Below are 57,671 nucleotides of genomic sequence, written 5' to 3'. Positions count from 1 at the left end.
TTCAGCCATCCAATGTTGCTTCTTCTGCCACTCTTCGAAGCTGTAGATGTTCTCAAAATCATAATACGCATTCGGTGGTTCGAGATAGTTCAGAAGGTTGAACGTTGCGAATGTTATGTGGTTTGGTTTGTTCAAAGTGTCATTCCATTTAGACCTAAGCAGCAAGGATACTCCAGTAAAGTATAGTTTGTTGATTATTTAGAACCTAAATTTCACTTTCAAAGCGAATCAAAACCGTGGAGGCTTATGTCATTCCCGCTAGAGTAATCTCCGTGCCTCTGCCTTACCCTGTACTTTCCAACGCCACTAAGCTAATTAAAGGAATCAAAGCGATCAGCGCTAACTGCATCCAATAGTTTCGAGCGGTGACGAGTAATTTGTAAATAAACCGTCAGAGATGGAGTGCTGATGGTTTTATTAGTTATTACATGATGTTAGATTTGAACCTATACTTGTTTTAACGGCATGCATTCAAAGCCGATTAATCAACTTGAATATAGAATTCATAACATTTGAAGGGAGAGTCAAATGGGAACAGATTTCCGAAGCAAAGCCTCACAGCGCACTCAATTTTTCAGGTCTAATTTGAAGTCATGTGCAGTCATGCTGCCGCTAATTGCTCTATATCCCTCCGTTACACACGCTTCTGATACCGAATCTACTCCAGCCGTCACCGTTATTGAAACCACGCAACTGGTCGGTTTTGGTGAAGCAAAATATCCTGTCGACTTCACTCACTTCGATTACGTTAATCCTGATGCGCCAAAGCAGGGCAAAGTGACTTATGGCCGCATTGGTACCTACGATAGCTTTAATCGATTCGGTTCTCGCGGCGTTGCTGCCAGCTATACGGGTGAGATTTACGATACCTTGATGTTTTCTCCGAGTGACGAGATTGATGCGTACTATCCATTGATCGCTTCAAAGGTTCGCTACGCCAGTGATTTCACTTGGATGGAAATCGACATCAACCCAAATGCTAAATTCCAAGATGGTAAACCTATCACCGCTCACGATGTCGCCTTCACCTTTGACAAGTTTTCGAAAGAAGGTGTGCCTCAATATCGCGTGTATTACAAAGAAATCGAGTCTGTAACGGCTGTTTCTGATTCGGTTGTTCGTATTGAGATGAACAAGCCAAATCGCGAGAAGCTGTTTAGCTTTGCCCAAAGCACTCGTGTATTGCCGAAACATTTCTGGAAAGACAGAAAGCTGTCGGAACCTTTAAGTGAACCACCAGTAGGCAGTGGTCCTTATAAGATCATTAGCTACAAATCTGGTCAAAGCGTTACATACGGTTTAGATGAAAATTACTGGGCTGCGGATCTACCCGTTAACGTTGGTCGTAATAACTTCAAGCAAGTGCAGTACGATTACTATCGCGATGACACCGTAATGTTGGAAGCCTTCAAAGCAGGGGAGTTTGATCTTCGAACCGAAAACTCGGCTAAGTTCTGGGCCAACTCTTATACTGGAGCGAACTTCGACAAAGGCTACATCATTAAAGAAGAGATCAACCATGAGAAGCCAGAGACGACTCAAGGTTTTGTCTTCAATATTCAATCTCCAGTGTTCTCTGATCCTAAAGTTCGAGAAGCGTTAACCTACGCGATGGACTTTGAGTGGATGAACAAGAACATGTTTTATGGTCAGTACAAACGTACTCGTAGCTACTTTCAAAACACCGACTATGAAGCGAAAGGCTTGCCAAGCGAAGCTGAAGTTGAGTTGCTGTCTCAATACAAAGATCAAATTCCACCGAGAGTGTTTACCGAAGAATTCCAACCTTCAGTCACCGATGGCAGCGGCCGTATTCGTAGCCAAATGCGTACCGCTTTCAAACTGCTGAAAGAAGCGGGTTGGGTACTGAAAGACAAAGTAATGACCAACGAAAAGACCGGCAAGCCGATGTCGTTTGAGTTGTTGATTTACAGCCCAACCACGGAACGTATCGCAACGCCTGTTCAAAAGAACCTCAAGCGTATGGGTATCGAAATGAAGATCCGTACCATCGATACCACTCAGTACATCAAGCGTCTTCGTGATCGCGATTTCGACATGGTGTCGTCTTCATTTTCCGCAAACCCTTATCCTAGCCCGAACTTAATGATTGTTTGGAACTCTAACTACATTGATTCTACATACAATACTGCAGGTGTAATGGATCCGGTGGTTGACGCGTTAACAGAAGAAATTGCGCGTAACCAACAGCATCCTGAAAAGCTTCTTACACTAGGTCGTTCACTTGACCGTGTATTGCAGTGGAATTTCTACAACATCCCTCAATGGCACGTTGGTGAATATCGCGTTGCAATGTGGGACAAGTTTGAGCGTCCAGATGTATTACCTAAATACGATTTAGGTATCGATACATGGTGGATTTCAGAAGAGAAGGCGGCTTTGCTTCCTGAAAAACGTCGCTAGGAGTTAGTTAGCATGGCCGCGTATATATTTCGGCGTTTACTGTTGGTGATCCCCACGCTGTGGGCGATCATCACCATCAACTTTTTCATTATTCAGATTGCGCCCGGAGGCCCGGTAGAGCAAGCCGTTGCCCAATTAGAAGGGCACAACTCTGGCATCATGGAGCGCTTTTCTGGTGGTGGACAAGAAGTTGATTTAAGCGAAAGTGACCAAGCATCTGCCAGTGGCTATAAAGGCTCTCGTGGGCTTGAACCTGAAGTGGTTGAAGAGATCAAAAAGCAATTTGGTTTTGATAAGCCGATTCACGTTCGCTACTTCGATATGTTGAAAAATTACGCGACCTTTAACTTTGGTGAAAGCCTTTTTAAGGGCGGTAACGTGATTGATTTAATCATCGAGCGTTTACCTGTTTCCATTTCTTTGGGGTTGTGGAGCACGTTAATCATCTATGTGATTTCGATACCCCTAGGTATCATGAAGGCGATACACCACGGTTCTCGGTTTGATATTTGGTCGAGTGCGGTGGTGATTGTCGGTTATGCCGTTCCGGGCTTCTTGTTTGCGATTATCCTGATTATTTTGTTCGCGAGTGGTAACTACTTCAGTTGGTTCCCATTGCGTGGGTTAGTGTCGAGTAACTTCGACCAGCTCAATTGGTATCAGCAAATTGGCGATTACTTCTGGCACTTAGCGTTGCCTATTTTTGCTATGGTCATCGGCGGTTTCGCCACACTCAGCATGCTGACCAAAAACTCCTTCCTTGATGAAATCAATAAGCAATATGTGGTCACGGCGCGAGCAAAAGGCTTGGACGAGAGCAGTATTCTCTACAAGCACGTTTTCCGTAATGCCATGTTGATTATTATTGCGGGTTTCCCAAGCGCATTTATTAGTATTTTCTTTACGGGATCTATGTTGATTGAAGTGATGTTTTCACTCGAAGGCATCGGCCTGCTCGGCTTTGAATCGACCATTCAACGAGATTATCCCGTGGTGTTCAGCTCTCTCTATATCATGACCTTGCTTGGCTTGGTGCTGAGCATTATCTCCGACCTGACGTATACCTGGGTTGATCCTCGAATTGATTTTGAAGCGCGTTAATGGCGAACGAATAAAAAGGTATTGATAATAAATGTTTAACAACCCTTTAGCTGAAGCTCGTTGGTTACGTTTTAAAGCAAATAAGCGTGGTTTTATCTCCCTTTGGATATTTACCATCTTGTTTGGCGTGAGCCTGTTCGCTGAGATCATTGCCAACGACAAGCCACTCTTGGTTTCTTATGATAATCAGTGGTTTGTGCCTGTTATCAATGAGTATGCTGAGACGGAGTTTGGCGGCGAGTTTGAAACCGAAGCCGACTACAAAGATCCTTATGTTATCGAACTCATTGAAGACAGCGGTTACATCGTGTGGCCAATCATTCCGTTTAGCTACGATACGATAAACTTCGATATTTCGGGCGCGGTGCCTTCGGAGCCCGACTCAGTGAATTGGCTAGGAACCGATGATAAAGGGCGAGATGTGTTAGCCCGCATCATTTATGGGTTCCGTATTTCGGTTCTGTTTGGTTTTATTCTGACGATAGTATCGAGTGTGGTCGGTGTCGTCGTTGGGGCGACCCAAGGTTACTACGGTGGTTGGGTTGATCTATTCGGACAACGTTTCATTGAAGTCTGGTCTGGCATGCCGACTCTATTCTTGCTGATTATCCTTTCCAGTTTTATCGAGCCGAACTTCTGGTGGTTGCTCGGGATTATGGTTCTGTTTAGTTGGATGAGCCTTGTTGGTATTGTGAGAGCAGAGTTCTTACGCTGTCGAAATTTTGATTATGTAAGAGCCGCGCAAGCCATGGGTGTTGATGATAAACGCATTATGCTTCGTCACATGCTACCTAACGCGATGGTCGCATCGTTAACCATGATGCCGTTTATCCTTTCAGGCTCGGTCACCACATTAACGTCGTTAGATTTCTTGGGCTTTGGTTTACCTGCGGGCTCGCCTTCATTAGGTGAGCTATTGGCGCAAGGTAAAGCTAACTTGCAAGCGCCTTGGCTTGGTATCTCTGCTTTCGTCGTACTTTCTCTGATGCTTACGTTACTCGTCTTCGTTGGTGAAGCAGTGCGTGATGCCTTCGACCCACATCAACAGAAGTAAGGATAAGTTATGACTTCAAATACAGTTCCTACTTCAGGGTTAACAGCAGAGGCTGCTAATGCATCTCCAGTTCTGACCATAGATAAATTGTCTGTCGGTTTCGGGCGAAAAGATTCGATAGAACAAGTGACGCAAGATGTCTCTTTAGAAATATACAAAGGTGAGACACTCGCGTTGGTGGGCGAGAGTGGTTCCGGTAAATCGGTTACAGCCAACTCCGTGTTGAAGTTGCTGCCTAAAGGCTCATCGCACTACTTAAACGGTAAGATTAATTTCTCTGGTACCGACATCCTGAGTTGCTCTGAAAGGCAATTACGCGGGATTCGTGGTGGCCGCATTGGTATGATCTTCCAAGAGCCGATGGTGTCACTGAATCCACTTCATCGAGTCGGTAAGCAGCTGGTTGAAACCCTCGCGATTCACCGAGGTATGCGGACTAACAAAGCGCAAGCCTTGGCGATAGAGTGGCTTTCAAAGGTGGGTATTCGTTATCCAGAGCAAAAGATTTCAGCCTATCCGCATGAGCTGTCTGGTGGAGAGCGTCAGCGTGTAATGATAGCGATGGCACTGATCAATGAGCCAGAGCTGCTTATTGCTGATGAACCCACGACAGCATTAGATGTATCGGTACAAGCGCAGATTTTGGACTTGTTGAAAGACCTGCAACAAGAGCTGGGTATGGCGATGCTTTTTATTACCCATGACTTGAGTATTGTTCGTAAAATTGCCGACAGAGTAGCGGTAATGAAAGACGGCCGCCTTGTAGAAGTTAATAACTGCAAAACACTCTTTAACGCACCATCTCATCCTTACACTCAAAAGCTCATCAATTCCGATCCAAAAGGTTTGCCTGTCCCCGTATCACCGGAAAGTGAACCTCTGCTTGATGTAAACCAACTTCGTGTTTGGTTTCCGATTACCGGCGGTTTATTCAAGCGCACCATTTCACATGTTAAAGCCGTCACCGACATGGAGTTCACCTTGAAGAAGGGGCACTCTATCGGCTTGGTAGGTGAGAGTGGTTCTGGCAAATCAACAACCGGTATGGCGATATTGAAGTTGGTGCAAAGTGAAGGCTCGATTACTTACGCAGATGAACAAATTCAAGGCTTAAATCGCCAACAGATGCTACCGTTTCGAAGTCGTATGCAAGTGGTCTTTCAAGACCCATTCTCTGCCTTGAACCCAAGAATGTCAGTGGCTCAAGTGATTGGTGAGGGTTTGTTAGTTCATCAACAATTGGACGACAGTGAACTCGACCAACGCATCTGTGACGTAATGAAAGAGGTCGACTTAGACCCAGAAACTCGTCACCGTTACCCTAATGAGTTTTCGGGAGGTCAAAGGCAGCGTATTGCAATTGCTCGAGCTTTGATTCTAAAGCCAGAGTTTATCTTGCTCGATGAACCGACATCGTCACTCGACAGAACGGTACAAGCGCAAGTCCTAGACTTACTGAAGTCATTACAAGAAAAGTATGGCCTAACTTATTTGTTTATCAGTCACGACCTCAACGTGGTGAAGTCTCTCTGTCATTACACCATAGTCATGAAAGCCGGAGAGGTGATAGAGAAGGGCGACACTGAGACTTTATTCGGCAATCCGCAGCATGAATACACCAAGCAACTTGTCAGTCTTTCCAATGTTGGTGGTGCGATGTAAAGTGGGTGCGTAACGAGAACAAACGAGTGCTCGGTGAATTCAACATGGTCATTTAGTTGTTTTAAGATTACACTGCGCCCAATATTTCAGAAGTACATATTTAGGTAGAGGTCACCATGGACCAAGAACATTACGAAGACGCTGACTACGAAGGCCAAGAGCTAGGCGAAGAAGGCGAAGAGATTGAAATTGAAGCAATTGGTATTGATGTTTCATCACAGCCAATCGAGCTCTACAAGGTGTTTAAAATTGCTAACCTAGTGAGTGGTGGCGGTGAGGCTAAACACATCATTTCTGAAGGTTATGTTGCGGTAAATGGTGAATTAGAAACTCGTAAACGTCGTAAAATGTACGATGGCGACTTCTTTGAATTCAACCAAGAGTACTATGTAGTGGTGTGTGATCAGCCAGTACAAGAAGAATCAGACAAGCCGAAAAAGAAAGAAGCGCCTAAAAAAGATAACAAGGCGAAGAAAGGTCAGTCTAAAAAGGATTCTAAGAAGAAAGAACCTAAGAAAAGCAAAGCAGAAATGCTAAGCGCAACGGCTGAACCGAAGAAAGAGAAAAAAGAGAAGAAGAAAGAAAACAAACCGAAAAAGAAAGCGGATACGCCTAAGCCACAACGTGACGACAAAAGCGGCCGTAACTCGATTGAATTCTTTTAAACTACAGTTCTAAACGACTGCTCTAAACTGCTTTTCTAAAACGAATCTTTTAAAACTATTCGTTTGAACATCAAGCAACGTTAGACCTCGGTTTTACGTTACGCAGATATCAAAAGGCTCACTAGTTAGTGAGCCTTTTTTGTATTTGTTTGCTAGCACTGCTAACGGCCAATAACGCTTATTCTCAGTGTCGAGTGCGAGAAGACGTCAGTTCTGATGCGCGAAGCTGAGCAACGGCTTTTGCTAGTTCAAGCTGAGCTTGTGCAAAGTTGATGTCTATGTTGCCCTTGTTGATGTTCTCTAGAGCGGCATATTTCGCTTCTTCTGCGCGAGCGCGGTCAATGTCTTTGCCGTGCAATGCGGTATCGGCTAACACTGTGACCACATCCGGCTGAACTTCAAGCATCCCGCCAGAGATATACAGCACTTGTCCCTCTGATTTAGGGGCTGTGACAAATACTGTCACGCCTGGCTTTATTTTGCTTAGCAGCGGGGAGTGACCGGGGCGGATCCCCAGCTCACCGTCAGCGCCAGAAACGGCTAGGGCATAGGCTGGCCCTGAAAACAGCGTACCTTCCGCACTTACGATATTAAGTTGAAATGTATTGTCTGTAACTCCGATAGCCATGATGCACCTACCTTTTTAGAGTGATTTTGCTTTGTTAAGCACTTCGTCGATAGAGCCACAGTACAAGAATGCCTGTTCTGGAATATCGTCGTATTCGCCGCCTAGAAGGCCTTTAAAGCCTCTCAGTGTTTCACTTAGCGGTACAAATACACCTTTCTGACCAGTAAACACTTCGGCTACGTGATAAGGCTGAGTTAAGAAACGTTCAATCTTACGAGCGCGAGATACCGTCTGTTTATCTTCAGTCGATAGCTCGTCCATACCAAGAATCGCGATGATATCTTTTAGCTCTTTGTAGCGTTGCAGCGTTGTTTGTACTTTTTGTGCAATGTCGTAGTGCTCTTGGCCAACCACAAGAGGATCCAATTGGCGAGATGTTGAATCTAATGGGTCGATTGCAGGGTAGAGGCCTAATGCAGCGATGTTACGAGACAGTACAACGGTTGCATCTAAGTGAGCAAAGGTTGTTGCTGGCGATGGATCGGTCAAGTCATCCGCAGGTACGTATACCGCTTGAATAGACGTGATAGAGCCTTGTCTAGTCGAAGTGATACGTTCTTGAAGTACACCCATCTCTTCAGCCAATGTTGGCTGATAACCTACCGCTGAAGGCATACGACCTAGTAATGCCGACACTTCTGTTCCCGCAAGTGTGTAACGGTAGATGTTATCAATGAACAACAGTACGTCACGACCTTCATCACGGAAGCGTTCCGCCATAGTCAGGCCTGTAAGTGCAACACGTAGACGGTTTCCTGGTGGCTCGTTCATTTGACCGTAAACCATGGCAACTTTGTCTAGTACGCCAGCTTCTTTCATCTCGTAGTAGAAGTCATTACCTTCACGAGTACGTTCACCAACACCGGTAAATACAGAGAGACCTGAGTGAGCTTTTGCGATGTTGTTGATAAGCTCCATCATGTTGACGGTTTTACCTACGCCAGCACCACCGAACAGACCGATTTTACCACCTTTCGCGAACGGACAGATAAGGTCGATAACCTTAACGCCTGTTTCTAGAAGCTCAGTGCTGTTGGCTTGCTCTTCATAAGAGGGCGCTTCACGGTGAATTTCGTAGCTTTCTTTCTGGCCGATTTCACCACATTCATCAATAGGCTGACCAAGCACGTTCATGATACGGCCTAAGGTTTCTTCGCCCACAGGGACCGTGATTGGAGAACCGGTGTTTTCAACAGTGAGGCCGCGGCGCAAGCCATCTGACGTACCCATTGCAATACAACGAACGATACTGCCACCCAGCTGTTGTTGAACTTCCAATACGAGCGACTTTGCTTCTTCGCTCGTCACTTTCAATGCATCATAAACGCGTGGGCTGTTGCCACCGCTGAACTCGACGTCTACCACCGCGCCGATAACTTTAACTATTTTTCCAACACTCATCTCTAAATCCTCAAATTCTATTCTGACCCACTCTTTCTGCCCTTAGACAGCTTGAGCACCTGAGACTATTTCACTCAGTTCTTGGGTAATGGCAGCCTGTCGCGCTTTGTTGTAAACCAACTGCAAATCATCGATGAGTTGGCCTGCGTTATCGGTCGCCGCTTTCATGGCTACCATTCGGGCTGCTTGTTCACAGGCAATGCTCTCTACGATGCCTTGATAAACTTGCGATTCAATGTATCGATGCAACAGCTCGGAGAGGATGTCTCTTGGTGCTTGCTCATAGATATAATCCCAACGACGCGCTTTTTTCGTACCGCCATCGGCCTCTGAATCTGAAGGGTGGGGCAGCAACTGCAAGGTCGTTGGTTCTTGAACCATGGTGTTGATGAACTGGTTATAAACGAGATACAAGCTGTCGATTTTTTCGTCGTCGTAATGCCCTAGCATCGCGTTAACCGTACCTAAAATGTCTTCTAATTTAGGCGCGTCACCAAGGCCTGACGTTTGCGCGATAACATTGCCGCTGCGTTGGAAGAACGAGATAGCCTTAGATCCCACTAAGGTTGTTTCTACCTCGACTCCCTTGGTGCGCCATTGCTCCATTTCTTCTAACACTTTCTTGAACAAGTTCGAGTTCAAGCCACCACATAAGCCCCGATCGGACGAAATAATGATGTAAGCAACACGTTTTGGTTCACGCTGTTGAAGATAGGGGTGCTGGTATTCCAGCGACCCTGATGCGACATGAGAGATAACTTTACGCATGTTCTCGGCATATGGACGTGTTAGCGTCATATTGTCTTGAACTTTACGCATCTTACTTGCCGCAACCATCTCCATTGCACTGGTGATTTTCTGAGTGTTACTAACACTGCCTATCTTGGTGCGAATTTCTTTAGTATTTGCCATTATCTGCTCCTAATTTGTTTTGATTTCCAGCCAACAAACCGGAGCGTTTACCAAGCTTTCAACGCTACAAAGTCACCGAGAAGCTTTGCAAGTGCACTGTCGATCTCGTCGTTGTAGTCACCATTCTCGTTGATGGTGTCGAACAATTCCGGGTTTTGACCTTTTGCGTAAGCAATTAACTCTTCTTCAAAACGTGCAACTTTGTGCAACTCTACGTCAGCCAAATAGCCTTTTTCTGCTGCGTAGATAACCGTTGCTTGCTCAGCGACAGACATTGGAGAGTATTGTTTTTGCTTCATCAGTTCGGTTACACGCTCACCATGGTCAAGCTGCTTACGCGTCATGTCATCTAGGTCAGAAGAGAACTGAGCAAATGCGGCTAACTCACGGTATTGAGCTAACGATGTACGAATACCACCAGACAGTTTCTTGATGATCTTGCACTGAGCTGCACCACCCACACGAGATACCGAGATACCTGGGTCAACAGCAGGACGTAGACCTGAGTTGAATAGTTGGGTTTGTAGGAAAACCTGACCATCAGTAATTGAGATTACGTTGGTTGGTACAAACGCCGATACGTCACCCGCTTGAGTTTCAATGATCGGAAGCGCGGTTAATGAACCTGTTTGGCCTTTTACTTCACCGTTTGTGAACTTCTCTACATATTCCGCATTCACTCGTGCTGCACGTTCTAGTAGGCGTGAGTGGAGGTAGAATACGTCGCCAGGGAAGGCTTCACGACCCGGTGGGCGTTTCAATAGCAATGAGATTTGACGGTAAGCGACGGCTTGTTTTGATAGGTCATCATAGATGATCAGTGCATCTTCACCGCGGTCACGGAAGTATTCGCCCATGGTACAACCCGCATAAGGTGCTAGGTATTGAAGCGCGGCTGATTCTGATGCTGATGCTACAACTACGATGGTGTTTTTAAGCGCATCGTGGTCTTCGAGTTTACGAACAACGTTTGCGATAGTCGATGCTTTCTGGCCAATAGCCACGTACACACATTTGATGCCAGAATCTTTCTGATTGATGATCGCATCGATAGCTAGCGCTGTTTTACCGGTCTGACGGTCACCGATGATAAGTTCACGTTGACCACGACCTATAGGCACCATGGTATCAACGGCTTTATAACCGGTTTGAATTGGCTGATCGACGGACTTACGCTCGATTACGCCGGGTGCAATTACTTCTACAGGGTCGAGTCGGTCACAACTCACTGGGCCTTTGCCATCGATTGGCTCACCTAGTGTGTTCACTACACGGCCAAGAAGTCCATTACCGACTGGTACTTCCAAGATACGACCTGTCCCTTTCACTTTCATACCTTCAGAGAGGTCAGTGTAGGGACCCATAACCACGGCACCGACTGAGTGCGTGTCAAGGTTAAGAGCAAGAGCGTATTTGCCACCTGGAAGTTCGATCATCTCGCCCTGCATGACATCCGCAAGGCCGTTAATGGTAATGATGCCGTCACGAACCGAGACTATGGTGCCTTCGTTGCGAGCTTCGGTGCTCACATTAAATTTCGAGATGCGATCTTTAATCAGGTCGCTGATTTCATTTGAATTTAATTGCATAATTGTTACCTATCTCGCGTGAAGTTGATGAGCTAATCGGTTAATTGATGTGTTCAAAGAACCATCGATGACGGTTTCACCCGCCTTGATTACGATCCCGCCAACCAGCGAGTCATCAATAACCTGTTCCATTTCAACCTGACGCTCTAATTTCTTCTCAAGTGCAGCAGTGAGTGATGTAACTTGATCTTGTGTAAGCAATTCTGAACTGGTGACAGTGACAGGGATTACACGTTCATGTTCGTCCTTTAGGTCGCTGAACAAGTTAAACAAGTCTCTGATCACGGCAAGACGGCCATTCTCAGCCAAGACTTTAATGAGATTAATGACGTGGTCATCAACGAGTCCTTGGCATACGTGAATGATGAGATTGACCAGTTCTTCAGATTGCTGTGTGTGAACACCTTCTGCTGATGAAATCTGCTTAGCGATCGTTTCTTCTTCCGCTACCGTCACAAGAATGGACAGCATTGAGTGCCACTCTTGTAACTTGTTTTCACCTAAAGCAAAGTCGAACGATGCTTTAGCGTAGGGATGAGCAATATTGGTGTAATCTGACATATTGCCTCCGTTTAGAGTTCGCTTATCATTTGATCAACTAACGCTCGGTTCGTTTCAGAATCTAGGTTTTTGCTGATCAATTTCTGTGCACTTTGAATAACAGCGTCTGCCATATCCGCCTGAAGTTCACGGCGTAACTTTTGACGTTCGCCTTCTAGCTCAGCTCTACCTTGCTCTAAGATGCGCGCTTTTTCTTGCTCACCTTCTTGGTGAGCTAAGGTGATGATTTCGTTGCGGCGTTTTTTGCCTTGCTCAATCAGTTCGGTCACATTTTTTTTCGCATCTGCGACGAGTTGTGCGCCATTTGATTTTGCTAGTTCTAGCTCTTTCGCTGCATTCTCTGAGTGGCGTAAGCCATCAGCGATTTCTTTTTGGCGCTCGTCTAACATCGCGGTGAGAGGGGGCCATACATATTTCATGCATAGCCAAACAAAAATCACGAATGAGATTGCTTGACCAAACATGCTGGCATTTAAATTCATACCTTCCTCACTAAATCTTGATTATTTACAAATCGATCTTTTCAAAGCTTTTAATTAAGCAACGGCAAAGATGATGTATAGACCGATACCAACACCGATCATCGGTACAGCATCCACAAGGCCCATCATGATGAAGAATTGAGTACGAAGCATTGGAGTAAGGTCTGGTTGACGAGCAACACCTTCAAGGTATTTACCTGCTAAGTTACCAATACCAGATGCTGCACCCGCTGCACCTAAACCGATCAGTAATGCACCTGCTACATATAAAACTGCGCTTACGATATCCATTTGTATCTCCGATAAATAATTTGTTAGTTAATTTTTAGTTATTAATTAATGGTGTTCTTCTGTTGCCATTGCTAAATAAACAACGGTCAGTACCATAAATATAAATGCTTGTAAGAATACGATTAATATGTGGAATAAAGTCCATGGAACACTGAGTGCCCATTGCATCCACCATGGCATTAATGCAATAAGGATGAATATCATCTCACCTGCATACATGTTTCCGAATAATCGTAAGCCTAGTGATATTGGCTTTGAAATTAATGTTATTAATTCAAGAACTAAGTTAACAGGATATAAAAGAGGGTTATCAAATGGCTGAGTAGTAAGCTCTTTGATAAAGCCTTTCAAACCTTTATTCTTAAACGTATACGTTAACAGTAGAATAAAAACACCGAGTGCCATCGACATTGGGATATTTACATCCGCTGTCGGTAGGTCTCTAAAGTGTTCTAAACCTATTACACGAGTTAACCCTGGTATTAAATCAATTGGTAATAGGTCGACTGCATTCATTAACAACACCCAAACAAAAGTGGTCAATGCCAGTGGCCCTATTAATTTATCCTCCGCTTGAAAAATCTCTTTGACTAGGTTGTTAACGAAATCAAAGATAAGCTCGATAAAACATTGAAAACGACCTGGAACACCGCTAGTGCCCTTGGTCACGACATATCGAAAAGCTCCAATAAACAATAAACCCGTAATCCAAGATACCAACATTGAGTCAATGTTGAACGCCCAGAAATCATCACCTGTAGTTAAGAAGGTTAAGTGATGCTCTATGTATTCGTGAGCGGTAGTGACTTGATCCATACTACACGTACTCCGATCTTGTAGAGGCAGTAATAAATGGTGTTAAGAAGTACCCAATCATTGTGAAAATGTACGCGTATAATATTACTGGGTTATCCAATTTAAAAAACTGGAATGCCAAGATAAACATTAAGAACGTATAGGTTATTTTCACGACACGACTCATTTGCATTAAGTCACGTAAACTATAATTAGGATTCTTGTGCACCTTTAGGCTTGCATATATAAAACCAAACAGCGGTGGTAACATCGCGATTACGACACCCAAAGCTGAAGACTCCATATCTACTTTATTACCAAAAAACACTTCATATAAAACTACACCGATGGCTAATACTATTTGGCAGAGAACAACTCTTTTAGCAGCAACAAGGATGTCGCTACTTATCTCATTAAGCCTCATAATAAAACCTTATATTTAATTAACAGTGTAAGTTAATATAAAACACAGTTTGAATATGTTTTGTTACTAGCACTTACTTGTTAATAGCAATTTGACTTGTTAATAAACCTTTACTTGTTAACAAAGAAATAATCTTGCTGGCTTTATATCTCCTGACGAAATTAAACGATAAAAATAATTCGCTATCGTTTCGACAAAATATAAACTACGCCTAAAATTATGTTCTCAAAACGACAAAAAGCGACATCAATAATTCCATTTTTGAAATGAATGTCTTTCATTTATGAAAGTAATAGTTGAATAACTTTATTCATGAAAATTTTAAATGCTTTATTTTTAGCTAAAAGTGGCGTTGTTGTGCAAAAGTTTTAGATACCAATTGAGCAAGTTACGATCTTATCAATTACGTATATTCAAACACTTAGCGTCATTTATAAGTTGATTGTTGAGTGTGATTCTACAAGTGGATAAAGCAAGTTTAGTTAGCGATGAAAGCCTTCGTGCATTGAGTCATTTATTTGTACGGCGTTCTCTATATGGAAGTGGTTATTTTTCAAAATAGTTTGTCGTGACTTCATTCTTAACGCCTTTCAGGCGATCCGAAACGGATAAGTCGGCGTTTAAGATGAATATGATGGAAGAAATTCAGCTCCTCACATGGATGTAAGGAGCTGAAGATAGGGCAAAAATCTGAAGGTTAGGGCACTAAGCTCAAGATAGAAAGGTCAAAAGTCTGGATATTAGAGCTGGAATTTCTTGATGTGTTGCTCTATCAACCGCTTTTTAAGAAAACAAACTCAATTATGTCCCTCTATTAGTCTTCATAACTTAGGTACTGAATACACAAATCGTGAAAGGCTTGTGCTTGTGGCGATATCGTCCGATCAGACAATCTGAAAATACCGATTTGACGCTGTAAAGGCGGGTCAATCAACGGAATCCACACCAGCCGGGTTTCATTGGTTGGGAAAGCCAGTTTAGGCAGCGTGGTCACGCCTATCCCAAGCTCTAACACCGAAAACAACGAAGTAATGTTCTCTACTGAATACAAAGCTTGTTCACTGAGCATTCTTGCTGGTGTTGGGTCAAGTAGGGTACAAGTCCCGTTGCGAATGAAGGGTTGTTTTAACAAAGTTTGCCATTCGATTCCTTCTTGCTGAGAGGCGATAGGGTTGTCTTTTAGGCACACCACACCGATCGGATCAGAAAGCAAAGGCGTGAAGTCGATGTTCTCTTCTTCTAAATGGGAACTATTTCCGAGGGCAACATCTACCTCTCCAGAGAGTAATCTTGCTTCTACACCCGCCGCGTTATCATCAATCAAGCTTACCTCAACATTCGGGTACTGCTCACAAAAAGCCCCTAAAACACTAGGGATTAATTTTGCAGCTACTGATGGCACGCTTGCTATTCTAACTCTTCCTTGTTGTCCTGCTGCGGCTGCGCGTAGGTCATTGTCTAATGCTTTGTAAACATTCAGGAATTGAATGATTTTTGGCAGGCATATTTCTCCGAAAGGTGTCAGGGTTGATTTGTTGCCTGTTTCAAACAGTGGCTGACCAAGTATTTTTTCTAGCTCTTTTATCGACGTAGAAAGTGCCGCTTGTGAGCGATTTGCTCGGTGAGATGCCGCTCGAAATCCGCCTTCTTCGACCACTAAAACAAAATGTTTTAACTGTTGTAGCTTAATACTCATGGCACTGATCCTTCTCTAGCCCTTGCTATGCCTTACTTTTAGTAAGGTGATAGGTTTTATTTATCAAATGCACAAAATTTACCGTTAGATTTATCAGTCGTCAAGGTGCAGTATTTAACCATCTTGAAACATAGTTGTTACAAAGTTGGATGGAATCGTGAACGCACAAACTAAAAAACACCCAGTAAAAACCGAGCTTTTCGCTTCAAAAGCACCACTAGAGTGGGCAATCGTTAATAACGGCACTCTATACACAGCGCAGATTCCAATTGATGAAACTGGCGCAGTAGTAGAGGGCGGTATCGAAGCGCAAACGCGTCAGACTTTTAACAACCTTGTTCATACATTGGAGTGTGCAGGCGAATCTATGGATTCAGTGCTGCAAGTTCTGATTTACGTGACAGACCGTGAATATCTAAAAACGGTAAACAGCGTATACGGAGAATACTTCAATGCACCTTATCCAAACCGTGCTGCCGTCGTCGTTGCAGGGTTAGCAAGAGAAGAGATGCTGGTCGAGTTCGTGGTTTATGCATCGGCGTCTCAACCTGAATAATTCGACTGTGAACTAAAGCTCTTTGCGGATCAAAACTCTTTTAAATTGAAGTGGTTTATTGATACAAGCGACTTGGTTTACTTTAGAAACAAAATATACATCTTATTTTAGCAATTAATTACCTGAATATTAACAGTTTATTAATTAACCAGATGGTTGCCAGACTCAACCGCAACCTAACCGTTACAAGGACAGAATGATGACTCAATTACAGAATGTTCAAGCAGAAAACGCACTTTACATTGGCGGCGAATGGCAAGCGGGTGTAAGCACCGTTGCGAACATTAACCCATCAGATATTTCTGAAAACATCGGTAACTTCGCACAAGCAAGTGCTGACCAAGTTCAACAAGCGATTTCAGCGGCAAAGCACGCTCAACCAGAGTGGGAAAAAACGCCGATTGAACGTAAGCAAGCAGTACTTCAAGCAATCGGTGATGAGCTGATTGCACGTTGTGATGAGCTAGGTACGTTGCTTTCTCGTGAAGAAGGTAAGCCTTTTGCTGAAGGTCGTGGCGAAATTTACCGTGCAGGTCAGTTCTTCCAATACTTCGCAGCAGAAGTACTTCGTCAAATTGGTGACAACGCAGAATCAGTACGCCCAGGCGTTTCTGTTGAAGTGACTCGTGAAGCGGTGGGTGTTATCGGCATCATCTCTCCTTGGAACTTCCCAACAGCAACAGCAGCTTGGAAAATCGCTCCAGCATTGGCTTTCGGTAACAGCGTTATCTGGAAACCAGCAAACCTAACACCAGCAAGTGCAGTTGCGCTAACTGAGATTATCCACCGTCAAGGCATGCCAGCAGGCACGTTCAACCTTGTTCTAGGTAGCGGTTCGAAAGTAGGTGATGCACTGATCAACTCTAAAGAAGTGAACGGTGTGAGCTTTACTGGTTCTGTTGATACAGGTCGTAAGGTTGCAGCTGCTACAGCGCCAAACTTCGTTCGTTGCCAACTAGAAATGGGCAGTAAGAACGCACTTGTGGTTGCTGATGATGCTGATATCCAAACAGCTGTTGATGCGACTATCGCAGGTTCGTTCTCTGGCGCGGGTCAAAAATGTACAGCATCTTCTCGTCTAGTGGTTATGGATGGCATTCACGACCAATACGTTGAAGCACTGATCAAGCGTATGAGCGAGCTTAAAGTGGGTCATGCACTAGAAGACGGCGTATTCATGGGCCCTGTTGTCGATGGTAACCAACTTGAAGCAAACCTAGGTTGGGTTGAGAAAGCACGTCAAAGTGGCGGTGAGCTAGCATTTGGTGGCGAACGCCTAAGCATGAAACATGAAGGTTTCTACATGTCTCCAACGCTGTTCTTGAATACTAAGAACGATTGGGAAGTGAACCAAGAAGAAGTGTTTGCACCAATGGCAAGCGTGATTCGTGTAGCTGACTTAGAAGAAGCTATCGCGACAACAAACGATACTCGCTTTGGTCTAACGGGCGGCATCATTACTCAAAGCCTACGCACTAGCGCAATGTTCAAGCAACAAGCGCAAACAGGTTGTGTGATGGTGAACCTACCAACAGCGGGCACTGATTATCACGTACCGTTTGGTGGTCGTAAAGAGTCTAGCTTCGGTCCTCGTGAGCAAGGTCAGTACGCGAAAGAGTTCTACACAGTAGTGAAGACAGCTTACCAGCGTCCTTACTAAGCAACTTTCTATATAAGAATTGGATAGCTGAGGATATTAAGTCCCAAGCTATCCAGCTATCGAATTGGCTTGATTCACAGAGTCAGGCCAACATCCCAACCAAAGCAGCAAACGAAATTAGACAAGTGATTTAACCCATTTTTGAAAACATGTTATTTGAGCGTGTTTTCAAAACCGAGCTAGAACACTGAGCTTTCAATAGGAGTGGTTATGTACCAGCAACGGATTGTTATAGATGGATTGCAATACTGCAATTGGAACAGAGAATATTTCCAAACACTAAAGGCGAGCGGCATTACAGCAGTTCACGCTACCGCGGTTTACCACGAGACAGCTCGTGAAACCTTATCTCGCTTTGCAGAATGGAACTTAAGATTCGAGCAGAATGCAGACATTATCATGCCGATTCATTCAATGGCTGATGTTGAAACTGCAAAAGCGACAGGCAAAGTCGGCATTTTTCTAGGTGCTCAAAACTGTTCTCCAATCGATGATGAGATTGGTCTTATCGAAGTAATGCGTCAGCAAGGTCTTTTGATCATGCAATTGACGTACAACAACCAGAGCTTATTGGCGACGGGTTGCTACGAGAAGAACGACACAGGCATCACACGCTTTGGTAAGCAAGCGATTGAAGAGATGAACCGAGTGGGCATGATCATCGATATGTCTCACAGTGCCGAGCGTTCAACGCTTGAGGCGATTGACCTGTCTTCTCGTCCTATTTGTATTAGCCATGCGAACCCAACGTTTGCTCATGATGCACTACGAAACAAATCAAATGATGTGATTAAAGCCCTAACCGCACGCGGTGGCCTAATCGGATTCAGCTTGTACCCATTCCACCTACCAAATGGCAGCCAATGTACGTTGGAAGATTTCTGCCAAATGGTTGCGACTACCGCTGACATGGTTGGCGTAGAACACCTAGGTATTGGTAGTGACCTATGCTTAAATCAACCTCAAGCCGTTCTTGAGTGGATGAGAAATGGTCGTTGGTCTAAAGCAATGGACTACGGTGAAGGCTCTGCAAACAACTCAGGTTGGCCAGATGCGTTGCCTTGGTTCTGTGGTAGTGCGGGTATGGAAAATATTTATAACGGATTGATGCGCCATGGTTTCAGCGAGTCTGAAGCTGGGCAAGTCTTGGGAGAAAACTGGTTTAACTTCTTGAAAGATGGCCTAGAGCCTCAAAGCAAGGGTTAAGTGTTTTTTCACTAGCAATCATCAAATTAGCAGCCTTCTAATAAACGTTCATTTAGACGTGCTGTTGTAACCAATTTCACTATTTAAAAGGAACAACGGTCTATTTCGCAACGCGGTAACCCAAACATGGATTAGCCTGCCCAACACAAAAAACAATAGGGCAGGTGTTAAATACACCTCTTGTAGTCGTCATTAAAATGACAGCTGCAAAGAAACCTCTGGAGTCAGAGTATGTCTGATTTAACCAATAGCGTGAAATCTTCAAACGTAAATGCGGGTCAAGCACACACAGCAATTAATGCAAAAAGCAACACAAACCAGTCTGAATCGACTTCAGACAAATTAGGACTTACCAACCCAGCATTATGGTACAGCGGCGGTTTTATCGCTCTGTTCGTGGCGCTTGCTTTATTTGATGGCGAGCTGCTATCAAGCTTAGTAAATACAGGCTTTGCTTGGTCGGTAAAAGTGTTCGGCCCTTATTGGCAAATGCTTCTTCTTCTGACTTTTCTTATTGGTCTTGGCCTGGCGGCAGGGCGAACAGGCAAGGTTATCCTAGGCGGCATCGCGAAACCTGAAATGGATGGCTTCCGTTGGATGGCTATCATCTTCTGTACGCTACTTGCGGGCGGCGGTGTATTTTGGGCGGCAGCAGAGCCTATCGCTCACTACGTTAACCCACCACCGTTGTATGGCGCACAAGAAAACGCACAGCAAGGCGCGGTGAATGCGTTATCACAATCATTCATGCATTGGGGCTTCCTCGCATGGGCAATTGTGGGCAGCTTAACGTCTATCGTGGTAATGCATCTTCACTACGACAAAGGCTTGCCTCTTAAACCTCGTATTTTGCTTTACCCAGTTTTGGGCGAAAGAGCACTGAAAGGCCACACCGGCGCACTGATTGATGCATGTTGTATTGTCGCTGTAGCGGCGGGTACTATCGGTCCGATTGGTTTCTTAGGCTTGCAAGTCAGCTACGCTCTGAACGAACTGTTTGGTATTCCAGATGGCTTCACAACACAGCTAATCATTATTTTGTTCGCTATCGTGCTTTACACATTGTCTGCATTAAGTGGTCTTAATCGCGGAATGCAAATGCTAAGCCGTTACAACGTAATTTTAGCAATGGCATTGATGGTCTACATCCTTATCTTCGGTCCAACGAACTTCATCTTCAATGGCTACATCCAAGGTGTAGGCAGCATGATAGATAACTTCATCCCAATGGCAACATACCGTGGTGACGAAGGTTGGTTAAGCTGGTGGACAGTGTTCTTCTGGGGTTGGTTCTTAGGTTACGGCCCAATGATGGCAATCTTCATCGCTCGTATTTCACGCGGTCGTAGTATTCGCCAATTGGTATCAACCATTAGCCTTATTGCACCGTTTGTAACTTGCTTCTGGTTCACGATTGTTGGTGGCTCTGGTCTTGCGTTCGAAATTGCAGATCCAGGTAGCGTAAGTAAAGCGTTCGAAGGGTTCAACTTACCAGGCGCACTACTGGCGGTAACTCAGCAGCTACCTATGCCAATGCTTATCTCTATTCTGTTCTTGATTTTAACCACGATCTTCATCGTAACGACCGGTGACTCGATGACTTACACCATCAGTGTGGTAGTCAGTGGTGAGACTGAGCCTAACGCAATTATTCGTACTTTCTGGGGTGTGATGATGGGGGTAACTGCATTGATTCTGATTTCCCTAGGTTCAGGCGGAATCTCCGCGCTGCAATCGTTCATTGTAATCACAGCGGTACCGGTGTCCATAATCTTACTGCCATCGCTTTGGAATGCGCCTCAAATCGCAATCAAGATGGCAAAAGAACAGGGTCTGTAAAGAAAAGAGCCTGTAGAGAAAACGCTCTCTAAAAATGAAAGAGAAACAAGGTTTCAGCCTTTGAAAGAAGGCTGACACAAGATTCCGAAAGGAAGAGGAAACCCGTACTGGTGAAGATACACCGGGCGGCACGTATTTAGGTCAATCGATCTAGTTAGGACAAATAATAAGGGGTGAGTTCACTTACCCCAAATAACGTGAAAGCTAACCAACACACTGTAAAAACGAATGCTTCAAATGATGGCAACGATCGGTTCTGAATGGCTAGCAAAATCCTATAACTATAAGGTGGTGAGCAAAATGGATGCACATCGTTCTACCTACACTGAATCAGCACTACGTGACGCGACTGTCGTCATGGCACCGGAAAGGCTAGGTGCAATGCACCAAACACGTATCAGCTTCGTTAGAACTCTGATTCGTAAAATGGCGCAGCAAGAATGGAAAGTGACGAAACATGAGTGGCAATTAGACGCTCAAGGTTTTGGTCATGTTATCTATAAGCTTGCGACGCCAAACCATGTTTATCATTTGGTTGTTTTCTGCGATGAGATTGCAGATGACGAACGAAATGACCGTGTAATTGCTGAAAAGTGGGACGTAACGTTTGCGCTTGTTCTTGGTGATGTTGATGTCACCCTACTTGAAAGACTTCGTGCGAATGTACCGCTTCAAGAAGCTGGCCGTAATCCTAACAATGTGCTTGTTTTAGCGCGTGCAAACAAAAGTGTACGTGTGTTTGAACATATCGTTAGTCACCTGGCTAAAGGTGTTCAACCAACGCCCAAAGAACTGGCTGAAGTAGGCTACATCCTGCGAACCACTGCCGTTTATGGTAATGGCAAATTTGGCATCGCTGATTTTAAAATCTTAGAGAAAAATGAAGATTTTAATCAGTCGTTTAGCGCTCAAATGTGTGCGGTGTATATGCTGCGTGAGTTCAGCTTAGACTGGGTTCATTACCTAGCCGAACAACAGGGCGGTGAACAAGCGATTACCTTGCATCGAGGATTACAACGTTACCTTGGTGTTGGTAATGCAACTGGTTTAGGCATGGCGCCATACCTTATTAACCACCCTAGTATTGTCGACCAGTGGATGACAACCCGTGAACATGCATTGGCGGACGTGTTGTCCAGTGAAACTGATACGGCGTTGATCGAGCCACTACGTACCTTAGTTAAAAAAGCGATTTGTCATTTAGAACAAGTCGTTACCATCAATGAAACACAGCAAGAGCTGAACAAAGCTGCTGTTGATGATTTGAAGCACACAGAACAATCATTAGAAGCTTCTGTCAGCCTGTGCGATACATGGTCGCAGTTAGTCGAGCAATCTAAGCAAATGAGTATGGAAGCCCAAGAAATCCTTATCTCATGTTTGATGGAATTGTACCCAGAATTAGTGGACGCTCATCAAGAGCAAATGAATTGCAGCGAAACACTGTCGCTTCCTAGCGGCAAAAAGATTCAAGACCTTCTGGTTGTACTAGAAGAAAAGTACCGTTGGGCGATCACGACCGACTTTACTAAAGCAGAAAACAACTACTGGTTCTGGTATCGCTCTCAAGACAAAGAAGAGCCAAGGCTCGGAGTTCGAGGCGAAGAGTTGGGTGAAGAGCGTGAACTGCCGTTGGATATTGGCCGTCAAGCTTATCGTTTGTACCATGCTTTATTGCAATTTGCGCCTGAGCTTTCATTGGCCGAATTCCTTGTTAAACAGCCGCAACACCGTGCAATTGCGCGCCGTGTGTGGACGCTAGGTAACAAGGCGATGGGCGACATTCAAATGAATGTGCTTCACCAAGATTCGCCGCCAATGCACTTACTGCGTTGTAAGCTAGCAATGTTTGGTGCGACTAAGTTTGATCCTCGCTCAGATCGCTGGGTACGAGTGACGTTTTTCCAAGGAGCGCCACTGCTTGATGAAATTCATCAGGACGAATGGGTGTTCCCAGTCTTACCAAGTGAAGCACCAAGTGAAGCGGAGCTCGCTGACTCAAATAAAGTTCCTACACATATCAACGCTCAACATGGAGGTAAATCGTTATGATCGTTTCTCACAATGAACTGGTAGCGGCCGTTAATAAAGCCTTTTTGGGTATGCGTCGTACATGTGGTGAAGCCGATGTGATAGCGAACATGGTGGCAGATTTACAAATGGTCGGTTTGGATGGTGTTCGTCATTTTAATAATGCGAGCAACTTTATGGGGTTAGAAGACGATTGCCCTGTAGACATTCAAGTACGCAGCGATAACACTGTTGAAGTCGACCTGCACAAGGCGAGCTTAGCGTGTCACCTTCCTGTGGTTATCGATTACGCCATTGAAAAAATGGTCGGTAAAAAGACGCTGAAAATTGAGTTAAATAACTGCCACAACCGTTGGTTGGCGTATAGCGAGCTTGTAAAGCTAGCTGCAAAAGGTATTGCGTGCATGGCACGTTGGGATAACGGCTCTAACCCTAAGAGCACTTTGTGTGTTCTTAATCGTGGTTGCGTTGCTCCAGAACTGTTTTTATCAGATTTGCTACTGGCATCGTACGAACATATCCACAATATGACCATCGAACTTTCCGTCCAGGATTTCGATATCGAACGTTTGTCAGATGGCTACCAAACACACATTGAATCAGAAGCGCTTTTTAAAACTCAAGAGAAAGCGTGGAACGATGGTATTGAGGTTGATGATGGGGAGTGGTCGGCACTGAAAGAGACCGCTACCGCAATCTTAGTTCAGAGCAGCGAACGCTCGACTCAAGGTGCCGGTGAACTGACGGCTTCGTAGTCGCTAGATTTAATAGGTTCATTAGAACTAACAGGTTCGATAGATTAACAGCGAGTAAGCCAGTTAGTTTATCAACACAGATAAAACCAAAGAGCTTAACGTATCCTCACCTCGTTAAGCTCTTTTTATTTGTCTCCCGTTTTCATTCTTCCTCTCAATAACCCTCTTTAAACCTTCTGTTTTGAAACAAGTTGTTACGCGTTTAAAGCTAATTGGGCGATTTAATGAAGTACCTTCACATTCAGGTTCAACAAACGGTTTCATTTACAAGCTAGTATGCGTATCTTGCTAAGGAAGGTGCCAAAGGGCGCCGTTTTTATTCGTACCGATGACTTTAGAATCAGATAAAAAGGAATGAAGCGTGCAAGCTAACTTTATTGATGGAACCACCCTGTATCGTCAGCACACTTTTGAGTTGCCACTCGATTACCAAGCCAAAGATGGACAACAGATCCAAGTCTTCGCACGTGAGCTGGTTGATCTCGCTAAAGATACGCAAGAGCTGCCGTGGCTTATCTACTTTCAGGGCGGCCCAGGCTTTCCATCTCCTCGAGTGAGCGGTCAATCAGGTTGGCTAAAGCGTGCATTACAAAACTATCGTGTTCTGTTTCTAGACCAACGTGGTACAGGTAACAGCACGGTGATTAGCCATGAAACTTTGGCGCACTTATCGCCAGAGCAACAAGTCGAATACTTAACGCATTTCAGAGCGGACAACATCGTTCGAGACGCTGAAGCGATTCGTGAGCAATTCGGTGTTAAACAATGGTCGACGATTGGTCAAAGCTTCGGTGGCTTCTGTACACTGAGCTATTTGTCACTGTTTCCACAGAGCTTGCAGCGCTGTTATGTGACGGGCGGCATTCCGTCTATTGAGCGAGAAGCTGACGATGTTTATCGTGCGACTTACAAGCGTGTAGAAGACAAAAACAGAGCCTTTTTTGCTCAGTTCCCATTAGCACAAGCTATGTGTCGTGAGATCTCTGATTACCTGCTTAACAATGATGTGAGACTGCCAAACGGTCAGGTGTTTAGCGTTGAACAGTTCCAGTTGATCGGTATTAATCTTGGTGGCGGCGAAGCAAACCTTCCAATGTACTTCACACTGGAGAGTGCGTTTGTTGAAATGAACGGAAGCAAGCAGTTGAGCTACAGCTTCTTAAATCAAATGCAGCAAGAGCAGGGCTACCTAACGAACCCTATCTACGCGATTCTGCATGAATCGATTTACTGCCAAGGTGCAGCGTCTAACTGGTCTGCACACAGAGTACGCGAGCAGTACCCACACTTTAACTACCAAACGGGTAGCGAGTTCTGGTTTACCGGAGAAATGGTGTACCCATGGATGTTCGACCAACTAGAAACGCTGAAGCCATTACGTGAAGCGGCAAACATGTTGGCCGAGAAGTCGGACTGGGGTTCTTTGTACAATGCAGAGCAGCTGAGTAAGAATACGGTTCCGATGGCATGTGCGGTTTATGCGGATGATATGTATGTAGAGCTGGATTACAGCCGCGAAACACTGGCGAACATTCCAAACTCAAAAGCGTGGATTACCAACGAGTATGAGCACAATGGTTTGAGAATGGATGGTGAACGAATCGTCGATAAGCTAATGACGATGGTTGATGCGTTAGAGAACCTGCCGAAATAATCCAATTTTCTGCGTAGGTTATCTACGTTAGAAGCTATCTACTTTAGAAAAACGTCCGCCAAAAACAAGAAAACGCTGCACAATGGCAGCGTTAAAATTGAGATAGGTTAAAGGTTGTTTAGCTGTTTTCTATGCCAACAATCTTGTTTGCAGAGATCACTGCGCTATCCAAGTCGGTCAATCTACCAGCACTTGCTGGGCCAAGAACTGATGAATATAAAGCCAACTGCTTCTCAAATGATAAATCTAATTGGTTATATAGATTTTGGCGGATTTGAGCGTGTTGCTGTGGCTTTGCGCTCGACAGGCCTTCCAACGTATCGTAGATGAGTGTAGTTGTATCCATAACTGTCCTCTGCTGCACCTTTATAAAATTTTTCATATTATGCATCTAGTACTGTATTTGTTCTGCGAGATTGATCGCATTGTGTGCAGATTCGCTTAATTGTGTAATCAGTTAGTTATAATTGTGTTGTGGTCTCAATCGTTGAGAGTGTCAGCTTGATAACAAAGAAAAGGAGACACGCTGGTCTCCTTTTAATTGATTAAGCTGTGATAGAAGTAACGTATTGTGGCTGCTTACCGAGTAAATTGAATACGTACAGAACTTAGCGAATGTTAATGTTCTTATCTCGACTTTCGTACATTTCAGGTGTGGTGTGTAACCCTCCAGCGTAACCTGCAGCTTCAAGAGTTTCTCTTACCTCTCGAACGTGCTCTGCCGTTACTGGTTCCTCTCTATCTCCAAGGTGCAATCGCACGAAGGTGATCAACTCAGCCAACCTTTGATCCGACAGCACATCTTCGAAGCTTGCCATCGGCATGAAGTTTCTGTCTTTGTCGAGATAGGTGGGTTGTAGGCCACGCACGGTTACCGCGATGGTGTTGAATGCATCGCTGTGCATGATAATGCCGTTATTCAACAGAGTAGGGGCGATAGGGTCACGTCCCTTACCATCGTCACCATGACAGGCTCCACATGTCTGGCGATACGTGGTGTAAATGTCAGTCGCGTAAGAGTCTTCATCAAACCCTTTGGGCTGCAACGGAACGGCGTCACTGCTGATGGTGTTGTTGATGTCACCACTGAGTAGGTAATAGGACATCGACTCGATATCTTCACGCGTCATCAAACTTAGGCTGTTTTTCACTACGTCAGCCATGCCAGCAAAGGCAGTCCCTTTGTCTGAGTGACCCGTGTGTAAGAAATCAGTCAGTGTCGCTTCATCCCAACCATCGACATAAAGTTCGTTTGCCGTGATATCGGGCGCATTCCAACCGTCAATCAAGTTACCTTGGAAAATACGTTCTGGTATCAGCGCTTGGGCAATGTTTCGCGGGGTGTGGCACTCAGAGCAGTGTCCAAGACCAGCAACCCAATATTTCCCTTGTTGCCATTTCTCAACGTTTTCGACTTCCGATTTAAGCTCTTCAGGCACTTGATAGTCAATCGGGTTGGTATCCATGAACACAATGTTCCACCCGAGCAGACCTAGACGGATATTCGATGGGAACATCATGCTGTTGTCGTTATTGCGGCGAGGCACCGCGGTGATTGACTGCATGTATTCCCACAAATCGAGCATGTCTTGGTCGGTGAGGTATTGATAAGAGGTGTAAGGCATTGCAGGGTACAGGTAACCATTTTTACCTTTACCCGCAACTAACGCGGCTCGGAAATCATCAAAGTTATAAGTACCAATACCTTCTGTTGTGTGGGGCGTAATATTGGTTGAATAGACGGTGCCAAAAGGTGTCACAAAAGGAAGCCCGCCAGCAAAGGGTTCGCCACCTTCTGCACTATGGCACGCGACACAGTCACCGGCATAAGCGAGGTATTCTCCACGTTCAACAGATTGAGCTTCTAGGTTCGCGCGTCTTTGCTGCTGCACTGAGCCCCCATGTCTAATGTAAGCACCCAGTGCGAGTATCTCGTTTTCCGTAAGCTGTTTATCAAACGCAGGCATCAGGTTGTTCAAGCCTTTGTTGATAGTGTGCTGAATTTCTTCAATACTGCCGCCATGCAGCCAAATATCGTCGGAAAGATCAGGGACGCCGATCGCCGGATTCGCGATAGAACCATCGGCGTGACAAGATGAACAGTATTTTGCAAACAGCTCTTTGCCGACTTTGACTTTCACCTCTGGAACATCGGTATGGCGTTGATTGAGCGAAGCTAAGTAGTAAGAAACCTTAGCCACTTCATCGGGGCGCATTATCTCGCTCCAACCCGGCATCGCGCCATTTCGCCCTTTGGCGATCGAATGAATGATCGCTTCATCACTACCACCATATAGCCATTCTTGGTCAATAAGGTTAGGGAAGTGTTTCTGACCTTGAGCGTTGTCGCGGTGACAAGCCGCGCAGTGAGTTTGGAACAAGATTTGTCCGCTGTTTACTATTTCGGGTATGCCAGACAATCCTTCGAGGGTGGTTTCCGTTGTTTGAGAGAATTGCTCGTTTAACGTTGTGCTGGGTAAGCTGAGTTTGTCGTCACTTTGCTTCCAATCGACTAACCCTTCCCATTCACCAAGCCCGGGGTAGAGCACCAAATAGCCAGCAGACAATAGAAAGGCAATAGCATAGCTAACAAAGAGTAGTTTTGGCGGTGGCGCATCTTTTTCTTCAATCCCATCAAAAGTGCCAAGGGTGTGGTCTTGATCGGCTTGGTGATTGCTACGCCAATATTTAACGACAACAGATACCATAAGAACGAAGAAGATTAAGGTTAAAATTACCGCCCATAGATTCCAAAATGCACTCATTGTGATACCTCCTGTGACGTATCTTTACCAAGGCTTTGTAGATAGCGGATCAGAGCTTCACCTTTGGTTTTTCCTCTTACTTGTAATCTGGCGTCACCTATTTCTTGGTCAGTATAAGGAACGCCAAGTATGCGGAGGGTTTCCATTTTGTCGCTTATGTCGTCGCCTGACAGAGTCTGTTCAAATAACCAAGGGTAGGCGGGCATGATCGATGTCGGTACGACTTTTCGAGGATCAATTAAGTGAATAGCATGCCACTGGTCAGAATACTTTCTTCCTAAGTTAGTGAGGTCAGGCCCCGTACGCTTAGAACCCCACAAGTTAGGAAATTCGTAGATGTCGTCTGCTTCTTTGTTTGGGCGACCATTACGTTTCACTTCAGGCTCTAGAGGGCGAACCATTTGAGTGTGACACACATGACAGCCTTCACTGATGTAGATGTCTCGTCCTGCTAACTCAAGAGGTGTGAGCGGCATCGCTAAGCTGCCTTTGGCAATATCGTCTCCACGGACAATGCTAGGCACTACCCAAACCAACAGAGAAAAGGAAGCGACGACAATAGTGGTCAAAATTAAAATGACGATTGAATGTGTAAAGTCTTTACTCATCATTTAAGCCCCCTCATTAACGGCGTGTTTGGCGTTATGTACTACTGGCATACGAACGGTTTTAAATAAGTTAAATGCCATTAGGAATAAACCCAGAACAAACAGCGCACCACCAAAGAATCGTAAGAACAACCAAGGTGCTTTAAAGTCCATAGCCTCTACAAAGCTGTATATCAGTTCGCCATTTTCATTTTGGGCGAGCCACATATAACCTTCACCGATCCCCGCGACCCAAAGCGCAATCGCATAAATAGCGACACCAGCATGAGCAAGCCAGAAATGCCACTTAATCAGTCGTCGTGACCAAAGATCGGTTTGGCCCCACAAGCGTGGAATGAAGTAGTAAAAAACCGCTATCCCTGACATTCCCACCCATCCGAGTGCTGCGGAATGTACGTGGCCGATTATCCATTCGGTGTTGTGTGCCACCATATTGAACCAGCGAATAGCAAGTAACGGGCCTTCGAATGTTGCCAAGCAGTAGTAAAGAATCGCTGAGAAAAAGAATAAAAGAATGTAGTCGGACTTCAGCTTTTCTTTGTTTTGTAGAAGGGTCATAGCGCTATTGAACGCACCAGCCCAGGAAGGGAGCCACAGGATCAATGACATCACGATTCCGATGTTCTGAATCCAGATGGGAACGGAAGAGTAGATTAGGTGGTGCGTTCCGGCCCACGTGTAAAAGCCGACCAAGCCCCAGAAATGGATCACAGACAAGCGGTACGAATAGATAGGTCGATCCGCCGCTTTGGGTATGAAATAGTAATTCATACCGATCACACCAGCGGTCAGTAAGAAACCAACGGCATTATGTCCCCACCACCATTGAACAATTGCATCTTGAGCACCTGCGAATACAGAGTAGGACTTCATGGCCGAAACCGGCATCGCAAGATTGTTCACAATGAAAATCATGGCAACAACGATAATGAAAGCAGCAAAAAACCAGTTAGCCACAAAGATGTGGCTAACCTTACGCTTGGCTAGGGTGCCAAAGAACAACACTGCATAGAGCACCCAAACCAGTACTATCATTAAGTCGATTGGCCATTCAAGTTCCGCATACTCTTTTGAGCTGGTGTGGCCCCCAGGCAAGGAGATGACCGCGAGTAGTAGAATAAATTGCCATCCCCAAAAGACCATCCACGACAGGCTTTTATTGAACAGCTCACAATGGCCAGTTCGTTGGGCAATATAGAGTGAAGTCCCCATTAGAATATTCACCACAAACCCATAAATAACGCCTGAGGTATGCAGAGGGCGAAGACGACCAAATTGGAAATATTGAGAATCGAAATTGAGCACAGGCCAATATAATTGAGCGGCGAGGATCACACCGATGATCATCCCCACAATCGCCCAGATAAAAGAGGCGATGATAAAGTATCTCACGACCTTGATGCTGTACTGCGTTGTCACTTGTTCCATAACAAGGCTCCTTGCCTACAGTTTTGATTTGCTGTCTGTTTTTGAGTCGCTAACTGAACTCGATTCCTTGCCGAGCATTGAATAGAAGTAGGAGATATCTCGGATGTCTTGATCTGAAAGTGTGTCGGCTTGTTGCTGCATGAGAATCGCCAAACCACTGGTTCTTTCCCTTGTCTGATAATCTTTCAGTGAAGAGATGAGGTATCCCACTTTTTGACCGCGAAGGTTCGGGTAAGGGTCTTGTGTTGAGATACCATCAACGCCATGACAGGTCATACACACCTTGGCTTTTTGTTTTCCTAACTCGAACTGCTCGTCGTTAGATTCTGCGAAAACTGGATTCATGACAGCCGTCATTAGCAGAATGGAAAGTGCGGTTATGGGGTTAAACTTTTGCTTATTTAATCTCATTACGTATTCCCTTATTGAAGAAAAGAGCGAGTGCTTGATGCACCTCAGAAAACACTCAGCGTGGTGTAAAGGTTAAGCATGCATAAGCGTTCTCGCTACTTACTGACTCATATTTATTGTCAATTTTATTAGTCAGTACGTATTCAGTGGCAGGATTGGATTACTCATTGTCTTTAAAAAACAGGGATTACTTGTATGAACGCTAATTAAAGTCTTATTGAGATAAGGGGAGGTGTTGTTCGCACCTGGTTACAGGAATGAAACATTATTTGAGAAAGATTCGAACAGCATCATTGAGAAAATAGACAATGTCTAAGCAAGTCAAATGACCAATATGAACTAGACTCAAATTAGTGACCTTTTAAAATGGAGTTTAAAATGAGAGCTGCACTTCTGTTTATACTTTCACTGTGTTCATTTTCTATTTTTGCAGCATCGGAACTGACAATATTCGATCACTTAGGGCAAAAGCATCAATTCAGTCGAGAACAACTGTTATTGCTTCCTCAAAAAGAAATCACCACGTCATTACCTTGGCTGGATGGAGAATTGGTTTATAGTGGTGTGGCCTTACAAACGGTGCTTGAAACTATGGATTTACCCATGGCCTCACAGGTGACTTTTGTTGCACTCAACGACTATAAAATAGCGGTGCCCAAAGAAGACTTTGACGACTACCAGCCGATCATTGCGATTAAACAAAATGGCCAATTTATGTCAGTCAGAGAAAAAGGTCCGTACTGGTTGATATATCCACTTTCTTCGACTCCAGACATTGATAACACTGACTTCCATGCCAAGATGATCTGGCAGATACGCGATATTCATTTGTAAGGGCTTAGTATGAAAAAGCTGTTGTCATTGACTGCAATTAAAGTCGTCGTGTTATCTTTAGCGGTAGTGGTACTCACCATTAATATCTACAGTGTGACCCGAATTAACGATATCAATAAGAGTTTTTCTACCCGACAAAATGAGGCAACGTGGTTCGTTTTTCAATTGGTGAAGGAATACGCCAATTTCTTGATGGTAAGCCGTTCTGAAACTATTGATTATGATGAGTTATGGTTAGCGTACGATATTACGTGGAGCCGTTTTGACATATTAATTAACAGTACTGAGTCCTCCAATTTCATCAAGTCAGCAAACTTTAAACCTTATTTTAGTGCGGAATTTGATAAATTTAAGAGCTTGGAATCCTCAATTAAACTGGTCAGCCAAGGGTTGTTGCCCAAGGAATCTCTACAGAAAAAAGTCGATATTTGCTACCACACTCTCGTCGATTTTATTAACGACAAGTTTCGATTACAAAGCCCTGTGATTGAAGAAAATACCTCAATGGTTGATAACTTGGTTACCGTTCATCGGATCAGTAGCGTTTTTCTTGTTGGCATCTTGTTATTGACTGGGATTATTTTTTATATGGATTTTTCTATCAAAAGAAAGCTCTACTCTACGGATTTTATTACAGGGTTTCGCAATCGAATTTCGTTGATGAAATTTGTTAAAAATAGCTACTCGAAGGACAAAAACTTTGATCTCTATTTTGTACGAATCAGAAACCTTACCGAGATTAATCAAAAATATGGCCTTGAATATGGGGACCTTGTGGTGAGCTCGGCTGCTAAGTCTTTGACCAGCAAGATCCCTGAAAGCACCATTTCATTCCGTAGCAGTGGAAGCCAGTTCTTATTCTTCATTCCTGATCATTTGTACGCGAGTGATGAAATTCAAGAGAAATTCAACGATGTGCTTAGTGATTACATCTCTGCAGGTAACTTAGAGCTTATGATTGATGCCGTAGTGAGACATAAGAAAAATATAAGCTCCCAAGATATGATGGAGTTATTAACCTCGATGCAAGGCTAAATTTCTATCGTGGATTTAGTCTAGCGTTTGTTGTTTCGTCCCACCCTAGTGACTTTACTTAATTATCTCCATATTTTCTACTCAAGCGAAAATGTTAAAAGCCTTTCCCGATCTAATGAAGTTGCCTAATTATGGAGATCAGACTTCTGTTTGCTTGTAGGAATACATCACGGGGTGATTGACCCTCTGCGTCTTGTTGAGCTCTATTTTGCTATACCAGAAAGGGACTGGACGTGTTTATCCAGTTTCCATGACGATTAACGTATCCAAACTAATCAAAGTAACCAAGCTAATACTAGCATCCGAGCGAATACAAGCATCCAAGCCAGTATCAGTATCAGTGGCGTTAAGTAGAACGGCTATTGTTTCTGATTCAGAGCCACAATCCTTTCATCAGAGTTTGGCTCTGAAAGTGAATACTGGTCCAAAATAGCTTGTGGATTATGGTCACGGACAAACTCTATGAACTCAATATAAGTCAGTGGTTGGCTAAAGAAATACCCTTGTATAAGGTCGCAGTTTGATTGTCTTAGATGATGATATTGCTCTAGACACTCGACACCTTCGCCCACGACGAAAGTGTCACAGGAGTGGCCTAAGTTAACCATTGACTCGACCATTTTACGATCGGCTTTGTCGGTTACGATATTATCGATAAAGCTCTTATCAATTTTAAGCTCATCGACAGGGTAGTGAAGGAGTTGATTAAAGGCTGTGTAACCGGTACCGAAATCGTCGAGGGAAACTTTTAAACCTAAATTTCGGATACTCTCGATGGTTTGGACGGTCAGTTTGGTGCTTTTTACGTAACTGGTTTCAGTGATTTCAATAATGATGTTGCCCGGTGGCACTTGATAACGCTCGAGTACCTTACGAATGTTGTCGGCAAAGTTGCGATTATAGAGCTCCATTGCTGATATGTTAATGGATAGGGTGCCTTTGTACTTGTGAATTTCTGAGAGTTCTTTATAGCTTTTGATTGCGGTGCTAATCACCCACATATCGAGTTTGGATATTAGGTTACTCCTCTCTGCGACCGGAATAAATTCATCGGGCCCAGCTTTAATGTCAAACAGAGCAGGGCAGCGAATGAGACATTCAGCGCCGTCGATATGAAGTGTCTGAGCATTGAAAATTGGCATGAAGCGAATTTCAAAGTTGTCGCTCTCACAACATTCTAATAGCCTTTTCTCGATAACGTCATGTCTTTCTAGTGACTGAATGAGCTCTTCGCCATAAACAATCCTACTTTCCCCATCACTGTGAGCTTTCGCACTAATTAGCATTTCATCAATACATCTGTGCCATATCTCTTCAAATTTCGGGGTGTCGACAGGCAGAACACCTGTTGCAATTGAAAGTCTGAAACCATAGTAATCAAGGAATGTTGTCCCTGTTAGGATGTTGTTAATGTTCTCGATTTCTTCGTTTATTGATTGGTGTTCACCTATTTCCAATATGGCAATAAACTGATTTCCTCCCAGCCTTGCGAGTGAATAATCACTACAACTAAAGCCAAAAGAGGATTGTTGGTTCTGCAATGTTCCTTTAAGTGCTTTTGCTAGGCTCACCAATACATTGTCACCCACTTTTGCTCCATATAAATCATTGATTTTGCGGAAGTCGATAATGTCCCAACAAACCAAGTAGCAATGAGGGCTCATCGAGCTTTTCAAGCGCACATCGAGGTGTCGGATGAACGATCGCCGGTTGGCTAATTTGGTTAATTGATCAAATTCAGCTTCGAATTTCAATTCCGTTAATGAATCAATATAGGCGTTCTTTAGACCATCGATCTCACTGTTTCCCGATGAGCGTTTGAAGTACCGCAGTTTAAGCCCACCAATGGATATCTCGTGCAGTAAATCTTTGAGTGGACGCACCAATTGATATCGTACAACCATGTGTACAATCAACATGATGGTAAAAAGCGTGCTAAAGCTTCCTAACAATGTTTGTTGTGCAATGGCTGCTTTCTCTCTGTTGAATTTTTTTTCACGGATATTAATTTGAGCGAGGAAGTGACGACTGTTCATCTCGACTTTAATTCGGTCTTTGGTTTGTTCAAACGATTTGATAACGAACTGGGTATTCTCTATGAGTGCAGTATCCGATGATGGCTCAATCAGAAGTTGCATATTGTCATCATCGTTGTATTTTATCAGTAAGTTGGAGAGTTGTTTTAACGGACCGTCTGCAATCAATATGTATCGATTTAAACTGTCGTTTGCGCGTTTGTCTTGTGGAAGTAAGTAAGGATCGATTGCAGTGACGTAGGCGTATCTAAGTTCACCACTCACAGAGATATATGAGAAGCCTTCTTGGGAAAATTCGTTTTTATTAATCAGAGAGGTATAGATATCGAAGACGTTTTCATAGGCGTTATCGGGGATCTTTAACCCTTCGAAAGGGTCTGCTCGTAGCGTAGATAGCGTTAACTGGAACTTAGGGTCAACGATATAGATGTTACGTTGACCAAACTGATTAACGTGACTCTGGTTTAAGACGCGAAGCACTCTTTTTTCCAGCAGGGACAAGGTTGTGTAGTCACTAGGGTTTTGAATATATCGCAAGAACTGTAGCGATGAACCAATATCTTTTACAAGCAAAGATAGACCAAGTTGCTCGTATTCAGCCGCCACGAGCGCGGTGTTCACATCAGATTGTACTTCGTCTAAGTACATGTGTTTCGCGTGGTTAGAGGCTAAGTTGTAAGTAACCATTCCGCCTATTGCAAATACGAACAATAACGTAGGAATGAGTACATAATAGAGCTTCTTTAATACTGGCATTAATTATCTCAAACTGTCGACAATACGGTTACGAATTTGAATGCTATTGGGTTCGAGTTGCTGATACAGATAGCTGCGTTCTAAAACCTCTTTGCTAGGGAAAAGCTCCGGATCATTTTGGTACTCTTGTGTTGTTAAGGCTTTTGCTTTTGAGCTTGGAGTTGCAAACCATGAATCCATTGCGTTTTGAGCGGCGATCTCGGGTTGCGACAAGAATGATAGAATCGTTGTTGCTTGTGCAGACAACTCTCCGTTATTAATCGCAGCAATGCACTCTAACCATAACGTTGTGCCTTCTTGAGGCACAGCGTAGGACCAAGAGGCATCAGGCTCCAAATCATTGAGTACATAACTGTCACCAGAATAACCGTAGGCAAGGTCGATGTTAGCAAGACGTTCGGGTTGGCGAATATAGTCGATGACGTATTCGTTGCTTTCTAGGTGTGGCTTTTGAGCTTGCAGGGTTTTATAGGCAACGCGAAGTTCCTGCTCATTATTGGTGAAGGGGTCAAATTGATTCGCTAGCAATGCAGTACTCACCAAATCCGTAGGTTCGTAATACATACTTATGCGGCCACTGCTGTTCGTGTCTGGTTCGAGAATAGCGTTCCAAGAGGTGGGAGTGTTTACTTTGTCACTGCGATATAAGATTCCCGCAGTCCCCCAAGCGTAGGGAATGCCATACTCGCCACATCCTTCAACCCACCGTGAATCTATGTTACCAGCAATGGATTGTTGTAACTCACTGAGATTATGAAACAGGTTCTGCTTGGCTAACGCATTGAGCTTTACACTTTCTATAATGACTAGCTCAAATGCGCCACGACGTTCGCTTAATAGCACTTCATCTCTGATCGACTCATCAGAAAAAAACTGCTGTTTCAAAGAAATGCCGTACGTGTCACTTAGTTGGGTCACGACGCTATTGGATAGAAATTCATCCCAATTGTAGAGATAAATATCATTTTGTTGGCTAAACACTGTGCCAGTTAAAAAGGATGATGACGCAAGAACTGAAACATAAAATGCTTTCACTGACGGATTCCTTTCCTACTTTGCTTAACTAAATCGTAGCCCAAATTTTGCGACATAGCTCAAATTTAGGTCTCTAATTTCAGTTCAACCTAACGCAATGCATCTAGGTGTGAAAATCCTATGACCTAATGGGAACTAAAAGTCAGCTTTGAGCACAAAATCACTATGTTAAATCAAGGGGATATCAACCTTTGACCGACGAACGCCTGAAGAAGTGCACGAATGACTCATCTACTTCCGATTTGGCACGACGAAAACACGGGATTTGTTTGATTATTAGGTTATTAGTAAATATATATTCATCTACTTGAGCATTTTTCGTTAGTTATGCAATAGTAGGGCATTAATTGAACGGAAGGAGGTTAGTTTATGGATGCAGGTTTAGTTGGGATTTTTGTTACCGTGGCGATTGCTCACTTTTTGGCGCTATTGAGCCCCGGACCAGATTTTGTGATTGTGGTAAAGAGTGCTGTTAAAAATAAGGGAAGAAAAGCACTCGGCGTTGCATTCGGTATTGCCAGTGCCAATGCGGTTTATATTGCTTTATGTTTGGTTGGTGTCGGCTCGATCCTAGCGGCATCCGTTTCCGTTATGATTGCTCTTAAGATAATTGGTGGTGTATTTCTTGTTTATCTTGCCGTTCAAGCGATAAGAGCGAAGAAATGTAATTACCGTAATATGGATGTTTCCGAAGGAGATAGCTTCAATCAAACGACTTTTCTTAAAGAATTCGTCACGGGTTTTCTATCTGGAATCCTTAATCCCAAAAACCTATTGTTCTATTTGAGCTTATTCACGGTTGTGTTGAACAATGACATTGGCTTAATGTTTAAGCTAGGCCTAGGTATTTGGATGACGGTGGTTGTGTTTGTATGGGATGCCGCGATTATCTTCCTTTTATCTGCACCTAAAGTTCGACGAGAGTTTACACGTGTTGCTTACTATATTGATAAAGTGACAGGAGTTATGTTGGGTCTGCTTGGCTTGACCATTGTGAAATCTGCTCTGGTACGTCAGTAGATTCAATAAAGTTACCATTGCTGAGTAACCTCACGTTTGTGGCACGATACAATGCCTATGTGCCGCGAATGGGTGCTTGTTTCCTACCAGGGCTGATACGTTTTATCTCTTATCTGCCCGATATTAAACCTTCAGCTTAATCCACCAATTCTTTTCATAACTCTTTGCTTATCATTCCTTAGTTCTTAAATAAGTATTAATAATGTTGCTGTTGAACACTTGTAGCACGGGGTGTTTGTGCTTATTGTAGGCTGCAATGTCTATTTAATATCAGCGCTAGGAGCCATTGTGAATTTAGAGATATATCAAGTGGATTCGTTCACAACTCAAGCTTTTAAAGGAAACCCTGCGGATGGCCGAAACGGCTCTGGCGGAATATTATTATTGAAGGAATCACCGTGTCAGCTTTTTATCTTTCTCAGGTATTAGTCGCAATTGCTATTTGCTTCGATCTTCTGTCTTTTCAATTTAAAGAGAGAAAGAAAATCGTTACCTGTCTGTTCTTTGCTGGCGTGCTTATTTCTAGCCACTTTATTCTTCTTGAACAATGGACAGCGGCGAGCCTAATGACGATCGCCACTATTCGCTATTTGACGAGTGTATTTTCGACATCGTCTAAGTTTAAATATTTGTTCTGTTCCATGTCAGTAGTCGCAACGGTTGTGACTTACTCGGGGCTCACTAGCCTATTGAGTTGCTTTGCTTCCGTATTTCAAACCTTTGCAGCCTTCAATAAAGATGACCGTCGATTAAGAGAGTTGATGATTATCGGAACCAGTTTTTGGTTGGTTCATAATTACTTAGTTGGTTCTCCAACTGCTGTACTGATGGAAGCGCTATTTATCTGCAGTAACTTGGTTGGCTATTATCGTTTCTATTTCAGAAAAAGTGCTGGGGCTTAGGGCTTATAGCTTAGGAGCTCAGGAAGCTAGGCTTTAGATAAAACGATAAAACGATAAAACGATAAAGCACTGCACCATATTAATCTAACAAGGATTAGGAGAGAGCGATGTCAAATATCTACTCGGATGTGCCTTCGTCAATACCCGGCGAAATCTTCAACGACATCATTACTACTGAGAATGTGCGGATTGAAAGAATATTATCTCATGAGCACAGTTCTCCAGAACAAGGTTGGTATGACCAAGATGAAAACGAATGGGTTATGGTTCTAGAGGGACAAGGTGTTATTGAGTTCGAAGACGGACGTGTCGTTACCTTGTCTAAAGGGGATTACATCAATATTGCCGCGAGAGAGAAGCACAAGGTTGTTGGTACGGATAGAGACGTTGTGACTATTTGGCTGGCTGTGTTTTATCGTTAGTATTGCTATCAAGTGGTGGATAGGCAATCAGCAATACATGAAAGGACTGTGTAGTGGTTAGAATTCGAAATTACCAAGTTAGTGATGCCAAAGCATTATGGGAGATCTATTTCCATACTGTTCGAAATATTAACGTTCGTGACTATTCTCAAGAACAAGTTGAGGCTTGGGCTCCAAGTGACTTTGACTCCGAGGTGTGGGAAAAGTGTCTGCATCGTATCCAACCTTTTGTTGCGGAGTTGGATGGCCACATTGTTGGCTATACTGACCTGCAACCAAATGGGTTGATTGACCACTTCTTTTGTCATCATGAATATCAAGGTAAAGGTGTAGGGCGAGCTTTGATGGAGCATGTATTCGAGATTGGTCGATTTCGTGGTGTATCGAGATACTTCTCTGAGGTGAGTATTACCGCTAGGCCTTTCTATGAGCGCCTTGGCTTTAAGTTAGTGAATGAGCAGGAAGTCGAAATACGTGGCGTTAAGCTAACTAATTACGTGATGGAGAAAACCACTTAGTAGCCAGTAACGTATATCTAGTGTTGAGAAGCTTGGAAATGCTCAAACAGTCAAACGCTTAATCTCCAGTTGGTAAAAAAGGGTGTGAATTGTCACACCCTCAAAGAGTTTGGTTTGCCTACACTTTCTTTCTATTTGATTATTTTGGTAGTAAGACCGTATCAATTACGTGGATTACGCCATTGCTTGCTTCCACGTCAGCCGCAATCACCTTAGCATTGTTAATCATAACTGAGCCATCGTTTACGCTTATCATCACGTTTTGACCTTGAACAGTTGTCGCTTTATCTATTTTCATAACGTCTGCCGCCATCACTTTCCCGGCGACTACATGATAAGTTAGCACTGCGACTAGTTTGTCTTTGTTTTCAGGTTTCAAAAGCATATCTACAGTACCATCTGGCAATTTGGCAAATGCTTCATCGGTTGGAGCGAAAACGGTAAATGGACCTTCTCCTTTTAAAGTATCTACAAGTCCCCCCGCTTTAACAGCAGCAACAAGTGTATTGAAAGAGCCATTTCCTACTGCGACATCGACGATATCTTTTTTCATCTCATGATGATTGGCGTTAGCGAATGCACTAAAAAAAAGTGCAGCGACAAGAAGAGATAGAGACTTGCTAGTTTTATTAATCATGTTGGAATCCTTTGAGTTTGTCCGTTATTTTCGTCAGTTATTACGAAAGGCTCAAAGCGATGGATCAATTTATACCAATCACAGTAAGTTAAGTGTTCAAAAATAGCGCAGGAAAAAAGCTTGAGAACAAGGCTGCTCTTTTCAATAAATAGTTTCGATAAGTAGTTATTCTACAATCAAAAAATCTAACGACGTTATCGAGATTTTTAACAAGCTAAGGTGAACAGTTATTTACTACGATTGGTATTATTATACCGTTGGGCTATTTAGTTCGAGAGCGAACCTTACTTTATGAAGAGACGCGTGAGGGCCTTCAATGGTGCATTTTTAGTATTTGAGTTTGTTGTTTATGGGCTATGGCGACTGTTTTATGGGCTATGGCGATTATTCAATTATTTCCAACGCTTACCGTCTTTATGGTTGTAGCTACTCGTTGCTATCCGTAGTATGAAAATTAGCTTAAGGATAGAAATAGACAGTAAGGAAGCACTTTGGAAATACAAATTAGACATCTTGAAACCACAGACAACCAAGACATTTTTGATATTTATCGTCATACATCAGTATCAGAAAACACTTCGCAAAAGCCTTTCCTCAGCTCTGATCAAGTGGAGCGATTGTTTGGTCATTCAGACCATTTCACTTTAGTCGCAGAAGTGTCAGGTAAAGTCATCGGGCACATTACCTTGTTCATGACGACTAAGGTGAGAGACAGGCACAGTGCTGGCCTAGGGATTGCGATTCACCCTGATGCACACGGCAAAGGGGTTGGGAAGGCATTAATGAAAGAAGCGATTAATCAGGCTGATAATTGGCTTAATCTGGTCCGTCTGGAGCTAGAGGTTCATGCCGATAACAACGCTGCCATTGCTTTGTATGAACGAGTGGGTTTTCAGTTAGAAGGCACTAAAAGGCTGAGTACATTCAAAGGCGGGAAATACATCGATATGTTGCTGATGTCGAGGATTAGAGCTGATTATCGTTGATTTTTATACCTATAACTTCCTATTTAGATAAAACCAAAGAAGCTGGCAGTGTGCCAGCTTCTTTGGTTTGAACGAGATGTTTATAGACTTGTTCGTAATCGAATCTACTTGTTCACGTAATCTTTGAATTTCTGCTTGGTTTCAGCATCAGCTTTCTCGTACCAGAAATACAGCATTTCTTCAGCTGTATTAGCCGCATTTCCATCAATCTTTGCTGGAAGTGTTACAGGTTGAACAACCGCCACTGTTGCGCCTGCTGTTGTACCTATAGCGAGCGCCGCGATACCGCCTTTCTGGTTGTACTCTTTCGCTTCTTGAGGGAACTTGCGACCAATCTGCATGCCATCTTTTACCAGCTTATCTTGTTTAACACTGATTGCGTTTTGGTTTTCATCAACCAATTTCCAATCTAGGTTATCAAAGCCTTTCTTCGCTTCTGCGGTATTACGGTATTTAGGCATATCGAACGTTAATGCGGCGTCAGTAGCGCTAAACGTTGCAATTATAGCGTCGCTATCAACAAACTCACGGTCATTACCTTTATCAAAAGCCAGCTGATATTGGAATACGATTTGGTTTTCACCGTCTGGAACGGTTAGTGTCTTATGAGAAGAAAATAAGCCGCCATCTAAGTCAGGCTTAGCTTCGTTAACCGCTAGAATATCAACACTGGATGGAACTTGGATTTCAACGTCAGCTAATACTGCAGGTGCAGCAACGATAGCTGAAAGTAGGGCAATGCTTTGGATTGTCTTCATAATCATACAGTTGTTAGGGTGAGTTAAAATACAATCGCACGCATATCTCTGTATTTCAAGTGATGTCCGTGGGATTTGAAAAAATTTGCGTAATCTTAACGTAACGGTCATAAACGAGGCGAGTTACAAGGTTATTTGGGCAAATGTAAGCGGATAACCTTGTTAGTCACTCGTTTGTTAAAGGCTTATGTGGGACAGTTTTCATTGTTGATATACTAAAAGCCGTGATAGCACTTGAGCTATCACGGCTTTGTTTCGCTTTCCTAGGGTTGGTTAAGCTTTAGCTAATTATTTAGCTTGCGCTGCTGCCGCTTCTAGTTGCTTAAGTTTACCTTGAAGCATGTAAGTATTTTGGTTGAAGTTACCAGGGTTTAATACTTGGCTATTTTGCATTGGGTAGTCAGGTAATGTCGCCATGAAATCTTGAACTTTGCCACCTACTGGTACGAATAGCCACATGTTGTCTGCCATCCAACGTAGGTACATGCCAGATTCGTGTGGTGCTTTTTCGAATGGGTCAGCACGTAGGTGAACAACTTGAGGCCAGTTTGTTTGGAAACGAACTGCGTCAACAATGTTGCCTTCTAATACTGCGAATGAAATCTTGAAGTCATTCCAACGAACTGCGTTCAATTCCGCGTTTGCAGAGAAGTAAAGCATGCTGTCACGAGGGCCTTTTTCTTCTTTACCTTCGAAGTAAGGTAGGAAGTTGTAACCATCTAAGTGTACACGCCAGTTTTTACCGTTGTAAGTAGCACCTTTATCAGACGCTAGCTTCTCAACAACTTTGTCATCACCAGCAGCAGCTAGTAGAGTCGGGATCCAGTCTTGGTGACCCATAATGTCGTTGATCTTAGTTCCCGGCTTGATAGTACCAGGCCAGCGAACTAGCTGAGGAACACGCATACCACCTTCGTAAGTTGTACCTTTCTCACCGTGGAAGTAAGTTGCACCACCATCAGGCCAAGATACGGTTTCTGCACCGTTATCGGTAGAGTAGATTACGATTGTGTTGTCTGCGATTTTAAGCTCATCAAGCTTGTCTAGAAGTATACCTACATGGTCATCGTGCTCTAACATGCCATCAGCGTAGATGCTGATACCAGATGCACCTTGGTATTTTTCTTGTAGACGAGTCCACACGTGCATACGAGTCGTGTTGTGCCAGATGAAGAATGGTTTGTCAGCGTTCACTGCTTTTTCCATGAATGCTAAAGATTCTTCTAGGAACTCTTCATCCGCGTGCTCCATACGCTTGCGCGTCATAGGGCCTGTATCTTCAATCTTACCGTCAGAAGTCGACTTGATTACACCACGAGGGCCAAAGTTCTTACGGAACTCAGGATCTTTAGGGTAGTAGTATGTCTCTGGCTCTTCTTCCGCATTTAGGTGGTAAAGGTTACCGAAGAACTGGTCAAAACCGTGGTTCGTTGGAAGATGTTTGTCTTGGTCACCCATGTGGTTCTTACCGAATTGAGCTGTCATGTAGCCTTGTTCTTTAAGAAGGTCTGCTATCGTTGGAGCCCAATCAGGGATACCGTGGTCTGAACCTGGCATGCCGATAGTCAGAAGACCAGTACGGAAAGGTTCTTGGCCTGTTAGGAATGCAGCACGACCAGCTGTACACGACTGTTGGCCATAGTGGTCAGTAAATAGTGCACCTTCGTTAGCAATACGGTCGATGTTAGGTGTTTCGTAACCCATCATACCGTTGTTGTATGCACTGATGTTGAATACACCAATGTCATCACCCCAGATAGCAAGAATGTTTGGCTTTTCTGCTGCTGTTGCTGCTGAAGAAGCTGCTAATAAGCCAACACCTAATGCTAGTTTATTAATTTTAGTACCCATAAGGACTCCGATTTGCTTTTAAGATTAATGCGTTAGAACAACACATCGTTGGGCAAACATTAATCTCAAAAACTGATTGTGTCTTTTTATAGTGGTTATAACTAATTGTTATAGAGCTAATTTAAGCTTCTGATTATATTGAGTTATATGTATTTATCAGAAATGCTTCTTAAAATGTTATGTGTGATCCTAATCATGTTTGTATGCGTAATATCTATCGTCCACTTGCGTATCTTGTCGACAAAAAAAATGACAAAAATATTAATAGGTTAGCGAATGTCGCGATAGTTTGAAAAATGAACTATACGTTGTAGTGCAGGATGCAAATAACTAACGAAGAGGTTTCTATGACAGCGAAATATGGCGTCAAACGTCGATTAGCGATTTTGGGTACAGCGATGATGGCGGCTTCCACCACCACATTCGCAGCAGAAAAACCGAATATTCTCGTCATTTGGGGTGACGACATTGGTCAATCTAATGTCAGTGCTTACACCTTTGGCTTAATGGGGTATCAAACTCCGAACATTGATAGCATCGCCAAAGAAGGCATGATGTTTACTGACTACTACGCAGAGCAATCTTGTACCGCAGGTCGCTCAACGTTCATCACGGGTCAAAGTGTTCTTAGAACGGGTTTAAGTAAAGTAGGCCTTCCAGGTGCAGACATTGGTTTGCAAGCGGAGGATGCAACAATTGCAGAAATGCTTAAACCTATGGGATACATGACAGGTCAATTTGGTAAAAACCACCTTGGCGATAAAGATGAATTCCTTCCAACAGCACACGGGTTTGACGAATTTTTTGGCAACCTTTACCACCTGAATGCTGAAGAAGAACCAGAGAATGAAGATTACCCAACCGACCCAGAGTTTCGTAAGAAGTTTGGCCCGCGTGGTGTAATCAAATCATTTGCTGATGGCAAGATTGAAGATACCGGCCCACTAACGCGTAAGCGTATGGAAACCGTTGATGAAGAGACACTCGATGCGGCACTCGATTTCATGGATCGCGCAGTGAAAGCCGATAAGCCATTCTTTGTTTGGTGGAACGCAACACGTATGCACTTTAGAACGCACGTGAAAGCCGATAGTAAAGGTGTGACAGGTGTGGGTAACTACGCTGATGGTATGGTTGAGCACGATCGACACGTTGGCCAGTTGTTGAAACAAGTGGATGAGCTGGGTATCAAAGACAACACCATTGTTTTCTACTCAACGGATAATGGTCCACACATGAACTCTTGGCCTGATGCAGGTACAACGCCATTCCGTGGTGAGAAAAACACCAACTGGGAAGGCGCATACCGTGTACCAGCAATGGTTCGTTGGCCTGGTAAGATTGAACCGGGTAGTGTCTCTAACGAAATTATGCACCACATGGACTGGATGCCGACCTTCGTTGCAGCCGCTGGTGATGATCAAATCAAAGAGAAACTGCTTAAAGGTCATACCGCGGGTGATAAAACGTTCAAGGTTCACCTAGACGGTTACAACTTCCTGCCTTACCTAACCGGTGAAGAAGAGAAAGGCCGTCGTGCTGAGATCTTTTACTTTACCGATGATGGTGATTTAGCAGCGCTTCGTTACAACCAATGGAAAGCGGTGTTCATGGAGCAGCGCGCAACGGGTACCATGCAGATTTGGTCAGAACCGTTCGTGACGTTACGTCTTCCTAAGTTGTTTAACCTGCGTATGGACCCATACGAAAACGCAGATATTACGTCGAATACCTATTATGACTGGTTGTTAGACCATGCTTATATGTTCGTTCCTGCGCAAGCGTATGTTGGCCAGTTCTTAGAAACATTTGCTGAATACCCACCACGCCAAAAAGCAGCAAGCTTTAGCTTGGATCAGGTAATGGAGAAACTTCAAGAGAACCATAACAAGTAAGCTTTGGTTTATTGAAACTGATAGTTTGATGAAACTGCTAACACGAAAGAGCTCTTAGGAGCTCTTTTTTATGCGCATATCGATGAGTAAATACCAGTCGTGAATATGAGTCACAACAATCAAGCTCACTGCCACTAAATAATTGTAAATTCGTTGTTTTTGCGTCTATCTTATTACGCATAAGGATGTATAAAAACAAGGAATGTTATGTCTGCATGGTTGTGCTTGCTAGTGAACGGATTGAAACACCAGCGAGTTGCAGTATTATCCGCAATGTTATCTTTACCCGTGTTGTCGATGCTCAGTCTCAATACGAATGCCAATGAACAGGCTTTATCAGTTGGGTCGGAAACTTCGCATGCGAACTCTCAAGCTACGTATGTTGGATCTGAAGCTTGTATCGACTGTCACAGCGCAGAAGTGGAAGCGTGGCAAGGTTCTCATCATGATATGGCGATGAAGCACGCGACTGATGAAACGGTATTGGGAGATTTCACCGACCAAACCGTGACTCATAAAGGAAAGCCCAACCGCTTTTTTCGTAAGGGCGATGAGTTTTGGGTCAACATCGAAGGGCCAGACGGACAATTCAAAGATTACAAAATCAGCTATACCTTTGCCTTTGAACCTCTACAGCAGTACATGGTTGAGTTTGAAGACGGACGTGTACAGTTGATTCCTTTCGCTTGGGATTCTCGTACTGAAGATGAAGGCGGCCAACGCTGGTTTCACCTCTATCCAGATACCACCAACACTGATGAATTCTACTGGACCAACAGTGGTCAGAACTGGAACTTCATGTGTGCAGACTGCCACTCAACGAACCTAGAAAAGAACTACGACAGCGCAAGTAATACTTACAACACCACATGGTCGGAGATTAATGTCGGTTGTGAAGCCTGTCATGGCCCTGCGAGTGAGCATGTTGATCAGGCTCAGTTAGCTCAAACGAAGTTAGCAAATAACAAGCTAGCCAAAGCTAATGGTGGGAAGGGTGCCTCAGTCTCGGCACATTATGGTTTTGATCGCGACTTGTCGAAGTCGGTGAAAGAGTGGATCTATCAAGAGGGCAACTCAACCCTTCAACCCAAAGACATCATTCATACCAATCAAGTTCAAACCTGTGCTCAATGCCACAGTCGTCGAACTCAGTTGAATGAAACGGGTGATCACGTAAACGGGTCATTTTTTGATAAGTATCGTCTGAGCTTGATTACCCCTGAGCTTTACCACAGCGATGGTCAAATCTACGACGAGGATTACGTTTACGGATCTTTCTTGCAATCAGTGATGGCAGAGAAAGGCGTCACTTGTACTAACTGTCATGATCCCCATACTGCAGAACTGAAAATTGCCGAAGAAGCTGTGTGCAGCCAATGTCACATTGCCTCTGAATACACGCCTGAAAAGCACACATTCCATGAAGCGAATACCGAGGCTTCACAATGTACCACTTGCCATATGCCTGAAACGACGTACATGGAAGTTGACCCAAGACGTGACCACAGTTGGCATATTCCACGCCCTGATATCAGCCAGCATATTCAAACGCCGAATGTGTGTACTAGTTGTCATGAAGACCAAACTGATCAGTGGGCCGATAAACAGATAGGTGAATGGTTCCCAGACTCTAAGTATCGTAACCAACAACACTTTGCTGTCGCCTTTTATGCGGATTCAATAGGGCACAGAGGTGCAGAGGATGCGTTGGCATACTCGGCTCAGGACTCCAGCTTAAGCAATATCATTCGAGCATCGAGCTTAGAACGTTTGGGCGGCAATACGGGTAAGAATACGCTTATCTCACTAGCAAGAGCGGTGAAACATGATGATGAAATGATCCGTTTGGGCGTTGTGCAAGGCTCGTCTGGTTTTCCGTTCACTGATCGCTGGCAGATTCTGGAGCCACTATTGAAAGACCCTGTATTGTCGATTCGCTCTGAAACCGCAGGTGCTCTTGTGCGTTATTGGGGAGAGATGAACCCTCTGCAGAAAGATCAAATCAAGCCTGCATTGGAAGAGTACATTGAGATACAACAATTCAATGCCGACAGAGGGTTTGGACGTACTAACCTAGGCAACGTTTATCGAGATTTGGGTCAGCATGAAAAGGCGATTGAGTTTTACCAAGGTGCTATCGAGATAGAGCCTTATTTCGAGAACAGTTATGCCAACTTGGCTGACTTGTATCGCGCACTGGACGACGAGCCAAAAGCATTAGCGACACTGAAACAAGGCATTCAAGCTCAACCTAAATCGAGTGTGTTGCCATACAGCGTAGGGTTATCTCTGCTTCGTGTGAAAGATTACGACCAAGCAACCGACTACCTTAAACAAGCCGCGGAAACCGCACAAACTGACCCACAATATTGGTATGTGTACGGCTTGGCTTTAGAGAAGTCTGATGTGCTTGCGGCAAGTAAGTCGTTGCACAAGGCTTACCAATTCAGCCGCAATCCACAACACTTGTACGCACAGTGTGAGATTTTGGCTCGAAATTACCAGAAACCGGGCGCAGCAAAAGCGTTTGAACAATGTGTTTCATCATTGAGCAAAGTGGCGCCACCGGAGGCGATTAACCAATTGAAAGCGATTAGTCAGTAGAAAGCCATTAGCAAGTAGAAAGCTGAGCTGAAGTAAAGCGCCAGAATTGACGTGGCTATGCGCTTATAATTTATGGTGTTTATAACTAATTATCACGTTTATAACTAATAGTTATGGGGCTTGTGGGTAGGATGTACGCAGCCAGATTGAATAAAGGGAAGACCTATGAACCATGCGCAACAAGCAATAAACCAACTGATTGAACAGACAGAGAAAAGTGTTATCGGTCAGAGTCACGTCGTTCGGGCTCTGGTGATAGGGTTATTGACCAATGGCCATGTGCTTCTAGAAGGGCTTCCCGGTACAGCGAAAACGCGCTCGGTGAAGTCGTTGGCGAATTTACTGAATACAAGCTTTGGCCGTATTCAGTTTACGCCCGATCTCCTGCCATCAGATGTGACAGGTACTGAGGTGTACCAAGAGCTAGATGGTAAGCCTCAACTGCATTTCCAACCGGGTCCTATTTTCAACAGCATTGTTCTGGCCGATGAAGTGAACCGTGCTCCAGCCAAGGTGCAAGCGGCACTACTTGAAGCGATGGCAGAAGGGACGATAACCGTAGGTGGCCAAACTCACATCCTTCCAGACTTGTTCATGGTGTTGGCGACTCAAAACCCGGTTGAACAAGAGGGCACGTATCCGCTACCTGAAGCGCAAATGGACCGTTTCATCATGAAAGTAACGGTCGACTACCCAGAAGACGAAGCGGAGCGTGACATCATTCGATTGGTGCGTAGTGAAGAGCTAGGCAGTGAGACGAGTTCAGAACTGGTCACCCCACAGCATATCGAACCTGAATTGGTACTTGAAGCTCGTCGCCAACTTCCTGATATTGCGGTTTCTGATTTAGTCGAGAACTACATTGTGGCCTTGGTGATGGCGACTCGTAAGCCAGAGCGTTACCCAGAATCAAACTTGTCTAAATGGATTGAGATTGGTTCAAGCCCACGAGCGTCAATCTCATTGGATAAATGTGCTCGCGCTTATGCTTGGCTACAAGGGCGTGACCACGTCACGTTAGATGATGTACGTGCAATGTTACCTACCGTATTAGGTCATCGATTCTCATTGTCTTATGACGCATTGGCCGATGGTGTGGACCATCAAAGAGTGGTTGAAGAACTGCTTGATAATGTTGAGATCGGATAACTAGGGGGCGTCATGGCGAAGCCAACACAAGCTCCCAAACCGCAAGGCCTTGATCCACGATTATACTGTGATTACTCAAGGTTAGTGCGAATACAGGCTCAAGCTGAGTCGTTTTCTCTGTTGCCTCATCTAAAGGCGGGCAGTGTACTGTCGGGGAGACATAATTCTCTGTTCCGTGGTCGAGGTTTGAACTTCGAAGAATTACGCCATTACCAATTGGGTGATGATATCCGTAATCTGGATTGGAAAGTTACGATGCGAACGGGGAAGCCTCATGTTCGCAGCTATACCGAAGAGAAAGATCGTAATGTGATTATCTGTGTCGATCAGCGCAGTTCGATGTTCTTTGCTTCTCAAAACACCATGAAATCCGTTGTGGCAGCCGAAGTCGCAGCATTGTGTGGATGGCGAGTGCTGAAAGACGGTGACCGTGTTGGCTTTGTTTTAGCCTCACACCAAAAGCTCTTTCATACCAAAGCGCAGCGTTCTCAATCTGATTTATTAGCCCAGTTAAAGCATCTTACCAAGGCTAATCAAAGCTTAGACGTGAGTGTGAGTGACAGCGAGGGTGTTGGGTTTAATCAGTGGATTGAACTGATTAAACGAATGAGACTCAAGCAGTCGACCTTAATTTTTATTAGCGATTGGCGTGACTGCCAAGAACAACACCTTGACCGACTCAAGCAACTTCAACAACACAATGACATCCTAGCCATTATGGTGACTGACCCCTTAGAGCAATCACTGCCTCAAGACCTTGCGAGTGCAAATTGGGTGGTGGGTGATGGTCGCTTTCAGCTCAATCTTGATAGCCAATCTAAGGTCAACCTTGCGAGCGAGAGCCTTGCTCAAAAAGCAGCACTCCAAAAACAATCCCTTGCTAAATTGATGGCGATGAAAAACCTCCCTTATATCGAATTAGACACGTCTGGTAATCATATTTCACAGCTTCAAAAACTAGTGGGAGGGCGTTAAATGGCCGTTGAACATACGCCTCCTAGCACTTATATCCTTCGTGAACTGCATGATGTCACGATTCCCGACAGCGTGAGCTGGGTTCCCCAAACGATCGGTTGGAAGATCCTCGGCGTTGCCTTGTTATTGGCCGCGTTCTATCTGGCTTATCGCTTGGCGCTAAAGTGGTGGAATAATCGTTATCGCAAAGAAGCGCTCAAAGAGCTTATGGTATTGGATGCACGAGACAAAAACTCAACCGAGCGAACTTTCAAGATACTCAAGGTGGTGCTTCGTTACCTAGACAGCAGCAATGCAAAGTTGTTTGGTCAATCTTATGTCAACCGCTTGAATGCTTATCTACCTGTTAGTGCTGGCACGAGTGCAAACAGCAATGCATTCTTTGCCGATGAAGTATCGGGGTTATGGATGCAAAGCTTAACTGACCCTAAGGTGCGTTTAACTTTTGAACAGCGTTTAGAGGTGATTCAAACCGCGATGATGTGGCTAAAACTTCATAAACCAAGTGTACAAGCAAGACCAGAGGTACAAGCGAAATCAGAGGGGCAAGATAATGTTTGATAGTTTATCTGCCAGCTTTGAATTCGCGCACCCATTGTGGTTTATCGCACTGCCTTTGCCTTTACTCGTTTACTTTGCCGTACCTGCTTATCGCACCAAACAAATGGCGATCAAGGTGCCATTTTTCAGTGAGCTGGTTGAAGCGATTGGTGAGGCGCCATCCGAAGGGGCAAGCCAATTAACACCAAGCTGGTGGCAACGCACCACGCTTATTATCACTTGGGTACTCGTGGTTTGCGCGTTAGCGAAACCAACCATCTTAGGTGAGCCACAAGTTCGTGAACAATTAGGTCGCGATGTGATGGTGGTAGTTGATTTGTCTGGCTCAATGGCTGAACAAGACTTTACTTCTCAACAAGGGGATAAAATCTCTCGTTTAGATGCAACCAAAGACGTGTTGGCTGATTTTGCCAAAACTCGAAAAGGTGACCGACTCGGTTTGATCCTGTTTGGTGACGCTGCGTTTGTGCAGACACCATTTACAGCTGACCAAGAGGTATGGCTTGAACTACTTAACCAAACCGATGTGGCGATGGCAGGGCAGAGTACGCACTTAGGCGATGCCATTGGCCTTGCGATCAAGGTGTTTGAACAGAGTGAGAAGCAGAGTGCAGCAGTTCAAGATTCAAATATTGATACGAACGCAAAAGAGAAAGTAGTGATTGTGCTGACCGATGGTAATGACACTGGAAGTTTTGTAGAACCTATCGATGCGGCTAAAGTGGCTAAGGCGAAAGGTGTTCGTATTCACGTTATCGCCATGGGTGACCCGCAAACCGTGGGAGAAGTGGCTCTGGATATGGAAACCATCAAGCGGGTGGCGCAGGAGTCTGGTGGTGAAGCCTTTGAAGCACTTAACCGCGACGAACTGACTAAAGCTTATGCTCAAATTGGTGAGCTAGAGCCGCAGTTGTATGAGAGTACGACTTATCGTCCTAAGCAGGGGTTACACCATTACTTAATGGCGACTGTCGTTGTGATGTATTTGACTGCGTTTAGCTTGGCGACAATCCGTAGAAGATCGCTTTTGGTTTTATCAAAGAAAAATTTGAAAGGAGAGAACAATGCCTGATTCTCTCATGTTGCAACAGTTTTTTACTCAGTTTCACTTTATCCGACCTTTGTGGTTGTTGGCCTTTATTCCGATGTTCTTCCTGTTATGGATTCGTTGGAGAGAAGAGACTAAGCCAACGTGGAAAGACATTCTTCCTGCACATTTACGCGATGCATTGACCATTGGGGAAACCGGTTGGCGCAAGCAACTACCACTGAAGTTATTGATGGTTATTGTGACCATCGCCATCATTATTTGTTCGGGCCCAACATGGCAACGTGAAGCATCGCCTTTTGGTGAAGATAAAGCATCGATGTTAGTGGTGCTTGATAACAGTGAATCCATGCTGGCTAAAGACTTACCACCGAGTCGCCTGGAACGTTCTAAACAGAAAATTAGAGACTTACTCGCAGCGCGTAAGGGCGGTAATACGGGTTTGGTTGTGTATGCAGGCAGTGCCCACGTTGCGATGCCTGTGACTCAAGACAGCAAGGTATTCGAACCGTTTCTAGCGGCTATCACACCTGACATCATGCCGGTATCAGGTAAGTCAGCAGAAGAAGCGTTGCCACTTATCAATCAGCAATTGTCTGGTGAGTTAGGCTCGTCAGTGTTGTTGGTATCAGATGGTGTTAACCCAGGTACCATCAGAGCGTTCGAAAGCTTCTTTAAAGATAACCCATATCAGTTGCTCATTCTAGCGGCAGGAAATAGCAATGTGGTGAGCGATAACCCAGTCGATCTCGATTCATTGCGTAGCCTAGCGAGCAAGACGGGTGGACGACTGATCGAAGTGACCGTTGATAATTCCGATATTCAACAGCTCAACAACGCGGTTGAAAGAAACATGCAACTCAACGGTGAGTCTTCAATGCCTTGGAAAGACATGGGATACGGACTGCTTATTCCAATGGCGATTATCATGCTGTTGTGGTTTAGAAAAGGGTGGTTGGTTCAATGGTGTGTGGTTGGCGTTTTGATTACAGGTAGCGTGTATTCTCCGAACACTTTGGCGAAAACGGTCAGTTTAACTGCTGACAAGCCAGTGGTTGAAGAGTCCGTGACCGTTTGGGATAAAACAGCCCAATGGTGGTGGGATTTATGGCTGACGCCTGATCAACAAGGGCAACGTTTATTGAATCAAAAGGAATACCTTGAAGCCGCTAAGCATTTTAAGGACCCAATGCGAAAGGGCGCGGCTTATTACTATGCTCGTGATTTTAAGTTAGCTCACAGTGCCTTTTTACAAACCAAAACCGATTATGGTTTGTATAACGCCGCAAGTGCTTTAGCTCGACAGCGTGAGTACCTTGCTGCTCGCGATCTATTGAAATCACTGAGTGAGAAGCCCGATCTATCTCCAGAACTGAAAGCCGATATAGAAAATAACTTAGCGGTTCTGAGTGGCATTGTCGAAGAGGTTAATCGCACCAGTGAAAGCCAATCAGGCACCACAGATGGACCTGAAGAATCTTTAGAATTGAATGACGATCAGCCGCGGACGGGAGATGGTGCGGAAGAAGAAACAGTAGCGGAATTAATGCTGAAAGAAACACTTAACGCCAATGAAATTTTGGGTAGCCAAGAGCTTGCAGATAAATGGCTTAAGCGCGTAGAAGCCGATCCTAAGTTTTTCTTGAAATCCAAATTCCAAATTCAGTTGAGAGATCCTGCGCCTTCGCTCGAACAGATGCGAAAACAAGAGCAGACGCCAAAACAGGAGCAAACACAATGAGTCGATATGATTTAGCTCTTGAAGCACTTCAAGCAAAGGTAGGGCGCTCAGAGTTCGTTAAACTAACGAGGACCTTGCTTGTGTCGATGGTTCTATTAATTAGCAATGTTTTCCCTACTCTTGCATCTGCGGCTGATATCTATGATCTGCAGAAGAGTGGTGATGTCGAATTGATTGCTTGGATAGGGGGAAAACCAAAGTCAGGCGATAAAATAACACCAGCGAAAGTCAGCGTTAATGAACAAGTGATTCTGACTATTGAGGTAGCGACTCCTCGTTGGCTAACCGGTGGTACACGAATTGGCAGCCTCGAAATCCCTAATGTGATTGCTAAGCAGCGCAACCAACTGGCGACGAACTATACTGAAAGAGTGGATGGCACGACATGGTCACGCCAGCGTTGGGAAGTGACACTCTATCCGATGACATCGGGCGAGTTTGTGATTCCGACGGTACCTGTTCGTGTTCAAGTATCAGCTCCTGATGGATCAAACGTTGGCGGCACGCTTTACACGCAGCCGATTAAGTTTGAAGCCTCACTACCTTCTGGTTTATTAAGCGACGAGTCGCCTTGGTTTTCTGCGACAGACGTGGATGTTGAACAACAATGGCAGCGTTCAAGTGAAGACTTAAAAGTGGGTGATGCGGTTACACGAACAGTGACAATCAAAGCGAAAGACAGCTTGTCTGTGTTACTGCCCAATGTGTTGACCAATGAATCGACTCAGCAATATCAAGCTTACCCTCAGCCTAATCGTTTGGATGACACACAAGAACGTGGTGACTACCGTTCGAGTCGCGTTGAAGAGACGGTTTATGTGATTCAGCAAGGTGGCGAATTCACCTTGCCGGAGTTTATGTTCCAATGGTGGGACAGCAAAAATCAGCGTCTTGAAAGCGTGGTGATAAAAGGCGAAGTGTTTGAAGCAAAACACACACTCCAATCCTTTATCAAAGCTTACATGTCTGTCTTTATTAGCGTTGGTTTGGCTTTGGTGTTGTGTATTGCATTCGTTGTTTCCTTGAAGCGCTATTATAGAAACCGCCCGACACCAAGTTGGCTAGTATTACGTCGTTTGCTTAAGCAAGGTAATTGGTCAGCATTGAGAACCTTTATCTATCGTGAGTTGCGAGCTCAGACGACTCAGCTAGAACTGGGTAAAGCGCAACTTGGTAAATTGAATGGAGAGAAGCGCTGGATAGAAGACAGTAACTCCCTTCAGCAAGGGCGAGAAGATAAAAGCGTATTTACTCGTTTGTGGAAAGGGTTACGTGACTTACCCAGTGACAAATCAAACTCAAGCAATTCTCGTTCGATTTTTAAACGCTTGAAAATTCCTAAAGCCTTGCCAGACTTAAAAGATAGAACTAAGTAGCAAACTTTAGTTATTCGCATCGAACAAAATCGGCAGGTTCTCTACTATAGGGAACCTGCCTCTTTAATATGGAACTGTATGAAAAGTACCGAACTCAATTTAATTCCTATATTTGTCGCAATTTATGAAGAGCAGAACTTATCAAGAGCTGCTAATCGTATGGATATAAGCCAGCCTGCCGTGAGCAAAGCGCTTGCAAGGCTTCGTGATATTTATGACGAGCCACTGTTTCACCGAACCACATCTGGCGTAGAGCCAACCACATTCGCTATTGATATCTATCCTGCAATGGCCGCTGCGCTTAAGAACTTTACTTCTACCTTATCGGCTTCAAGAGATTTCGATCCTAAAACATCAAATCGTATTTATTCTATCGCTTGCGTTTCCGCGGCAAGTTATGAAATGGTGCCAAGAGTCATGCAGTTGATTAGCCAAGCTGCGCCTAATATCGCGTTAGAAGTTCACCCTCTATTTACCGAAGATTATGAATCGGATTTGAGGCTTCAAAGACATGATGTAATCATTGATATGACGCCAAGAGGAAGAACCACGCTCAAGCACGAGGTCGTTTCTAGAGAGGAGCTGGTGGTGGTGTGCCGTTCAGATCACCCAACGATTGGCGATACTATCGATATGGAGCAATTCCTTTCTCTTGATCACGTGGTGGTATCACGCTGGCATGCACGTAAAAGCTTATTAAGTTCGGAACACTTCAGTGACTTGGAAAAGCGAAAAATTGTGTATCGAGCAGCCGGCGTTGTCGAGATGCTCCCCGTGATTGAGAACTCTGACGCTATTGGTATGCTTCCTATGTCATCGGTTCGATGTTTCTCTGAGAAATATAATGTAAGAACACTGCCTTTGCCCTTCGAGTTAGAAGACCTCAATATGTGTATGATTTGGCACCCAAGCCGCACTAACGAACCAAGCCATAAGTGGTTGCGCGCAAAGATCAAAGCGGCAGCAAAAGACATATCAAGTTAGGTCTTAAAAGACATCTCTATGGAAAGTATTTACTCGAGTAGCCGTTATTCCTGAGCATTAACATGCCGTCGTTTATCTAAGATTTAATAACTGAAAATTAAAGGAGCCGCTTATCTGTTTCGACTGAATCAGTCAGAATTGGATAAACGGCTCCTTTATTGAGTTGGTGCTGGTTCGAAATCTAGATCGCGAAACCTTAGAGATTGAGTCTACTCAGTGATCTCTTGAAGTACCTCTCCAATAGACCCACTTGGTTGAGTGATACCCAATTTATTGGAAAGCGTTGGTGCAATGTCGTATGGCGTGATTGGACGGGAAACCTTCTTAGCATCCACATCATAGCCCGCGAAGATAACCGGGACATGTGTGTCGTATTTCCAAGGTGAACCATGAGTCGAGGCAATTTGAAGGCCTTCCATGTCGTTAATGTAGCTACGTGGAGCAAATACCACATACACATCGCCAGAACGAGCAGGGTGGTAGTTGTTCTTAATGAGCTGCATCACATGAGTATCAGGCACTCGGTTTGCCGCGATATCACTGCTTGATACGGCAAACGCAACGCCTTTCACTTTTGCTATCTCATCCGCAATCGCTTCTTGAACCTTCGCGAGATCAAGTTTCTTTTCGGCGATCAAATCGTGATTTAGATAGATGTAAGGTTGAGCATACAGTCGAATCGCATCTTTGGATAAACCAAACTCATCTTTTAATCGTTTCTCTACGCCACTCGATAGTAGTGTGTCTTTATTGAAGTATTGAGCTTGATTGAAGCCAAGCGCATTTGCCGCAGGTGAAGATTCAGGTACACCATGATCGGCAGACAAGACAATTAATGTGTTCTTTAGACCGACTTGGTTATCGACGGTTTTAAGGAGTTTGGCGATCGTCTTATCAAGTCGAATGAGATTGTCTTCTGTCTCTAAACTTTCAGGACCGTACAAGTGCACCACATAGTCGTTTGATGAGAAACTCACAGACAGGTAATCGGTCACGTCGCCTTGGCCTAACTTCTCTTGCATCAACAGTGTGCTTGCGAAGTTCTCGGTGATTTCATCGCCAGCCGGGCTAACGGTTAGCGTTGTGCTGTAGTATTTGTAGCTAGCAGGGCCGTATGGGTGAGGGAAGGTGCGTTGGAAATCACCGAGCTTCACCTTGTGGTCCGTGCTGTGCTCTTGCAGTGTGTACTCTTCACGTGGTAACGAAAGTTCCCATTTCTGTTTAGAGTATTGGGCTGCAATTTCTTTTTCATTCCAACGAGATACCCAAGCTGGATACTCGTCGTAGTAATAGTTACTAGTGACAAATTCAGACTGTGCCTTCGAGAACCAGAAGGCTTTGCCGCTGTGTCCCGCTAATGAGATTGCGCCGCGGTCTTTAACAGAAACACCGAACACTTTCGATTTGCCACTATTGGAAATCGTCAGCTCGTCACCAAACGTGGTGGCCAGTATTGGCTCTGGAGAGCGGCCATCACCTTGTGCTGTTTTTTGTGTTGGGTCGATCTCAGTTGCTTTGTCGACACCCGCGCCTGAAGTCAGCATCTTGTAATTGCCGTCTTCTACGTTATACACCAAACGTTCTTCACTGCGGTCATACCAAACATTACCTACCATGCCGTGAACACTCGGCGGAGCGCCGGTTGCAAGCGACACATGACCGACAATAGTTTCTGTGTTGCCGTGCTGGTAGTTCGCATTGGTGTAGTAAGTACCATCATCCATTAGGTAACGAAATCCACCTTCACCGAAGTTGTGCTTGTAGCGTTCGATAAGGTCTGCACGCAGGCCATCTACCGTGATTTGGAGGACTAGATCGGGTTTGTCCGCAGCTGATGCTGGGAAGGCACAGAGTAACGCGAGTGTAAGTCCTGAAAGCTTGGTGTATTGCATAGAGTGTCCTTATTCGATGTAATTTCGCTATTCAAAATGACATGGATTGGTCACTGAA

50 protein-coding genes and 1 pseudogene (1 of these 51 only partly in view) are annotated in these 57,671 nt (G+C 44.3%); 29 read left to right on the top strand and 22 right to left on the bottom strand.

Translation table 11 applies throughout. The features are described 5' to 3' along the window. A protein-coding gene (locus OCV44_RS14960; protein WP_139684189.1) for an endonuclease/exonuclease/phosphatase family protein crosses the window boundary here: on the bottom strand, positions 1-135 show its 5' portion. Its footprint begins 909 nt before the window's first position; only the first 135 of its 1,044 coding nucleotides appear in the window; it begins with the start codon at positions 133-135; its stop codon lies beyond the left edge, outside the window. A gap of 393 nt (positions 136-528) precedes the next feature. Between OCV44_RS14960 and OCV44_RS14955 the strand changes: the two genes are divergently transcribed. The 5 genes from OCV44_RS14955 to OCV44_RS14935 all read left to right on the top strand — a co-directional run bounded on the left by OCV44_RS14955 (position 529) and on the right by OCV44_RS14935 (position 6,906). After that, complete coding sequence (locus tag OCV44_RS14955) at positions 529-2,424, top strand: extracellular solute-binding protein (protein WP_139684190.1); 1,896 nt, start codon at positions 529-531, stop codon at positions 2,422-2,424. Positions 2,425-2,436: 12 nt separating this feature from the next. After that, positions 2,437-3,525: a microcin C ABC transporter permease YejB gene (locus OCV44_RS14950; protein ID WP_108092549.1), complete on the top strand. Its 1,089-nt coding sequence runs from the start codon at positions 2,437-2,439 to the stop codon at positions 3,523-3,525. 31 nt (positions 3,526-3,556) lie between these two features. After that, complete coding sequence (locus tag OCV44_RS14945) at positions 3,557-4,579, top strand: ABC transporter permease (protein WP_139684191.1); 1,023 nt, start codon at positions 3,557-3,559, stop codon at positions 4,577-4,579. 9 nt (positions 4,580-4,588) lie between these two features. Next, a complete protein-coding gene (gene yejF, locus OCV44_RS14940; RefSeq protein ID WP_139684192.1) occupies positions 4,589-6,241 on the top strand; it encodes a microcin C ABC transporter ATP-binding protein YejF in 1,653 nt (550 codons plus the stop codon). Between the two features lie 116 nt (positions 6,242-6,357). Further along, positions 6,358-6,906 carry an RNA-binding S4 domain-containing protein gene (locus OCV44_RS14935; protein WP_139684193.1) on the top strand — a complete coding sequence of 183 codons (549 nt, stop codon included), beginning with the start codon at positions 6,358-6,360 and terminating at the stop codon, positions 6,904-6,906. A gap of 184 nt (positions 6,907-7,090) precedes the next feature. Here OCV44_RS14935 and OCV44_RS14930 read toward each other — a convergent pair whose 3' ends face one another. The 10 genes from OCV44_RS14930 to OCV44_RS14885 form a co-directional block, all read right to left on the bottom strand. Then, positions 7,091-7,534, bottom strand: a complete 444-nt coding sequence (locus tag OCV44_RS14930) for a F0F1 ATP synthase subunit epsilon (RefSeq protein ID WP_139684194.1) — start codon at positions 7,532-7,534, stop codon at positions 7,091-7,093. Between the two features lie 15 nt (positions 7,535-7,549). Next, complete coding sequence (atpD, locus tag OCV44_RS14925; protein WP_139684195.1) at positions 7,550-8,935, bottom strand: F0F1 ATP synthase subunit beta; 1,386 nt, start codon at positions 8,933-8,935, stop codon at positions 7,550-7,552. Positions 8,936-8,977: 42 nt separating this feature from the next. Next, the gene (atpG, locus tag OCV44_RS14920; protein WP_139684196.1) at positions 8,978-9,847 is read right to left on the bottom strand and encodes a F0F1 ATP synthase subunit gamma; all 870 of its coding nucleotides are present in this window, start codon (positions 9,845-9,847) and stop codon (positions 8,978-8,980) included. 47 nt (positions 9,848-9,894) lie between these two features. Continuing rightward, the gene (gene atpA, locus OCV44_RS14915) at positions 9,895-11,436 is read right to left on the bottom strand and encodes a F0F1 ATP synthase subunit alpha (protein ID WP_139684197.1); all 1,542 of its coding nucleotides are present in this window, start codon (positions 11,434-11,436) and stop codon (positions 9,895-9,897) included. 9 nt (positions 11,437-11,445) lie between these two features. Further along, positions 11,446-11,997 carry a F0F1 ATP synthase subunit delta gene (locus tag OCV44_RS14910; RefSeq protein ID WP_009844933.1) on the bottom strand — a complete coding sequence of 184 codons (552 nt, stop codon included), beginning with the start codon at positions 11,995-11,997 and terminating at the stop codon, positions 11,446-11,448. 11 nt (positions 11,998-12,008) lie between these two features. Further along, entirely contained in the window at positions 12,009-12,479 is a 471-nt protein-coding gene (locus OCV44_RS14905) for a F0F1 ATP synthase subunit B (protein ID WP_004730401.1), read from the bottom strand. A gap of 54 nt (positions 12,480-12,533) precedes the next feature. Further along, positions 12,534-12,770 carry a F0F1 ATP synthase subunit C gene (gene atpE, locus OCV44_RS14900; RefSeq protein WP_004730405.1) on the bottom strand — a complete coding sequence of 79 codons (237 nt, stop codon included), beginning with the start codon at positions 12,768-12,770 and terminating at the stop codon, positions 12,534-12,536. A 45-nt stretch (positions 12,771-12,815) separates the two neighbouring features. Continuing rightward, a complete protein-coding gene (atpB, locus tag OCV44_RS14895) occupies positions 12,816-13,586 on the bottom strand; it encodes a F0F1 ATP synthase subunit A (RefSeq protein ID WP_139684198.1) in 771 nt (256 codons plus the stop codon). 1 nt (position 13,587) lies between these two features. Further along, entirely contained in the window at positions 13,588-13,989 is a 402-nt protein-coding gene (locus OCV44_RS14890; protein ID WP_139684199.1) for an ATP synthase subunit I, read from the bottom strand. Positions 13,990-14,803: 814 nt separating this feature from the next. Further along, positions 14,804-15,685 (bottom strand): LysR family transcriptional regulator, encoded by an 882-nt coding sequence (locus OCV44_RS14885; RefSeq protein ID WP_139684200.1) that lies wholly within the window; start codon positions 15,683-15,685, stop codon positions 14,804-14,806. Positions 15,686-15,842: 157 nt separating this feature from the next. Here OCV44_RS14885 and OCV44_RS14880 point away from each other — a divergent pair, with 157 nt between their 5' ends. The 7 genes from OCV44_RS14880 (at position 15,843) to OCV44_RS14850 (ending at position 25,386) form a co-directional block, all read left to right on the top strand. Then, positions 15,843-16,241, top strand: a complete 399-nt coding sequence (locus tag OCV44_RS14880; protein WP_004730412.1) for a RidA family protein — start codon at positions 15,843-15,845, stop codon at positions 16,239-16,241. Positions 16,242-16,440: 199 nt separating this feature from the next. Further along, positions 16,441-17,901 carry an aldehyde dehydrogenase family protein gene (locus OCV44_RS14875; protein ID WP_004730413.1) on the top strand — a complete coding sequence of 487 codons (1,461 nt, stop codon included), beginning with the start codon at positions 16,441-16,443 and terminating at the stop codon, positions 17,899-17,901. Between the two features lie 210 nt (positions 17,902-18,111). Then, positions 18,112-19,107: a membrane dipeptidase gene (locus tag OCV44_RS14870; protein ID WP_029222845.1), complete on the top strand. Its 996-nt coding sequence runs from the start codon at positions 18,112-18,114 to the stop codon at positions 19,105-19,107. Positions 19,108-19,338: 231 nt separating this feature from the next. After that, positions 19,339-20,946: a BCCT family transporter gene (locus OCV44_RS14865; protein ID WP_139684201.1), complete on the top strand. Its 1,608-nt coding sequence runs from the start codon at positions 19,339-19,341 to the stop codon at positions 20,944-20,946. 237 nt (positions 20,947-21,183) lie between these two features. Next, positions 21,184-22,998, top strand: a complete 1,815-nt coding sequence (locus OCV44_RS14860; RefSeq protein ID WP_139684202.1) for a hypothetical protein — start codon at positions 21,184-21,186, stop codon at positions 22,996-22,998. Further along, positions 22,995-23,732 carry a DUF3726 domain-containing protein gene (locus OCV44_RS14855; protein ID WP_139684203.1) on the top strand — a complete coding sequence of 246 codons (738 nt, stop codon included), beginning with the start codon at positions 22,995-22,997 and terminating at the stop codon, positions 23,730-23,732. The genes OCV44_RS14860 and OCV44_RS14855 overlap by 4 nt, the downstream gene beginning before the upstream one ends. Positions 23,733-24,093: 361 nt before the next feature. Then, the gene (locus OCV44_RS14850) at positions 24,094-25,386 is read left to right on the top strand and encodes an alpha/beta fold hydrolase (RefSeq protein ID WP_139684204.1); all 1,293 of its coding nucleotides are present in this window, start codon (positions 24,094-24,096) and stop codon (positions 25,384-25,386) included. 118 nt (positions 25,387-25,504) lie between these two features. Here OCV44_RS14850 and OCV44_RS14845 read toward each other — a convergent pair whose 3' ends face one another. The 5 genes from OCV44_RS14845 to OCV44_RS14825 all read right to left on the bottom strand — a co-directional run bounded on the left by OCV44_RS14845 (position 25,505) and on the right by OCV44_RS14825 (position 30,598). Next, entirely contained in the window at positions 25,505-25,732 is a 228-nt protein-coding gene (locus OCV44_RS14845) for a PAS factor family protein (protein WP_139684205.1), read from the bottom strand. A 262-nt stretch (positions 25,733-25,994) separates the two neighbouring features. Next, positions 25,995-28,151: a c-type cytochrome gene (locus OCV44_RS14840; protein WP_139684206.1), complete on the bottom strand. Its 2,157-nt coding sequence runs from the start codon at positions 28,149-28,151 to the stop codon at positions 25,995-25,997. After that, positions 28,148-28,762 (bottom strand): cbb3-type cytochrome c oxidase subunit II, encoded by a 615-nt coding sequence (locus OCV44_RS14835; protein ID WP_139684207.1) that lies wholly within the window; start codon positions 28,760-28,762, stop codon positions 28,148-28,150. Before OCV44_RS14835 ends, OCV44_RS14840 begins: the two co-directional genes overlap by 4 nt. After that, positions 28,763-30,187 carry a cytochrome-c oxidase, cbb3-type subunit I gene (ccoN, locus tag OCV44_RS14830; RefSeq protein ID WP_139684208.1) on the bottom strand — a complete coding sequence of 475 codons (1,425 nt, stop codon included), beginning with the start codon at positions 30,185-30,187 and terminating at the stop codon, positions 28,763-28,765. A gap of 15 nt (positions 30,188-30,202) precedes the next feature. After that, positions 30,203-30,598 (bottom strand): c-type cytochrome, encoded by a 396-nt coding sequence (locus OCV44_RS14825; protein ID WP_139684209.1) that lies wholly within the window; start codon positions 30,596-30,598, stop codon positions 30,203-30,205. Between the two features lie 366 nt (positions 30,599-30,964). Here OCV44_RS14825 and OCV44_RS14820 point away from each other — a divergent pair, with 366 nt between their 5' ends. Beyond that, positions 30,965-31,432, top strand: a complete 468-nt coding sequence (locus OCV44_RS14820) for a hypothetical protein (protein WP_012600765.1) — start codon at positions 30,965-30,967, stop codon at positions 31,430-31,432. 9 nt (positions 31,433-31,441) lie between these two features. Next, positions 31,442-32,467 (top strand): diguanylate cyclase domain-containing protein, encoded by a 1,026-nt coding sequence (locus tag OCV44_RS14815; protein WP_139684210.1) that lies wholly within the window; start codon positions 31,442-31,444, stop codon positions 32,465-32,467. 359 nt (positions 32,468-32,826) lie between these two features. Here the strand turns inward: OCV44_RS14815 and OCV44_RS14810 are convergent, their stop codons facing one another. Both OCV44_RS14810 and OCV44_RS14805 read right to left on the bottom strand, forming a co-directional pair. Further along, positions 32,827-35,259: a putative bifunctional diguanylate cyclase/phosphodiesterase gene (locus OCV44_RS14810; protein WP_139684211.1), complete on the bottom strand. Its 2,433-nt coding sequence runs from the start codon at positions 35,257-35,259 to the stop codon at positions 32,827-32,829. 3 nt (positions 35,260-35,262) lie between these two features. Further along, positions 35,263-36,294, bottom strand: a complete 1,032-nt coding sequence (locus OCV44_RS14805; protein ID WP_139684212.1) for an ABC transporter substrate-binding protein — start codon at positions 36,292-36,294, stop codon at positions 35,263-35,265. Positions 36,295-36,663: 369 nt separating this feature from the next. Between OCV44_RS14805 and OCV44_RS14800 the strand changes: the two genes are divergently transcribed. The 5 genes and pseudogenes from OCV44_RS14800 (at position 36,664) to OCV44_RS14780 (ending at position 39,156) form a co-directional block, all read left to right on the top strand. Beyond that, entirely contained in the window at positions 36,664-37,314 is a 651-nt protein-coding gene (locus OCV44_RS14800; protein WP_139684213.1) for a LysE family translocator, read from the top strand. Between the two features lie 231 nt (positions 37,315-37,545). Next, a pseudogene (locus tag OCV44_RS14795) lies at positions 37,546-37,665 on the top strand (phenazine biosynthesis protein PhzF); the annotation flags it as partial. Positions 37,666-37,712: 47 nt separating this feature from the next. Beyond that, positions 37,713-38,216: a YgjV family protein gene (locus OCV44_RS14790; protein ID WP_139684214.1), complete on the top strand. Its 504-nt coding sequence runs from the start codon at positions 37,713-37,715 to the stop codon at positions 38,214-38,216. 107 nt (positions 38,217-38,323) lie between these two features. Next, a complete protein-coding gene (locus tag OCV44_RS14785) occupies positions 38,324-38,638 on the top strand; it encodes a cupin domain-containing protein (protein WP_139684215.1) in 315 nt (104 codons plus the stop codon). 53 nt (positions 38,639-38,691) lie between these two features. After that, the gene (locus OCV44_RS14780; protein ID WP_139684216.1) at positions 38,692-39,156 is read left to right on the top strand and encodes a GNAT family N-acetyltransferase; all 465 of its coding nucleotides are present in this window, start codon (positions 38,692-38,694) and stop codon (positions 39,154-39,156) included. Positions 39,157-39,295: 139 nt separating this feature from the next. On the opposite strand, the gene OCV44_RS14775 is transcribed toward OCV44_RS14780, so the two are convergent. Beyond that, positions 39,296-39,793: a fasciclin domain-containing protein gene (locus OCV44_RS14775; RefSeq protein ID WP_139684217.1), complete on the bottom strand. Its 498-nt coding sequence runs from the start codon at positions 39,791-39,793 to the stop codon at positions 39,296-39,298. Positions 39,794-40,284: 491 nt separating this feature from the next. On the opposite strand from OCV44_RS14775, the gene OCV44_RS14770 reads away from it, so the two are divergent. Next, a complete protein-coding gene (locus OCV44_RS14770; RefSeq protein ID WP_139684218.1) occupies positions 40,285-40,779 on the top strand; it encodes a GNAT family N-acetyltransferase in 495 nt (164 codons plus the stop codon). A gap of 104 nt (positions 40,780-40,883) precedes the next feature. On the opposite strand, the gene OCV44_RS14765 is transcribed toward OCV44_RS14770, so the two are convergent. Further along, on the bottom strand, positions 40,884-41,537 hold the full coding sequence (locus tag OCV44_RS14765; RefSeq protein WP_139684219.1) for a DUF2057 family protein: 654 nt from the start codon (positions 41,535-41,537) through the stop codon (positions 40,884-40,886). Between the two features lie 288 nt (positions 41,538-41,825). Continuing rightward, positions 41,826-43,388, bottom strand: a complete 1,563-nt coding sequence (locus tag OCV44_RS14760; protein ID WP_139684220.1) for an arylsulfatase — start codon at positions 43,386-43,388, stop codon at positions 41,826-41,828. Between the two features lie 347 nt (positions 43,389-43,735). Between OCV44_RS14760 and OCV44_RS14755 the strand changes: the two genes are divergently transcribed. The 9 genes from OCV44_RS14755 (at position 43,736) to OCV44_RS14715 (ending at position 55,721) form a co-directional block, all read left to right on the top strand. Beyond that, the gene (locus tag OCV44_RS14755) at positions 43,736-45,283 is read left to right on the top strand and encodes an arylsulfatase (RefSeq protein WP_139684221.1); all 1,548 of its coding nucleotides are present in this window, start codon (positions 43,736-43,738) and stop codon (positions 45,281-45,283) included. A 207-nt stretch (positions 45,284-45,490) separates the two neighbouring features. Beyond that, positions 45,491-47,887, top strand: a complete 2,397-nt coding sequence (locus tag OCV44_RS14750) for a tetratricopeptide repeat protein (protein WP_139684222.1) — start codon at positions 45,491-45,493, stop codon at positions 47,885-47,887. Between the two features lie 165 nt (positions 47,888-48,052). Next, entirely contained in the window at positions 48,053-49,036 is a 984-nt protein-coding gene (locus tag OCV44_RS14745) for an AAA family ATPase (RefSeq protein ID WP_017094550.1), read from the top strand. Between the two features lie 12 nt (positions 49,037-49,048). Further along, on the top strand, positions 49,049-50,011 hold the full coding sequence (locus OCV44_RS14740) for a DUF58 domain-containing protein (protein WP_139684223.1): 963 nt from the start codon (positions 49,049-49,051) through the stop codon (positions 50,009-50,011). After that, a complete protein-coding gene (locus OCV44_RS14735) occupies positions 50,012-50,572 on the top strand; it encodes a DUF4381 domain-containing protein (RefSeq protein WP_139684224.1) in 561 nt (186 codons plus the stop codon). Then, a complete protein-coding gene (locus tag OCV44_RS14730; protein WP_139684225.1) occupies positions 50,565-51,644 on the top strand; it encodes a vWA domain-containing protein in 1,080 nt (359 codons plus the stop codon). Before OCV44_RS14735 ends, OCV44_RS14730 begins: the two co-directional genes overlap by 8 nt. Next, entirely contained in the window at positions 51,637-53,361 is a 1,725-nt protein-coding gene (locus OCV44_RS14725) for a VWA domain-containing protein (RefSeq protein ID WP_139684226.1), read from the top strand. Before OCV44_RS14730 ends, OCV44_RS14725 begins: the two co-directional genes overlap by 8 nt. Then, complete coding sequence (locus tag OCV44_RS14720; protein WP_139684227.1) at positions 53,358-54,737, top strand: BatD family protein; 1,380 nt, start codon at positions 53,358-53,360, stop codon at positions 54,735-54,737. Before OCV44_RS14725 ends, OCV44_RS14720 begins: the two co-directional genes overlap by 4 nt. 78 nt (positions 54,738-54,815) lie before the next feature. Continuing rightward, complete coding sequence (locus tag OCV44_RS14715; RefSeq protein ID WP_139684228.1) at positions 54,816-55,721, top strand: LysR family transcriptional regulator; 906 nt, start codon at positions 54,816-54,818, stop codon at positions 55,719-55,721. A 209-nt stretch (positions 55,722-55,930) separates the two neighbouring features. Here the strand turns inward: OCV44_RS14715 and OCV44_RS14710 are convergent, their stop codons facing one another. Next, the gene (locus OCV44_RS14710; RefSeq protein ID WP_139684229.1) at positions 55,931-57,613 is read right to left on the bottom strand and encodes an alkaline phosphatase family protein; all 1,683 of its coding nucleotides are present in this window, start codon (positions 57,611-57,613) and stop codon (positions 55,931-55,933) included. Positions 57,614-57,671: the final 58 nt, after the last annotated feature.

The sequence above is a fragment of the Vibrio tasmaniensis genome (assembly GCF_024347635.1).
Lineage (GTDB): Bacteria > Pseudomonadota > Gammaproteobacteria > Enterobacterales > Vibrionaceae > Vibrio > Vibrio tasmaniensis.
Note: the sequence above shows the minus strand (reverse complement) of the source record. Positions and strands in the feature narration are given on the sequence as shown.

Coding starts and splice junctions, on each gene's coding strand:
- OCV44_RS14955 (WP_139684190.1), top strand. CDS start 529: ATGGGAACAGATTTCCGAAGCAAAGCCTCACAGCGCACTCAATTTTTC.
- OCV44_RS14950 (WP_108092549.1), top strand. CDS start 2,437: ATGGCCGCGTATATATTTCGGCGTTTACTGTTGGTGATCCCCACGCTG.
- OCV44_RS14945 (WP_139684191.1), top strand. CDS start 3,557: ATGTTTAACAACCCTTTAGCTGAAGCTCGTTGGTTACGTTTTAAAGCA.
- yejF (WP_139684192.1), top strand. CDS start 4,589: ATGACTTCAAATACAGTTCCTACTTCAGGGTTAACAGCAGAGGCTGCT.
- OCV44_RS14935 (WP_139684193.1), top strand. CDS start 6,358: ATGGACCAAGAACATTACGAAGACGCTGACTACGAAGGCCAAGAGCTA.
- OCV44_RS14930 (WP_139684194.1), bottom strand. CDS start 7,534: ATGGCTATCGGAGTTACAGACAATACATTTCAACTTAATATCGTAAGT.
- atpD (WP_139684195.1), bottom strand. CDS start 8,935: ATGAGTGTTGGAAAAATAGTTAAAGTTATCGGCGCGGTGGTAGACGTC.
- atpG (WP_139684196.1), bottom strand. CDS start 9,847: ATGGCAAATACTAAAGAAATTCGCACCAAGATAGGCAGTGTTAGTAAC.
- atpA (WP_139684197.1), bottom strand. CDS start 11,436: ATGCAATTAAATTCAAATGAAATCAGCGACCTGATTAAAGATCGCATC.
- OCV44_RS14910 (WP_009844933.1), bottom strand. CDS start 11,997: ATGTCAGATTACACCAATATTGCTCATCCCTACGCTAAAGCATCGTTC.
- OCV44_RS14905 (WP_004730401.1), bottom strand. CDS start 12,479: ATGAATTTAAATGCCAGCATGTTTGGTCAAGCAATCTCATTCGTGATT.
- atpE (WP_004730405.1), bottom strand. CDS start 12,770: ATGGATATCGTAAGCGCAGTTTTATATGTAGCAGGTGCATTACTGATC.
- atpB (WP_139684198.1), bottom strand. CDS start 13,586: ATGGATCAAGTCACTACCGCTCACGAATACATAGAGCATCACTTAACC.
- OCV44_RS14890 (WP_139684199.1), bottom strand. CDS start 13,989: ATGAGGCTTAATGAGATAAGTAGCGACATCCTTGTTGCTGCTAAAAGA.
- OCV44_RS14885 (WP_139684200.1), bottom strand. CDS start 15,685: ATGAGTATTAAGCTACAACAGTTAAAACATTTTGTTTTAGTGGTCGAA.
- OCV44_RS14875 (WP_004730413.1), top strand. CDS start 16,441: ATGACTCAATTACAGAATGTTCAAGCAGAAAACGCACTTTACATTGGC.
- OCV44_RS14870 (WP_029222845.1), top strand. CDS start 18,112: ATGTACCAGCAACGGATTGTTATAGATGGATTGCAATACTGCAATTGG.
- OCV44_RS14865 (WP_139684201.1), top strand. CDS start 19,339: ATGTCTGATTTAACCAATAGCGTGAAATCTTCAAACGTAAATGCGGGT.
- OCV44_RS14860 (WP_139684202.1), top strand. CDS start 21,184: ATGATGGCAACGATCGGTTCTGAATGGCTAGCAAAATCCTATAACTAT.
- OCV44_RS14855 (WP_139684203.1), top strand. CDS start 22,995: ATGATCGTTTCTCACAATGAACTGGTAGCGGCCGTTAATAAAGCCTTT.
- OCV44_RS14845 (WP_139684205.1), bottom strand. CDS start 25,732: ATGGATACAACTACACTCATCTACGATACGTTGGAAGGCCTGTCGAGC.
- OCV44_RS14840 (WP_139684206.1), bottom strand. CDS start 28,151: ATGAGTGCATTTTGGAATCTATGGGCGGTAATTTTAACCTTAATCTTC.
- OCV44_RS14835 (WP_139684207.1), bottom strand. CDS start 28,762: ATGATGAGTAAAGACTTTACACATTCAATCGTCATTTTAATTTTGACC.
- ccoN (WP_139684208.1), bottom strand. CDS start 30,187: ATGGAACAAGTGACAACGCAGTACAGCATCAAGGTCGTGAGATACTTT.
- OCV44_RS14825 (WP_139684209.1), bottom strand. CDS start 30,598: ATGAGATTAAATAAGCAAAAGTTTAACCCCATAACCGCACTTTCCATT.
- OCV44_RS14820 (WP_012600765.1), top strand. CDS start 30,965: ATGGAGTTTAAAATGAGAGCTGCACTTCTGTTTATACTTTCACTGTGT.
- OCV44_RS14815 (WP_139684210.1), top strand. CDS start 31,442: ATGAAAAAGCTGTTGTCATTGACTGCAATTAAAGTCGTCGTGTTATCT.
- OCV44_RS14810 (WP_139684211.1), bottom strand. CDS start 35,259: ATGCCAGTATTAAAGAAGCTCTATTATGTACTCATTCCTACGTTATTG.
- OCV44_RS14800 (WP_139684213.1), top strand. CDS start 36,664: ATGGATGCAGGTTTAGTTGGGATTTTTGTTACCGTGGCGATTGCTCAC.
- OCV44_RS14785 (WP_139684215.1), top strand. CDS start 38,324: ATGTCAAATATCTACTCGGATGTGCCTTCGTCAATACCCGGCGAAATC.
- OCV44_RS14775 (WP_139684217.1), bottom strand. CDS start 39,793: ATGATTAATAAAACTAGCAAGTCTCTATCTCTTCTTGTCGCTGCACTT.
- OCV44_RS14765 (WP_139684219.1), bottom strand. CDS start 41,537: ATGAAGACAATCCAAAGCATTGCCCTACTTTCAGCTATCGTTGCTGCA.
- OCV44_RS14760 (WP_139684220.1), bottom strand. CDS start 43,388: ATGGGTACTAAAATTAATAAACTAGCATTAGGTGTTGGCTTATTAGCA.
- OCV44_RS14755 (WP_139684221.1), top strand. CDS start 43,736: ATGACAGCGAAATATGGCGTCAAACGTCGATTAGCGATTTTGGGTACA.
- OCV44_RS14750 (WP_139684222.1), top strand. CDS start 45,491: ATGTCTGCATGGTTGTGCTTGCTAGTGAACGGATTGAAACACCAGCGA.
- OCV44_RS14745 (WP_017094550.1), top strand. CDS start 48,053: ATGAACCATGCGCAACAAGCAATAAACCAACTGATTGAACAGACAGAG.
- OCV44_RS14740 (WP_139684223.1), top strand. CDS start 49,049: ATGGCGAAGCCAACACAAGCTCCCAAACCGCAAGGCCTTGATCCACGA.
- OCV44_RS14735 (WP_139684224.1), top strand. CDS start 50,012: ATGGCCGTTGAACATACGCCTCCTAGCACTTATATCCTTCGTGAACTG.
- OCV44_RS14730 (WP_139684225.1), top strand. CDS start 50,565: ATGTTTGATAGTTTATCTGCCAGCTTTGAATTCGCGCACCCATTGTGG.
- OCV44_RS14725 (WP_139684226.1), top strand. CDS start 51,637: ATGCCTGATTCTCTCATGTTGCAACAGTTTTTTACTCAGTTTCACTTT.
- OCV44_RS14720 (WP_139684227.1), top strand. CDS start 53,358: ATGAGTCGATATGATTTAGCTCTTGAAGCACTTCAAGCAAAGGTAGGG.
- OCV44_RS14715 (WP_139684228.1), top strand. CDS start 54,816: ATGAAAAGTACCGAACTCAATTTAATTCCTATATTTGTCGCAATTTAT.
- OCV44_RS14710 (WP_139684229.1), bottom strand. CDS start 57,613: ATGCAATACACCAAGCTTTCAGGACTTACACTCGCGTTACTCTGTGCC.